The organism is Cryobacterium sp. MLB-32, from assembly GCF_000738085.1.
In the GTDB taxonomy this organism is placed as follows: Bacteria; Actinomycetota; Actinomycetes; order Actinomycetales; family Microbacteriaceae; genus Cryobacterium.
In genome coordinates this window covers 57,672-115,342 of record NZ_JPRS01000006.1, presented here as the reverse complement: position 1 = coordinate 115,342, position 57,671 = coordinate 57,672, and the positions used below count along the sequence as shown (strand labels likewise).

Here is a 57,671-nt window from a genome sequence, read left to right as displayed (position 1 = left end):
GCGTTCAATCATGTCGTCGCCGCCGACCTCACCGCAGACAACCGAGACGCCGGTTCACCCGAGCGCCGAGCGCTGATCGTCGCCGGTCATGACCCCTCGGCCCGGGAAGTCGTGGCCTCACTCATTGACGTTTTCGGCTTCGACGCACTCGACATCGGTCCGCTCGAGGAGGGGTGGCGCATTCAGCGCGACACACCCGGCTACGGCGCCAGTCTGGATCTCTTCGGCCTGCGAAACGCCCTCGCCGAGGCGATCCGCTACCGGGACATGTAACTGAGCATTCGCGGTTTCGCGTCAGACCGCTCGTCGGGCCATACTGAAGATATGGCTCCCACTTTCGTTGTAGTTCCACAATGGCAGGGTTCAGTTTCTCCACGCGCCATGCGCCTCGTAGACGGGGCGACGGCCATTCAAGGCGACCTGCCCGCGTCGGCGACGCGCGAGGTCGAGGTTCCCGTCGAGGCCGGTGACGCGCTCGACACCGGCATTCACCGCTTCTCCTCGCTGCAGACCGTGCGCCAACGTCAGGCCGCCGTACTGGGCCTGGTCACGGATTGGGCATTCACCATCGGCGGCGATTGCGGCGTCTCGCTCGCATCGGTCGAACACGCGAGTCGGCACCATCCCGGAGACGTCGCGCTTGTGTGGTTCAGTGCTCATCCGGAACTGCACACCCCGGACACGTCACCGTCCGGTGGATTCTGCGGAATGGTGCTGCGCGCGATCGCCGGTGAAGGCCATCCGGACGTCGCTCTCGACGAGGCGAGCCGGATTCCCTTTGACAAGATCGTGCTCGCCGGTTCACGAGACCTCGACCCCGCTGAGGCGGAGGTCATCACCAACCGCTCAATTCGAAGCGTGTCCGTGGACGACATGGGCACGCCCGAGTCTCTCGTTGCCATGGTGCGCGCCACCGGCGCCACCAACATCTACGTGCACATCGCACTCGACGTACTCGATCCCTCCGCGGTGAGAGGGCTCGCCGAGCTGGTTCCGTTCGGCCTCAGCGTGCCCGCCCTCACGAGCGCCGTGGCCGCCTTGCGCGCAGAGTTCACCGTGGTCGGGGCCAGCATCGTCGGCTTCTCACCGATCTCCCCCGCCGACGCGACGGACGATTTGCCCAGCATCCTGCGTATCATCGGCTCGCTGACCCGCTGACCCGTTGAGTGGCCGAGCGGCCGAGCGGCCGAGCGGCCGAGGGAGTCAGTCTCAGATACGCTGCGTCACCCAGACCCCAGCATGCACACGCCAATGGAGGCCCCATGACCGAGAACACCGTGCAGAGAATCATCACCGAGCGGCGCGGTCACGTGCTCCTCATCGGCTTCAACCGCCCGGAGAAGCGCAACGCCGCCGATTTTGCAATGCTGCAGCAGCTGGCGCTCGCCTACGGTGAGCTGGAGCGTGACCCCCAGCTGCGCGTCGGACTCGTGCATGCCGTCGGCGACCATTTCACCGCGGGGCTCGACCTCGCCGACGTCGGGCCCCGCTTCGGCCCGGAAGGCCTCGACATGGTGCCGGAGGGGGGCATCAACCCGTGGCAGGTGGACGGCACGGCCCTCTCCAAACCCGTGGTCATGGCCGTGCAGGGCACCTGTCTGACGCTCGGGATCGAACTCATCCTCGCCAGCGACATCGCCGTGGCCGCCGAGTCCACGAGGTTCGGCCAGATCGAGGTGTCCCGCGGCATCCTGCCATTCGGCGGCGCGACGATCCGGCTCCCGCGCGCAATCGGCTGGGGCAATGCCATGCGCTGGCTCCTGACCGGCGATACCTTCGATGCCGCAGAGGCGCTCCGCGTCGGTCTCATTCAGGAGATCGTTCCGGATGGTACCCAGTTCGATCGCGCACTGGCTCTCGCGCAGCGGATTGGCGACCAGGCTCCCCTCGCGGTGCAGGCGACGCTCGCGAACGCGCGCACGGCGGTGCGTCACGGAGATGCTGCGGCCGAGGCCGAACTGCAGCCAGCACTCGCCCGGCTCGCCGTGACCAAAGATGCCCGCACCGGCATGGAATCTTTTCGCACTCGCACCCCTGCCGTCTTCGAGGGCCGATAACCGTCGGATCGCCGGATTGCTGATCGACGTTCCCCTCACGTGTGCGGGTAGGCTTTTGCCATGATGACGCATACAACGCCCGCGACCACCTACGACGTCATCGTGATCGGCGGCGGCGCCGTCGGTGAGAACGTGGCCGACCGCACCAGTCAAGGCGGTCTTCGCACCGTGATTGTCGAGAATGCGCTGGTCGGCGGCGAATGCTCCTACTGGGCCTGCATGCCGTCCAAGGTTCTGCTGCGCAGCGGAGCGGCACTGGCCGCAGCGCTCCGGGTTCCCGGTGCCGCCGAGCGGGTGACCGTTCGCGCCCCTGACAGCGGCACGGCGTCCGTCGACGTCGCCGCCGTCCTGTCGAGGCGGGATGCCATCGCAAGCAACTGGTCGGATGCCGGGCAGGCGCGCTGGCTTGACGGTGCCGGCATCGGTCTCGTGCGCGGCCACGGTCGCCTGAGCGGAATTCGTGAGGTGACGGTGACTGCGGAAGACGGTTCCGTGACGGTGCTCACGGCCACCCACGCCGTCGTTCTCAGCACCGGATCCGCTGCGCTCCTTCCCGATATCCCCGGGCTCAGCGGTGTGACGCCGTGGACGAGCCGCGAGGCGACATCCGCGCAGAGCATTCCGGCCCGCCTCGCCATCATCGGCGGCGGTACCGTGGCCACCGAGATGGCGACGGCATACGTGTCGCTCGGCTCGAAGGTCACCATGATCGCCCGTGGCTCGGTGCTCAGCGGGCAGGAGCCCTTTGCCGGAACGATGGTGACAGCGGCACTCGAAGGGAACGGCGCGACGGTTCTGCTCGACACCGCCACCACCCGGGCGACTCGCACGGCGTCCGGTGACGTGGAGTTGACCCTCGACGACGGGGGCACGGTCGAAGCGAACGAGGTGCTCGTCGCGGCCGGGCGCGTGGCCGTCACCCATGATCTCGGAATCGATACCGTCGGTCTCGAACCCGGCGACTGGTTGACCGTCGATGACACCCTGCTCGTGCAGGGGGAATCCCCCGCCCTGTCGGGCAGCTGGCTCTACGCCACGGGCGATGTGAACAAGCGGGCGCTGCTCACGCACCAGGGCAAATATCAGGCACGTGCCGCTGGCGACGTGATCGTGGCACGTGCCGCGGGAGGCCCCATCCATGATCAGCCCTGGGGAGCTCACGTGGCCACGGCCGACCACGCCGCTGTTCCCCAGGTCACGTTCACCGATCCGGAGGTGGCCTCGGTGGGCCTCACGGCCGCCGGCGCTGTGAAGGCCGGTTACCGCGTGCGCATCCTCGATTACGATCTGGCCGCGCTGGGCGGGGCAAGCACCCTCGCGGACCACTACACGGGACGCGCTCGAATGATCGTCGATCTCGACCGAGAGGTCGTCATCGGAGCGACCTTTGTCGGCCAGGACGTGGCCGAGCTTGTGCACTCCGCCACCATCGCCGTCGTCGGCGAGGTGCCGATCAGTCGCCTGTGGCATGCCGTGCCGAGCTATCCGACCCTCAGCGAGGTCTGGCTGCGCCTGCTCGAACAGTACGGACGCCCCGGCAGCGAGCAAGCGTAGTCCGCATGCGCCGCCTTCTCTTCGACTCGCCGATCAGCCGGGCCGGCTACGCGTATGCCACGCTGGTCGGCACGATCTGGGGTTCTCTGTGGAGCACCGGCCGCGTCGAACGCCGGAGCGGCCTGCTGGTCTTTCGCGGCATGCCCGCGTGGACGTTCGGTCGCGGCGGCTCGTGTGTGGGCGGCTGCTACCTGACAAAACAAAACGTGTCAGCGGATGTGCTGGAACACGAGGCCGTGCACAAACGGCAGTGGCAGCGTTACGGCATGCTCTTTCCCGTGCTCTACGGCCTGGCCGGACGTAACCCCCTGACGAACCGTTACGAGATCGAGGCCGGCCTCGAAAAAGGCGGCTACCTGCGCCGATGAACCACAGAACGCCCGGTCTCCTGAGACCGGGCGTTCTGTGGTTCATCGTGCCGGGGCGCTAGTTCGCGCTGACCGGCTCCGCCTCGGCCAGGGCCGCAAGATTGCGGCGCAGGCTGGCTCCGAGTTCGGCGTCAACGCTCGTCCAGTACCAGATGGCCCGTTCGGTGACCTCGGGGCGGGTCACGCCGCTGACGGCACCGGTGATGGTGTCCAGAAAACGAGCCTTGGCCGCGTCGTCGAAGACCTCGCGATACAGTGATCCGGCCTGACCGAAGTCGCTGTCCTCGCTGCGCAGCGTGGCTGCGGACTGCAGGAGCGAACCGTCATTCTCCCAACTGCCCTCGCCGGCCGCGGCAGGATCGGCGACCGGGCCACCGAGGGAGTTCGGAGCGTAGTTCGGCGCGCTCGCCGGGTTGAACCCGTGGCGTGCCGCACCGTCCTGGGAATAGTTGTTGACCGGAGCCTTCGGGGCGTTGACCGGAATCTGGTTGAAGTTGGTTCCGATGCGGTAGCGCTGAGCGTCCGGGTAGGAGAAAATGCGCGCCATGAGCATCTTGTCCGGGCTCGCTGCGATTCCGGGAACCATGTTCGCGGGGGACAGTGCCGCCTGCTCGATCTCCGCGAAGAAGTTCTCCGGGTTGCGGTTGAGCGTGTGGGTTCCGACGGGGATCAGCGGGAAGTCGGAGTGCGGCCAGACCTTGGTCACATCGAAGGGGTTGAACCGGTACGTCTTGCCCTGCTCGTACGGCATGACCTGCACCGAGACGTCCCAGGACGGGAAGTTTCCCGCTTCGATCGCGTCGTGCAGGTCGCGACGGTAGTAATCGGCGTCGGCGCCGGCGATCAGCTCGGCCTCGGCACCGTCCATCTCGATATTGCCCTGGTTCGACGTGAAGTGGTACTTCACCCAGAAACGCTCGCCGGCGGCATTGATCCACTGGTAGGTGTGTGAACCGTAGCCGGGCATCGTGCGCCAGGACAGCGGCAGGCCGCGGTCACCCATGAGATAGGTCACCTGGTGAGCGGACTCCGGGGACAGCGTCCAGAAATCCCACTGCATGGTCGCGTCGCGCAGGCCGGAACCGGGAAGGCGCTTCTGGGAGTGAATGAAGTCGGGGAACTTGATGCCGTCCCGGATGAAGAACACCGGGGTATTGTTCCCGACGATGTCGTAGTTACCCTCTGTCGTGTAGAACTTCACCGAGAAGCCACGAACGTCGCGCCAGGTGTCGGGGCTGCCCTGTTCGCCGGCAACGCTCGAGAAACGCTGCAGGGTGTCGGTTGTCGTGCCCGGCTGGAACACAGCGGCCCGCGTATACATCGAGACGTCTCCGGTGACGACGAACTGCCCGTGGCTCCGCCGCCCTTGGCGTGCACGATGCGCTCCGGGATGCGCTCGCGGTTGAACTGCGCGAGCTTCTCGACCAGGTAGCGGTCATGCAGGGCGGTGACGCCGTTGGGACCGACCGTGAGGGAATGTTCGTCGCTCGCGACGGGGGTTCCCGACTGGGTGGTGGTGGGCTCGGTGGTCATGAGTCTCCTGAGTGTTGTGTCGAGGGGTGAGTTGTAGCGGAAAGGGAACGGGGGAACGAGGGCTCAGTGAGCGGCGAGCTCCGTTTGGCAGGCAGGGCAAAGACCCCAGTACGTGACCTCGGCCGAGTGGATGACGAAGCCCGACGTGTTCTCCGGCACGAGACACGGCGCGGAGCCGACCGCGCAGTCGACATCGTGCACGGCACTGCAGCGGGTGCAGACGATGTGGTGATGGTTATCGCCCACCCGTCGTTCGAACAGGGCCGCGGATCCTGCCGGCTCGATCTTGCGTATCAGCCCGGCGTTACCGAAAGCGGCGAGTATTCCATACACGGCCTGCAGCGACGTACCCGGCAGCTGCACCTTGACGAGGGAGAACAACGTCTCCGCGCTGACGTGGGGCGTGTGTGTCAGGGCGCCGAGCACGGCCAGTCTCGGCTCGGTGACCTTGAGCGCGGCGCCGCGAATGCTGTCCGCGAGATCGCCCCCCGGCGAGAACGCGCGGACCGCGTCGCTCACACGAGGAGAGCGGGTTTCGGACATATTCCGAGCCTAGCACTTGTTTTGAATTACTCAATTTAAGGTTTCCTCCTCGCCGGGTGAGCAATAAGCTGGATCACGGCCATCAGAGACTGAGTGGGAGATGCCGTGAGAGCGATTGCACGATTTGTATCCGGACGTCGAACCGCGTGGCTGGTGCTCGCCGCCACCGCTGTCGCCGTCGGGCTGCTGTTCAGTCTTCTGCCGAGCGCCTCCGGCGATGATTTCCCCACCACCGGGCTGCCCGATTCGAGCCAGGCCGCCCAGGTCGATGCCCTGCTCGCGGATTTCCCGTCGGCGAAGGCCACATCCGCCATCGTGGTGTGGAGCCGAGGCGGGGACGCCCTGACCGCGGCGGATTCCGCCGCCATCACGGCAAACGCCGAGGCCCTCGGCCTGCAATCCACAGCCCCGCCCGCGACGGTCCCCCGGTTCAGCGATGACGGCCAGGCCGCACTCAGCGTGGTGCCACTCGAGTCGAGCGGTGTGACGGCCGACATCACCCAAACGGCCACCGACATCCGCTCGGTCGCGTCGACCGCCCTGCCTACGGGGCTGACCGCCTATGTCACCGGCCCCGTAGGATTCCAGGCTGACATCAGCAACGCCTTCGCCGGGGCCGACTTTCGGCTCTTGTTGGTCACCGTGATCGTGGTCGCGGTACTGCTGATCGTGACCTACCGCAGCCCCGTGCTGTGGATCGTGCCACTCGTCGTGGTGGGTGCGGCCGACGCCCTCGCCGGTGTCGTGGCCGGTGCCCTCGCCGAGCCGCTCGGCTTCCGGCTGGACGCTTCGATTTCAGGAATCCTGTCCGTGCTCGTCTTCGGTGCGGGAACCAACTATGCCCTGCTCCTGGTGGCCCGCTATCGGGAGGAGTTGCTCCACACTCCGAGCCGCAACGACGCCATGTTCACGGCCGTGCGGAGCGCCGGCCCCGCCATCGCTGCGAGCGGCGGCACCGTGGCCCTCAGCCTGCTCACCCTGGTCTTCGCTGAGCTTTCGGGCAACAGCGCCCTCGGAATCGCCTGCGCGATCGGCGTTGTGATCGCGATTCTCTTCGCCCTCCTGGTGCTTCCGGCCGCCCTCGTCGTCTGCGGCCGTGGGCTCTTCTGGCCCTTCATCCCCCGGGTGCGCCCGGACGCCAACCCGAACGCCGAACCCACCGGGGCGTGGGCCAGGCTCGGCCGCGGAGTGCAACGCCGTCCGGTCCCCATCGCCATCATCGCCTCCCTCGGCATCGCTGCGCTGAGTCTCGGGCTCGTGGGGGCGAGCGTAGGCCTCTCGCAGGCCGACCAACTGCTGGGCAAGCCGGAGTCCGTGCTCGCGCAGGCGATCGTGGACGAGTCGTTCTCCGCCGGGCTGACCAGCCAGACCGTTGTGCTCACGCCCGATGCGGCATCCGACCAGGCAGCGCGCATTATCGCCTCGGTGGACGGCGTCGGTGCCGTGCAGCCGAGCGAGAGCGCGAACGGCCTCACCCGGTTGAATGTGTCACTCGACAGCGAGCCCGGCAGCGATACGACATTCGCCGCGATCGCCGCGCTGCGGACGGCGCTCGCGGATGCTGAAGGCCCGACGTCGGAGAGCCTCGTGGGCGGAAGCGATGCGACCGCGTTCGACACGAAGACGCTTGCCCAGCGCGACCAGGATCTGATCATCCCCATGATTCTGGCCATCGTCTTCACGATCCTTGCCCTGCTGCTGCGGTCACTCGTGGCGCCGGTGCTGCTGATCCTCACGGTGCTCGGCACCTTCTTCGCCAGCCTCGGCGCCTCGAACTGGATCTTTCAGAACCTGCTCGGCTTTCCCGCCTTCAACACCAATGTGGTCCTGTTCGCTTTCCTGTTCCTCGTCGCCCTCGGCGTGGACTACAACATCTTTCTCACCACGCGTGCCCGACAGGAAAGCATCCGACACGGCACGGCGGACGGCATGGTACGAGGCCTGAGTTCGACCGGAGCGGTGATCACGAGTGCAGGCATTCTGATCGCGGCCGTCTTCGCTGTGCTCGGAGTGCTGCCAGTGGTGGCCCTCACCCAGATCGGAGTGATCGTCTGCATCGGCGTGCTGCTCGACACCCTCGTGGTGCGCACCGTGCTCGTGCCGGCCCTGGTCTTCATCACCGGTGACCGTTTCTGGTGGCCGTCCCGCCCGGCACACCACTGAGCGGACGTAGAACAACAACAACGGCACCCGGGTCGGCCGTGAGGCCGGCGCAGGTGCCGTTATTGTTGTGCCGCGTGAGCGTTCGGGGTTAGACCGAAGCCTTCTGCGGAGCCTTGTAATTGGCATGAGACTGTTCCACAGCGGCGTCGAACTCGGCGTCGATTTCAGCGGAGGGCTTGTACGTCGCGAGCGAAACCACGACGGCAACAAGCAGGCTTGCCGCGAATCCAGGCACAATCTCGTACAGGGTCGCGCTCAGCGGGGAGTTACCCCAGATGAAGACGACGACGGCACCCGTGATCATGGATGCCAGCGTGCCCCACGTGGACAGCTTCTTCCAGTACAGCGAGAGAAGAACCACAGGGCCAAAGGCAGCACCGAATCCGGCCCAGGCGAACCCGACCAGTTCCAGGATTGTCGAGTCGCGGTTCAGGGCGATCAGTCCGGCGACAAGGGCCACGAGAAGCACACCGAGACGGCCGAGCATGACCATCTGCTTGGGCGAGGCGTCCTTCTTGCCGACGATCTTATAGAGGTCCTCCACGAGGGCCGAGGAACAGACGATGAGCTGCGAGGAGATCGTGCTCATGATGGCGGCAAGAACCGCGGCCAAAACCAGTCCGGCGATAAAGGGGTGGAACAGCGTCTGCGAGAGCAGCAGGAAGACCGTTTCCGGGTTGCCCAGAGTCAACTCGGGGTTCTGTTGGAAGTAGGCGATGCCGATGAGCGCGGTCGCGACTGCACCGAGCGCAGTGATGATCATCCACCCGATGCCGATCCGGCGCCCGGCTTTGGCATCCTGCGGTGTGCGCAGGGCCATGAACCGCACAATGATGTGCGGCTGGCCGACGTAACCCAGTCCCCACGCCGCAGCCGAGATGATCCCCAGAACGGTTCCACCAGCGGTCAGCGACAGCAAGTTCGGATCCACCTCGCGGATGGAGTCCAGGGTGGCGGTGACCCCGCCTGTGGCATTGAGGGCCACCAACGGAACAGCGATCAGCGCGACCAGCATGAGGATGCCCTGGGCGACGTCAGTGAGGGTAGCGCCGAGGAAGCCACCGAACAGCGTGTACAGCAGGGTGACACCGGCGACGATCAGCATGCCGACCAGGAAGGTGGAGCCGAAGGATTCCTCAAAGAATACGCCGCCGGCGACCATGCCGGACGACACATAGAACGTGAAGAACACCAGGATGATCAGGCCGGAGACCACGCGCAGCAGACGCGACGAGTCCTTGAGCCTGTTCTCGAAGAAGCTCGGGATCGTGATGGAGTTGTTGGATATCTGGGTGTACGAGCGCAGCCGCGGGGCCACGAACTTCCAGTTCAGCCAGGCGCCGATGGTGAGGCCGATGGCGATCCAGGCCTCCACCAGCCCCGACACGTAGATCGCGCCGGGGAGGCCGAGAAGCAGCCATCCGGACATGTCGGAGGCGCCGGCGCTGAGCGCCGCAGTGCCCGGCTTGAGGCCACGGCCTGCGAGCATAAAGTCGTCGAGATCCTTGGTCTGCCGGAAGGCAAACCATCCGATCGCAACCATGCCGGCGAGGTACAAAATAATCGCCATTAACTGGAAAGACTGATCCGTCATTGGTTTCCTTAAGTTCGAAGCCCTGTGTACAGGCGATTTCAGTCCTCAAGTATCGCAGAAATCTGAGTTTTCTGTGAATTGGCACATTTATCGGCCTCTTGATATGGCTCGATCTGGGCCGAGTGCTATAAGCCCAACCACGGTTCAGGGGGCACTCTGTCCTGCCATCGGAAGTGCCGTTCGAGCTGGGCGCCGAGGGCGAGAATCGTTGCCTCACCACCCGGTCTTCCGATGAGCTGGACCCCCATCGGCAGACCCTCCATCGTGTGTGAAACCGGCAAGACGATGGCCGGCAGGCCACTGACGTTGACCATCGAGGTGAACGGCGTGTACTGAACCTGCTGGGCGAAATTGCGCTCCGGATCCACCGCGTCGTACCAGCCGACCGGACGCGGCGTGAGTGCGAGCGCCGGGGTCAGCACCGCGTCGAAACGCGACAGCTGGCGAATGAACGAACGCTCGAAGGCGCTCAGCGCCGCGAGCGCCTCGGCCAGGTCTCTGGCCGACAGGGCACGCCCACGATTCATCAGCCACCGGGTGAGTGGGTCGAGCAGTTCCTCCTGCTGGTCGCCCTCGGCCGGGATACTCGCCGCCCCCGCCTGCCAGATGGTGCGAAAAGCCGGAACATAGCTCGGGTCGGGTTCGAGCGCCAGGTCCTCAAGGCCGTGACCGAGCACATCGAGTTGACGTTTGGCCATCTCGAGGGCGCTCAGGGCCTCCGGCGCGAGGCGGATGTCGTAGTCATCGTCCCACGCTGACGACGTCATGGCTCCGAGCTGAAAACGGCCCTCCCCCCGCACAGCCTGGGCCAGCAGCGGGCCGCCGTTGTCGGGGGCCCGCAGGGCGAAGTGATGATCGGGGCGATTCCCGCTCGGCGTGACCATCGCGTCAAGCAGCAGGGCGGCATCCGCCACCGTACGGGCGAGTGGACCGGCCACCGGCAGGCCGCCGAGTTTGTCGATGCCCGATGCGGCCGGAATGCGTCCTCGTGACGGTTTGACGCCCACCAGGCCGCACGCCGCGGCGGGGATCCGCACCGATCCGCCGCCGTCAGACCCCGGCGCAAAAGGGAGCAGGCGCGCCGCGACGGCCACCGCTGCTCCGCCACTGGATCCGCCCGCACCCAGCTCGGGATTCCACGGATTGCGCGCGGGAGGCCCCGCCAGACCCTCCGTGTACGAGGGAAGCCCGAATTCGGGCGTGCTCGTTTTACCGAGGCTCACTCCCCCGGCCTCATCGAGGGCGAGCACGAGGTCGTCGGATTGCTCCGGTACGAAGTCCCGCATCAGGCGGGAGCCGAAGCGAGCGGGCACGCCCTCCCGCAGCTGCAGGTCCTTATCGGCAAAGGGCAGCCCCCAGAGGGGCGCGGTGCGGGGCACGTTCTGTTCCACATACCGCGCCCGAGCCCTCGCGCGCTCGGCGGTGACCGTGACGAAAGCTCCGAGTGCCGGGTCCAGCGCATCGATGCGATCCAGGTAGTGTTCCGCGAGTTCGGACGGAGTCAGCTCGCCGCTCTGCAGCGCCTGCCATTGCTCGAGCGCGGTGAGTTCGTGTGGTTCGGCCATGCTGCGAGCCTAGCTTTGCCGGTAGCGTTATCCCATGAGACGCTCACTGTACAACCCGATGGGAACCACCGCGCTCGTCACCGGGGCCTCGAGCGGCCTCGGAGTCGGCTACGCGCATCAACTCGCCCAACGCGGCGCAGATCTGGTGCTCGTCGCCCGACGGCAGGACCGGCTCGAAGCGCTCGCCGTGGACCTGGCCGAGAAATACGGCACCGTATCGACCGTCATTCCTCTCGACCTCACCGCGCCGGATGCCGTGCCGGAGTTGGTGGCCGACCTGACGTCCCGCAACGTGACCGTGGGCACTCTCGTCAACAGTGCGGGGTTCGGTACGATCGGAAACTTCGTCGACGCCGACGCCGACCGGCAGGCCGAACAGATCACCCTGAATATTCTCGCCCTGACGCGGCTGACTCACGCCCTCTTGCCTGATCTCATCTCCACGGCCACCCTGCATCCGAACGCCGCCGCACTCGTGAACCTGGCCAGCACCGCGGCATTTCAGCCGGTGCCGCACATGTCGGTCTACGCCGCGAGCAAGGCCTATGTGCTGAGCTTCACGGAAGCACTCTGGTACGAGACCGGCACGAGCGGGCTCAAGGTCATTGCCGTGTGCCCGGGTTACGTCGACACCGAATTCTCTGCGGTCGCCGGCAACCATCAGTCGACAGACCGTCATCTGACAGTGGATCAGGTGATGGCGAGCACATTCGCCGCACTCGATCGATCGTCAACACCACCCCAGGTCATTGTGGGCGCCCTGAACGCCGTTCTCGCCCGGGCGGCGATCCTGTCGCCCCGCCGTACCGTGCTCACCGTGGCCGGGCGACTGCGCTGAAGCGGTGCTACTTGAGGCTTTTCTGCATCAGGACGGTGCCGAGCCAGCGCTCGAACTTGAATCCGACCTTGCCCATTCGGCCGATTTCTTCGAAGCCGAAGTCACGGTGCAGCTTGATGGACGCATCCGCACCCTGATCCGCAATGACCGCAATGATTTCTTTCAATCCGGCCGCCTTGGACCGGGCGATCAATTCTGCGAGTAGCTGCCGACCAAGCCCCTTGCCGGTCGATGCCGCGCCGAGGTAAATGGAGTTCTCAACGGTGAACCGGAAGGCGCGTTTCTGCTTCCAGGGAGCGACGAGCGCATAACCCAGGATCTGCCCGGCCGGGGATTCGGCCACGATGAAGGGCATACCGTGCTTGCTCAGGTAATAAAATTTGTCCCGCCATTCCGGCAGGGTCATCGCGTCTTCATCAAAGGTGACCGTGCTGTTCGCGACGTAGTAGTTGTAGATCTCCCGAATGTCGGCAGATCGGTGACCCTCGCCTCACGCATGGAATACGTGAACGGATTCTCCGGCGCTGCTTCCGGCCGCAGGTGCCTCGGCAACCGCCGTCGACGTTCGTATTCCTCTTCCAGCACCACGCACGACCTTTCCCCGACTCTCCACCAGATTACCCGAGCGACCAGTCCACCGGCGCAGCACCCTGTCGCGCGAGGAGCTCATTGGCCCGGCTGAACGGGCGGGATCCGAAGAATCCGCGGCGCGCCGACAACGGGCTCGGGTGCGGCGACTCGATGATCGGAGTGTCCCCGAGCAGTGGGGTGAGGCTGCCGGCGTCCTTGCCCCACAGAATCGCGACGAGCGGACCGGGGCGGGCGACGAGCGCGCGAATGGCCTGATCTGTCACCGCTTCCCAGCCGTGGCGGCGGTGCGAACCCGCGGCCCCTGCCTGCACGGTGAGAACCCGGTTCAGCAGGAGGACTCCGGCGCGAGACCAGTTCGTGAGGTCGCCATGCTCCGGCGCAGCCACCCCAAGATCGGAGCGTAGCTCCGTATATATATTGACCAGGCTCCGTGGCACCGGGCGTACCTGAGGGGCGACCGCGAAGGACAACCCGATCGGATACCCCGGAGTGGGGTAGGGGTCCTGACCGACGATCAGCACGCGCACGTTCTCGAACGGGTCCCGAAAGGCGCGCAAAACATTCTGCGGCGCCGGCTGCCACGTGCGCCCCTCCAGGGTCTCCCGGTCAAGAAAACTTTCGATCCGGCTCAGCTCGTCGAAGACCGGTGAGAGCGCCACCGTCCATCCGGGGTCAAGCTGCTCGCGGAGGCTAGGCACCAAAGGTGCTCACGAGCACGCCGCCCTCGGCCTGGCTCACACGCCAGACGCTGCCAGCACCGACCACCCCCAGCGCTCCTTCACCGACGATGAGCGCCGTGTTCTCATCGATCGCGAGACCGCCTTCGATCAGGCCGGCTTCGGTGGCCGAGATCAGTCGTGAGAGAGTTCCCCACTGGGCCGCGTGCACGTCCACCGTCACGTCGAGCAGGCCGATGCCCTGCTCGATCGTGATCTCATCGAGGTCTTCGGAAGCATCCTGCGGGCTGACTTCGACGCCCCCGATACGCCAGCCGCCGACTATGGCGCGCTCGGCGGCGATCATCGCCCCGGCCGAAAACCCGAGGTAGGGGATGCCCGCAGAAACCTGACGACGGATTTCACCGGCGATCGGCACAACGGCCGCGAGGTAGGCGGGGGTCACACCGCCGCCGATGAGAATGCCGTCGACATCCGCGACGGCGAGGTTCGTCGCACGCTCGCCCGGGGTGAGCACGGTGACGACCGATTCGATCGCCCCGGTCACCTCGAGAGCGGTTCGCAAGACGGCTGCGTGTTCGGCGCCATCTCCGGCCCGCACCGCGATGATCGCGATGCGGGGGTCGGTTCGACCGGATGCTGTTGCCCGCGCCGCCGTCTCGGCGAAGAACGCTCCGTAGACACTCGCGTGGTGTTCGGGTGCGAGGCCACCGCCGACGAGATGGACGCTCATGCGCACACCGTCGAAGCAGAGGTGGCGGGGTCGGGGGTCGCTGCGTGGTAAGTCATGAACTAAATTTTAGCCGCCTGACTTTTGCGTGCAGCGACTCCCTCCGCCCGCCGAGCGTCTCAGACCAACTGTTCTCGGTCGGGAACGTGGCGCTCATCCTGACCGTTGTAGACCGACAACGGTCGAATCAGTGCGTTTGCCGCGCGTTGCTCGATGATGTGGGCGGTCCACCCGGTCACGCGCGCCGCCACGAACAGCGGAGTGAAGCTCAGCGTGTCGAAGCCCATGAGGTGATACGCCGGCCCGGACGGATAGTCCAGGTTCGGCAGGATCGCCTTCTTCTCGGTCATGGCCGCCTCGAGGGACACGTACATGTCGAGCATCTCGGGAGCGTCATAGTGCTCGATGAGCGTCAGCAAGGCCGCCCGCATGGTGGGAACGCGGGAGTCACCACGCTTGTACACGCGGTGACCGAAGCCCATGATCTTGCGCTTGTCAACGAGTGCCTGATCGAGCCACGCCTTCGCACGGACCCCGGCACCAGCACCGAGACCAATCTCGGTGAAGGTGTGCATCACGGCTTCGTTCGCCCCGCCGTGCAGGGCGCCCTTGAGCGCGCCGATCGCTCCGGTGACGGCCGAGTAGAGGTCCGCGAGGGTCGACGTGATGACGCGGGCGGTGAATGTCGAGGCGTTGAAGGAGTGCTCGGCATAGAGAATCATCGACACGTCGAACGCGTTGACGACCACGAGTTCCGGCACCTCGCCGAAGGTCATCCGCAGGAAATTGGCCGAATAGCCCAGGTCGTCGCGCGGCTCGACCAGATCGAGACCGTGACGACGGCGCTGGTCGTAGGCGACGATCGCGGGCAGCTGGGCGAACAGTCGGATCGCCTTGGAAAGGTCGGCCTCCGGCGACTCATCGGCCGTGGAGGGATCGCTCGCTCCAATCACGCTGACGGCGGTGCGCACGACGTCCATCGGGTGTGAGGTGAGCGGCAGCTCGTCGATGACCCGCCGCACTGCCGGGTCCAGGTGACGCAGGCTGCGTTCGAGTATTTCGAAGGCGGCCAGTTCCGCCTCGGTGGGAAGTTCGCCGTGCCAGAGCAGGTATGCGACCTCCTCGAAGTTGCACCTCGCGGCGAGCTCCTGCACGGGGTAGCCGCGGTAGAGCAGCGAGTTGGTGTCCGGGTTGACCTTGGACACGGCGGTCCTGTCGACCACCACCCCGGCAAGTCCCTTGAAGATCGTGGGTTCCGGCGCGGCGGCGGGCGGGGATTGCGGCTCAGTCATAGTCATGTCGCTCCTTCAGACCTTGGATGTGATGTGCGGATTGAGGGTGAAGTCGAAGATGCCGGAGTCGAATTGGCTGTACTCCGAATAATCCAACAGCTCGTAGAGGTCGGATCGGTGCTGCATCTCACCGAGCATCGGCTCGAGAGTACCGTGCTCACGAATCGAGTCGAGCCCCCGATCGGCCGATCCCATCGCGAGGCGGAGGAGCGATACCGGGAAGATGACCATGTTCATGCCCACGTTCGCGAGCTGGTCGACCGTGTAGAGCTCACCCTTGCCGAACTCCGTCATATTCGCCAGCAAAGGCACATCGACGGCAGTGCGCATGGCCTCAAACTCGGCCAGGCTTCCCATCGCCTCGGGGAAGATGGCGTCGGCTCCGGCGTCGGCCAGTCTTTTCGCGCGGTCAAGAGCCGCATCCAGTCCGTCGACCGCGCGCATGTCCGTGCGCGCCATGATGAGGAAGTTCGGGTCACGCCGGGCATCCACGGCCGCGCGAATGCGTTTGATCGCCGTGTCGTCGTCGACGACCTGCTTGCCGTCCAGGTGCCCGCACCGCTTGGGGTTGACCTGATCCTCGATGTGCATGCCGGCCAGTCCCGCATCCTCGAGGGTCTGGATCGTGCGCGCCACATTCATCGGCTCGCCGAATCCCGTGTCGGCGTCGACGATCGACGGCAGTTCTGTCATCCGCGCGATCTGCTGGCTGCGGCCCGCCACCTCGGTGAGCGTGGTGAGCCCGATATCGGGCAGCCCGAGGTCGGCCGACAGCACCGCTCCAGAGATGTAGACCCCCTCGAAGCCCTTGTTCTGGATGAGCTTTGCTGACAGCGGGTTGAAGGCGCCGGGAAAGCGCTGGATCACGCCGGAGGCGAGCCCGGCCCGCAGGGCGAGGCGCTTGTCGGCTGCCGAGGTGCGCGAGTACAGCATTAGAAGATTCCCATCGGCGCGCCGGTCGTGGGCAGCAGGCCCGGGCGGGCCGTGATCGTCAGCTGACCGAGGTCGACGGCGCTGAGCTCCGGCAGTCGCTCGGCGAGCGCCAGGAACCGCTCGATTTCGGGGCCCTCCAGCACGTCCGCGGCGAGCATCCGGAACTTGTTCACGTACTCGGCGCGACCGAAGGGCTTGGCCCCGAGCGGATGAGCGTCGGCGACCGCGATTTCGTCCGTGATCGTGCGTCCGTCGGTGAGCGTGATGACCACGCGGCCGCCGAAGGCCTTCTCGGTGACATCCAGGGAGTGGTAGCGGCGCGTCCACTCCTTATCTTCCGTCGTCGTCACCCTGTTCCACAGTGCCACCGTGTCGGCGCGGCCGGCGCGTTCCGGCGAGTAGGAATCAACGTGATGCCAGCTGCCGTCCTGGAGCGCAACGGTGAAGATATACGGAATCGAGTGGTCAAGCGTCTCGCGGGAGGCCGTGGGGTCGTACTTCTGCGGGTCGTTCGCGCCGGAGCCGATCACGTAGTGCGTGTGGTGGCTGGTGTGGATGACGACGGAGGCGATGTTCGTGCCATCGACGAGCTCCGGGTAGGTGCGGTGCAGTCGACGAGCCAGGTCGATCCACGCCTGGGCCTGGTACTCGGCCGAGTGTTCCTTCGTGTAGCTGTCCAGGATGGCGCGCTTGGCGCTGCCGGGCTTGGGGAGCGACACGTCATAGGTGTGTCCCGGTCCATCGAGCAACCAGGCAATCACACCGTCCTCGCCCTCATAGATGGGAGTCGGGCTGGTTTCGCCGCGCAACGCACGGTCCACGGCCTCGACCGCCATCTTGCCGGCGAAGGCCGGAGCGTGCGATTTCCAGCTGGAGATTTCGCCCTTGCGTGACTGCCGGGTGGCGGTCGTCGTGTGGAGCGCCTGGCCGACGGCCTGGAAGATGATCTCTTCGTCGAGACCGAGGAGTGCGCCGATGCCGGCAGCCGCCGACGGGCCGAGGTGGGCCACGTGGTCGATCTTGTGCGCGTGCAGGCTGATCGACTTCACCAGGTCGATCTGAATCTCGTAACCGGCGGCGATCCCGCGCACCAGGTCTCGCCCGGTGAGTCCCTTGGCGGTCGCGAGGTGCTGGGCGACGGCGAGGATCGGCGGAATGTTGTCACCCGGGTGCGAGTACTCCGCGGCCAGGAATGTGTCGTGGTAGTCCAGCTCGCGAACGGCCACACCGTTCGCCCAGGCCGCCCATTCCGGCGACACGCGGCGACCGGGGACAAGCCCGAAGACGGTCGAGCCTTCCCCACCATTGGAACGAGGGTGCGCAAGTGCCTGCGATCGGGCGGCGGTGACAGGCTTGCGAGTCAGGGACGCCGCGGCAACCGAAGCGTTGTCGATGACGCGGTTGATGACCATCTCGGTGACGTCGTCTGTGACCTCAACCGGGTCAGCCGCACAGGCGGCGATCTTCCAGGCCAGCTGGTCCTCACGGGCCAGGTTTTCCTCACTGCGATGAACGCGAACGTGGTGGAGCTGCACGATGGATCCCTTCGTTAATCGACCGGGGTGGTCGCATCCTCAGCAAGCGTCGCGAGGACGTTCGTGAGGCTCTGGTGGAGATGAACATGAGTTGCGTGGGCGGCGAGCGAGGTGTCGCCGGCGATGATCGCATCGATGATGAGCAGGTGCTCCGCGGCCGCGGCGCGAAGCCGCTCCTGATTGCCCCTGGCCAAACGACGGATGCGAGCGAGGTGTGTGCGCACACTCTCGAGCGCACTATAGAGGAATGGGTTCGCAACAGCGGCGTCGACGGCAGCCTCAAAGTCGTCAATCAGCTCGTAGTAGCGGTGAATGCCTTCGTCGCCCTGAAGGAGGAGCTCGGGAGCGGTGAGGAATTTCTGCCGAAGCCTCTCGAAGGGTGCGGGGTCCCGGCGCTCGGCCGCCAGGCTGACGGCGTGAACTTCCAGTCCCTCCCTCAATTCATACAGACCGGTGATGCTGTCGACCGAGAGCTCCGTGACCTCGAATCCACGACCGTTCCGCCCCATAACGAGGCCGTCGGCGATCAACCGGGCCACGGCTGCCCGCAGCGGTGTGCGGGAGACCCCGATACGTTCCGCCTGCTCAACCTCGAGCAGGCCGGTGCCGGGTGCCAGCACGCCGTCCAGGATCTCCCCGCGCAGCTGACGGTACGCACGCTCGCTCGCGCGGACGGGTGAGGCACTGCCGGGAGAGGCAGTGACGGGTGCTGTCGACCCCAACATTGCGGCTTCTGTATACACAACCATGATCCTATTCCACCGCAACGGGTTTTATGCAATACTTCAACCACTCTCGGTATACAGAGACGCTTCGATGGAGAGGTTCACATGACCGGCGCACTACAGGGCACCTACGCCGACACCTGGCGACGCAGCATCGAATCCCCCGAGGACTTCTGGATGGAAGCGGCTCAGGGCATCGAGTGGAACACCCCTCCGCGTGCCGCACTCGAACAACGCTCCGCAACCGACTGGACCTGGTTTCCCGGCGGTCGGCTCAATACGAGCTACAACGCCCTCGACCGACACGTGCTCGCCGGCCGCGGCTCCCAGACCGCCCTGATCTACGACTCAGCCATGACCGGCACCCGCATTTCCCTCACCTACCTCGAGTTGCTCGGCCGGGTGGCCAAATTCGCCGGCGCCCTGCGAGCCAACGGAGTCGGCAGTGGAGACCGGGTCATCATCTACCTGCCGATGATCCCCGAAGCCATTATCGCGATGCTCGCCTGCGCCCGCATCGGCGCCGTCCATTCCGTCGTGTTCGGCGGCTTCGCCGCCAACGAACTTGCGGTGCGCATCGACGACGCCCGACCCTCCATCATCGTGACGGCCTCCGGAGGCCTGGAGCCTGGCCGCGCGGTGGAATATCTTCCCCTCGTGCAGAAGGCGCTCGCCCTGAGCGCCGGATCGGTGCACACGGTCATCGTGCGCAACCGGGATGCGATTCCCGGATCGGCCGCGGACTACGTCGATGAAGCCGTGTCCTGGCTGGACTGGGCCGACGAAGAAGACAACGCAGCCCCCGCGGACCCCGTGAGCATGGCGTCGGAAGACCCGCTCTACATTCTCTACACCTCCGGCACCACCGGCAATCCCAAGGGAATCGTGCGGGACAACGGCGGCCACGCCGTCGCTCTGGCCTGGTCCATGCGCAACATCTACAACATCGAACCGGGCGACGTGTACTGGGCCGCCTCAGACGTCGGCTGGGTCGTCGGCCACTCGTACATCGTCTACGCCCCGCTGCTGGCCGGTGCCACGTCGATCATCTACGAGGGCAAGCCCATCGGAACCCCGGATGCCGGCGCGTTCTGGCGGGTCGTGCAGGACTACAAGGTCAAGGTGCTCTTCACCGCGCCGACGGCCGTGCGTGCGATCCGCCGGGTGGATCCCGAACTCACGGAACTGGTCAAATACGACGTGTCGAGCCTCACGAGCCTGTTTCTGGCCGGCGAACGCCTCGACCCCGAAACCTTCCACTGGGCCAACGACGGCCTGCACTGCCCGGTTATCGATCACTGGTGGCAGACCGAAACCGGCTGGGCGATCTGCGCCAACCCGCTGGGGATCGAAGAGCTCGAAACACGTCCTGGCTCGGCCACCGTACCCGTTCCGGGGTACAAAATCGACATTTTGGACTCACAGGGGCATAAGGTCAAGCGCGTGGGCAAAGACGGCAACATCGCGATCCGACTTCCCCTGCCCCCCGGGACTCTGCTCGGAATCTGGGGCAGCCCGGAACGATTCCAGAGCGCGTACCTCTCGGCATTCCCCGGCTACTACGCCACCGGCGACTCCGGTCACTTCGACGAGGACGGCTACCTGTACATCATGGGTCGAACCGACGACGTGATCAACGTGGCCGGCCACCGGTTGTCGACTGGCTCGCTGGAAGAGGTGCTCACCCTGCACCCGGCCGTCGCCGAATGCGCCGTGCTCGGAGTGCACGATGCTCTGAAAGGCCAACGCGCAGCAGGTTTCGTGACCCTCAAGGCCGGCGCCGTCATCGACCATGACACGCTCGCCGGCGAGCTGGTCGCCCTGGTTCGAGAGAAAGTGGGTCCCGTCGCGGCCTTCCGCGATGTCACCATCCTCGACCGCCTCCCGAAGACCCGATCCGGCAAGATCCTGCGCAAGACCATTCGCCAGATCGTGGACGGCGAGCCGTACACCGTTCCACCGACCATCGAGGACCCCACCGTTCTCGATGACCTCATACTTGCGGTCTCCGGGTCCGCTCACAAGGCGACGGAAACCGCACGCACCAACACGCCCGTCACCACATCACCACAGCAGTAATCCCCTTCCCCATCCCCGTCCCCCGCACGGACCATCACCACTGAAGCAAGGAGGCTCCAATGAGTGAACAGTTGAAAGACACCACCCCACAGTCACAAATCGACTACATCGCCTACGAGAAAACACCCAAGTTCAAGGAACTACAGAAAACCCGGCGCAACTTCGTCGTGCCCCTGACAGTGTTCTTTCTGCTCTGGTACTTCGCGTATGTGCTCGCCGCCGGGTACTTCCCGGAGTTCATGGCAACGCCGGTCTACGGCCGTATCAACCTGGGGCTGATCCTCGGACTCGGCCAGTTCGTCACCACCTTCGGCATCACAATGTGGTACGTCTCCTTCGCCAACCGCAAGATCGACCCCCTCACCGAAGACCTTCGCTCTGACCTGGAACGGATGGAAAAGGCATGATCGCCAGCACCCTGCACGCGTTTGTGACGGCGGTCAAGCCCGTCGAGAACAACCCCGTCCTCAACATCTCGATCTTCCTCGCCTTCGTCGGCGTGACCCTGATCGTGGTGATTCGCGCCGGACGCAACAACAAAAGCGCGGCCGATTACTACACAGGCGGCCGGTCCTTCACGGGACCGCAGAACGGTTTCGCCATCGCCGGCGACTACCTCTCCGCCGCGTCCTTCCTCGGAATCGTGGGCGCCATTGCCGTCACCGGATACGACGGCTTCATGTACTCCATCGGCTTCCTCGTGGCCTGGCTCGTCGCCCTGCTACTGGTGGCCGAGCTCATGCGCAACACCGGCAAGTTCACCATGGCCGACGTGCTGTCCTTCCGCCTCAAGCAGGGCCCGGTTCGGGTCGCAGCAGCCACGACAACCCTCGCCGTGTGCTTCTTCTACCTGCTGGCCCAGATGGCCGGAGCAGGCGGCCTCGTGTCGCTGCTCCTCGGCATCAACGACAAGCTCGGACAGTCGATCGTCGTCGTCGTCGTCGGCGCCCTCATGATCGTCTATGTACTCGTCGGCGGAATGAAGGGCACCACCTGGGTGCAGATCATCAAGGCCTTCCTGCTCATCATCGGCGCACTTGCGATGAGCATCTGGGTGATGGCGATCAACGGATTCAACCTGTCCGCGCTGCTGGAGAGCGCCGTGGCCGTGTCGACCTCCGTTCCCGCCGACGCGATCCTCGCTCCGGGGCTGAAGTACGGTGCCAACCCGCTGGACTTCATCTCCCTCGCTATCGCCCTCGTGCTCGGAACGGCCGGTCTGCCGCACGTTCTGATGCGCTTCTACACGGTGCCGACAGCCAAGGAAGCCCGCCGCTCGGTGGTCTGGGCCATCTGGCTCATCGGAGGTTTCTACATCTTCACGCTGATCCTCGGCTTCGGTGCCGCGGCCCTCGTGGGTGGCGAAACGATTCTGGCCGCTCCCGGTGGCGTGAACTCGGCTGCTCCCCTGCTGTCGCTTGCGCTCGGCGGTCCGCTGCTGCTCGGCTTCATCTCCGCCATCGCCTTCGCGACGATTCTGGCCGTGGTGGCCGGGATCACGATCACGGCGGCCACGTCCTTCGCTCATGACATTTACGGAAGTGTCATCAAGAAGGGCAAGGGAAACCCCGATGACGAGGTCAAGGTCGCCCGTCGCACGGTGGTTGTGATCGGCATCCTCGCCATCGCCGGTGGTATCGGCGTTCAGGGGCAGAACATCGCCTTCCTGGTGGCCCTGGCCTTCGCCGTCGCGGCGAGCGCCAACCTGCCGACCATTCTCTACTCCCTGTTCTGGCGTGGTTTCACCACCCGCGGCGCGGTCTGGAGCATGTACGGCGGACTCACCTCGGCGATCGTGCTGATCGTGCTCTCGCCGGTCTTCTCCGGCACGCCCACGTCGATGTTCGGTGAGAGCGTCGACTTTGCCGTCTTCCCGCTCAGCAACCCGGGAATCATTTCGATCCCGCTCGGGTTCATTCTCGGCTGGCTCGGTTCCGTCACGAGCACCGTCAAGGAAAGCCCGACTCTCGCCGCCGAAATGTCCGTTCGCTCCCTCACCGGCTTCGGTGCGGAAAAGGCGGTCGAGCACTAGAAACGAGAGCACCTGCACGACAAGCGGCGCCCGAGATGTGAATTCTCTCGGGCGCCGCCCGTGTTGTCACCCGCAATTCACGCGAGGTGGCGGGTCAACGAACCGTCAGCGCTCCCCGCGCGACGCGCGTCGGAGCGGCCTGCGCGACGGGCTTGATCACGATGAGGTCGAGGTTCACATGGGCCGGCCGCAACACACTGGACACGATCGTCTCGGCCACGTCCTCGGCCGACAGGGGATTCGGAACGTTCTCGTAGGCCGCGGCGGCCTTGACCGGGTCACCGTCGAAGCGCACGAGCCCGAACTCGTCGGTCTTCACCATGCCGGGGGCGATTTCGATCACCCGGATCGGCTCGCCGTTGAGCTCAAGCCGCAGTACCTCAGTCATGGCGTGCGCGGCGAACTTTGCGGCGTTGTAGCCGCCTCCGCCGAGGTAGGCGACGTGACCGGCGATCGACGTGACCGTGACGATATCGGCGGATGCCGCGGTATCCGTGATCGAGGCCCGGAGCAACGGCAGCAGGGCGCTGGTGACCCGCTTGACGGCGAGCACATTGATCTCGAACATCCAGGCCCAGTCGTCGATGCTCGAGTTCTCGACCGAGTCGAGCCCCTTGGCCCCGCCGGCGTTGTTCACCAGGGCGTTGACGGGCCCGGATACCGCGAGGTAGTCCCGGAGGGAGTCCACGTCGGCCTGCCTCGTCAGATCGGCGGTGAACACGTCCGAACCCGTCTCCTTCCTGAGAGTTTCCAGACGGTCTGCGCGACGTGCGACACCGACCACATCCCAGCCCTTCTCTCGGAATGCGCGCACCGTGGCGGCCCCGATTCCCGAACTTGCACCGGTCACAACAACTCTTCGAGTACTCATTTACCTATTGTGGCCGCAGAATGGTGTGAATGACCGCACCGCACCCGGCACCACCTCGCCCCCAGAAGCGACGGGTCCCTCTCTGGGACAACGCCCGCTGGATCGCCATCACCCTCATGGTGGTTGGCCACGCCATCCTCAAGCTGATCGGCGAGTCCGATCAGGCCTACGCGATGTATCTGTTCATCTACGCCTTTCACGTGCCCATCTTCGTGGCCGTCAGCGGATACTTCGCCAAGTCCGGCCCGCCCGGCACCCGCCAGCTCCAGCGGCTGCTCACCGACATTGCGTTTCCGTACATCATCTTCGAAACGATCTGGACCTGTGTTCACTGGTTGCTCGGCGGAAAATTCACCCTCGACTACTCGACGGCGAGCTGGACGCTCTGGTTCCTGCTGGCCCTACTCGTGTGGCGCATCATCCTGCCCTACCTGGTGATCTTGCGCTACCCACTGCTGATCAGCATTGCGCTGTCGATCAGCAGCGGATACGTCGACCAGATCGACAGCACGTTCACGCTCTCGCGCACGGTCGGGCTGCTGCCGTTTTTCGTGTTCGGCTGGAAATTGCGGCAGTGGAAGGTCACCGACCGATGGCTGGCGCTCTCGACCGGCACCGTGTGGAAATGGCGCGCCGGCGCGTTCGCGTTCTTCACATCCGTCTATGCGCTCATCTCGGTCAACATCGAGCTTCTCCGAGAGCTCAAGATGCGCACGTTTCTGCTCTACGACGAGAGCTACGCGCTCTTCGGATATTCGCAGTTCTGGGCCGGGGGTGTCCGGCTCGGCCTGATGGTGCTCGCCTTCGCCCTGATTATCGCGTTCCTGATGCTCATCCCTCGACGCGCGACCTGGTTCACGCCCTTCGGGGCGGCCACAATGTACATTTACCTGCTGCACAGCTTCGTGCTCTTCCCGATGCGAGAAACGGGAATACTCGACGGGCCACAACCGGCGTGGGTGTTACCCGGGGTGATCGTGCTGAGCGTGGTGATCTCGGTCGTGCTCTCGCTTCCGTTCGTGAGGCGGGTCTTCCGACCGTTTGTCGAGCCGAGAGCACGCTGGCTGTTTCGGCCGGCGGCGGCCACTCCCACCGGCACCATCGTGCTGCCGCACAGCGATCGGAAGTGACCGAGGGGCACCGGGGCGTCTGGCCAGATGACGCCGTATTTCGCTGTCCTTGCATGTGTTCCGCGGGGCTGTCTATGCTCGCTGCAGAGCACTGGAACGTCCGGGCTCGTCGAGAACACCAGGGAGACAGAGTTCATGAGCGACAACGCGGCACGCTGGAAATTTGAGACCAAGCAGGTTCACTCGGGTGCACGTCCGGACCCGGTGACCAATGCCAGGGCGACTCCGATCTACCAGACGACCTCGTATGTCTTCAACAGCGCAGAACACGCGCAGAACCTGTTCGCCCTCGCCGAATTCGGCAATATCTACACCCGCATCCAGAACCCCACCCAGGCCGTCGTGGAAGAACGCGTCGCCGCCCTCGAAGGTGGCACCGGCGCCCTCCTCGTGGCCTCCGGCCAGTCGGCCTCAACGTTCTCCGTGTTGAACATCGCGCAGGCCGGCGATCACATCGTGTCGTCCAGTTCCATCTACGGCGGCACGTACAACCTGTTCAAATACACCCTCGCCAAGTTAGGCATCGAAACCACCTTCGTGGAAGACCAGGACGATGCCGAGGAATGGCGTCGTGCCGTGCGCCCGAACACCAAGCTGTTTTTTGCCGAAACGATCGGCAATCCCAAGATCAACGTGCTCGACATCACCCTGGTTTCGGACGTGGCGCACGCGGCGGGCGTTCCCCTCATCGTCGACAACACGATTGCCACCCCGTATCTGATCCGTCCTTTCGAGCACGGTGCCGACATCATCGTGCACTCCGCCACCAAGTTTCTCGGCGGCCACGGAACGATCATCGGCGGCGTCATCGTGGACGGTGGGAAATTCGAGTGGTCGAAGAACGTTGAGACGTTCCCGGGGCTGACCGAACCCGATCCGTCCTACCACGGTGCGAGCTACACTGCCGCGGTCGGCGACGGCCTCGCCTACATCATCAAGGCCCGCGTGCAGCTGCTCCGCGACCTCGGTTCGTCCATCGCACCGGCGAGCGCCTGGCAGCTCATCCAGGGCATCGAGACCCTCAGCCTGCGCATCGAACGCCACGTGCAGAACGCCCAGGAGATCGCCGAGTGGCTCGACAACCACCCCGACATCGCCACGGTCAACTACGCCGGACTGCCGTCCAGCCCGTGGTACGAGGCTGCCAACAGGTATGCCCCTCAGGCGTCGGTGCCGTGCTGTCATTCGAGCTCAAGGGCGGCGTGGATGCCGGTCGAGCCCTCGTGGACAACCTCGAACTGTTCAGCCACCTTGCCAACATCGGTGACGTGCGTTCCCTGGTGATCCACCCGGCCTCCACCACCCATGCGCAGCTCACCCCCGAGCAGCAGCTCACCGCCGGCGTGACTCCCGGACTCGTGCGCCTGTCAGTGGGAATCGAAAACGTCGCCGACCTCAAGGCCGACCTTGAGCTCGGGCTCGCGGCCGCACGCGGTGTTGTCGAGGCGTCACGCGCCAACGCCTGACCCCCTCTGTCAGTCACCTGACCTCCCCGTCGGCCGCCGCGCCACCCCGTCGTGAGCGCATTCGGCGGGGTGGCAGGTCGGGTCGGCGTAATATTGCGCCGACCCGGCGTCAGGACCGGCAGAATAGAAGCGTATGGAATGGCAATCTCCCTCAGACACGGTCCCCTCCAGCTTCATCACTGAAGCCCAGGCGCGGTCGCTGCGTGGCAAACCCCCGGCGAGCGGTGCGTGGCGCGACGGCGATCCGGTGGGTGACCGTCTCTTCGAGAACATCGGTCCCCTGCACGTTGAGTCGGGGGCAACACTGCCCGGTGTCCGCATCGCCTATGAGACCTGGGGCGCGTTGTCCCCCGCGGGCGACAACGCGATTCTGGTGCTCCACGCCCTCACCGGAGACAGCCACCTGCGCGGTGCGGAGGGCCTCGGGCACAAGACGGCCGGATGGTGGAGCGGGATTGTGGGGCCAGGACTGGCCCTGGACACCAACCGATATTTTGTCGTCGCCCCCAATATGCTCGGCGGCTGCCAGGGCAGCACGGGCCCCGCGTCACTCGCAGCGGACGGCGCGGAGTGGGGAATCCGCTTTCCGTACCTGACCATCCGGGACCAGGTTGACGCGCAGATCGCGTGGGCGGACCGCCTCGGCATTGGCCGCTGGGCCGCTGTCGTCGGCGGTTCCATGGGGGGAATGCACGCACTGGAGTGGGCTGTCCAGGCCCCCGAACGCGTCGAACGCCTGGCCATCCTCGCTGCGCCCCCGGTGACAACGGCCGATCAGATCGCGCTCAACTCCGTTCAGATCGAAGCGGTGCGCACGGACCCGGCCTTTCATGCCGGTGAATATTACGACGCGGCCGACGGTGACGGTCCCACCCGGGGTCTCGCCCTGGCCCGACGCATGGCGCTGCTGAACTACCGGAGCCCCGCGGAGCTCAACGCCCGGTTCGACCGGGATTGGCAGAGCCCGATCAGCCCGCTGGGTGCTGGCGGACGATTCGCCGTCGAGTCTTACCTCGACTTTCACGGCAACAAGTTCACCCGCCGATTCGACGCGAATAGCTACATCACGCTCGTCGAAGCGATGAACTCCCACGATATCGGGCGGGACCGCGGAGGCGTGGCGCAGGCTTTGTCGCGCGTTACCGCACGTTCTCTTGTTGTGGGGATTGACAGCGACCGCCTCTTTCCTGTACAAGGCCAAAACGTCATTGCCGAGCACCTACAACACAACATTGACGGCCCAAAACCGGTCGTTTTGCACTCGGAATACGGTCATGACGGCTTTCTGATCGAGAATACTGCCGTCAGCGCTCACCTCCGCCGCTTACTTCGCTAGGGGGTAGCGGATGTCCTGCACCATATGGTGCAGTGAGAAATACATTGAGCTTCACTTCGGCACCCGACCATGACAGGCACCCATGCAACGCATTCTGAAGGAGCGCGACCGCCTGCTCCGAAGGAGTGCGCAGGCCTACGGGCTGGCTGGTTCGGTCGCCGTGTTTCTGTGCCTGATTGTGCCGGGAGGCGTGGGGTCCATTGCCCGTCAGGGCGGTCTGGCGCTGGTCTGTCTCATGGCAGGCAGCCAGTACCTCCTCGGACGAACGGGCGCGATCCGGTGGGCGATTCTCACCGTGCTGTGCGGCCTCGGCATCATCTTCTTCGTCGGCTTCGACAGCCTTCCGGGGATTCCGTTCACTCTGGTCGAAGAAGCCACCGTCGGCCTCGTCGCGGCTGTGCCCATGAGCTGTGTGGCGATCGTGCTCGTCGTCAGCGGGAAACGCTTGGTGCTCCTCGTCGCAGCCTTCGTCGCGACCCTGGGTTCGGTGGCTCTCGTGTCTTCGATGGGGACGGCAACCCCGCTGCCGCTGGCGCTGGCACTCTGCGGCTGGCTCTCGTGCATCATGGCAGGGTGGTGGATTGCCCAGAGCATCCCGCGGGTGATGAACAGAATCGCGGCTATCGGCCGCGCTCATCGAGCGGAACGGCATGCGAGCGAGCTCGAAGCCCAGCGTCGGACCGACGCGCGTCTCCTGCATGACACGGTACTCGCCACGCTCACACTGTTGGCACACTCCGGCGTCGGTGTGAGCCCGGTCGCGCTCCGCCAGCAGTCCGGTGATGACGCGCGGTTGCTGCGCCAGCTGCGATTGGGAGGGCTGCCGAGTCCCCGCCGCTCGGGGGTCTACACGCTGGAGCCGGTCAGGGACTCGACGCTCGGTACGACGTTGGAGTCCGTGCGGCAGCGTTTCGGCCGAATGGGCCTCGAGGTCGAATGGCACGGCAGCGGACAGGTGCGCCTCCCGACCGATGTTCTCGACTCGTTTCTGCTTGCCCTCGGCGAATGCCTCGAGAACGTTCGTCGTCATTCCGGGGTCTTGCACGCAGATGTGACGATCACGGACGACGCTGCAACCGTGCGCGCGATGGTGACCGACGCAGGCGTCGGCTTCGACCTCTCTGCCGTCGATGCCGGGCGCCTCGGTGTCGCCGAGTCGGTTATTGCGCGGCTGCGAGCCGTCGGTGGCAACGCACGGCTGTTTTCCTCCCCCGGCGCCGGCACCACCGTTGTGCTGGAGGTGCCCAAGTGACGTTTCCGGGGCTCGTCGATGATGAGTCGTCAACCCGAACCGCCACGCGCCGTGCCGAGCAAACCGCCTCACCAGAACGAGGGAACCGTCGATCGTCTGCCCCCGAGGAGGGGGCAATCACCGACGCCAACGGACTGGGTGGGCAGCACCTGGGCATTGGGCTGACGCTGAGCGGTGCCTTCATCGCGGCGTTCTTGCTGGGCCACTTCGTGGTGGAGTGGAACAACCAGCCGTTCCCCACCTTGAGCGCCGTGGCCTGGATCCTGCTGGTGTCCACCGCCCTGGCAATAAACCTGACCGTGCACAAACTGGCCACCCGAATGCCCCTGTGGCTGTTTGTCACCGCCCTCGTCGCGGGGTCAGCGGTTGCACTCCTCGACATCGCCGGGTGCTGGGGACGCGCGGAAGACGGCATCTATCCCACGGCTGCTGCTGCCGTCGGCGCGCTGCTCATGTCGATGATCACCCTGCGGAGCACTCGGAATATTCTGGCGGCCGTAGCCGGTTTGGGGATGCTGTTGCTCATCGGGGCCTTGGCCGAAGACCGCTCCGATATGCTCACGTTCGGGCCGGAGATCCTCACGATCGCCGTGGCGACGATCCCTCCGCTGGTCGCGACGGGGGTTGCCCGCGGTTTTCGCCGAATGGTGCAGCGCGAACTCGACCTGGTTCTCGTGCAGAGCACCATCTCCCAGCCACGCTTCGCGGTGGGCATGCTGGCGTCGGAGCAGCTCGCCCGTCTCGACCTCGACGCGGAGACCCTCCTGAACGATGTCGCCCAGGGCAGGACCGCCCTGCCGTTGGCCCCGACGACGGCGATGACAGCCGCCGCGCTCGCCACCGCCCTTCGACTGCACCTGATCGAGGGTCGATCCGAGACGTGGCTTCACCATGCCATTTCGGAATCGGAGTTCCTCGGCCCGTCGGTGACCCTGAGCGATCCCTCGGGGCTCGCCGGTTTGCTCTCACCTGCCCAGCGCGAGGGTCTTCTGCTAACGATCTGGCTGCTCGTGGGTGAGGCCAGAGGGCCGGCCGCGTCAGTGTCCCTCCGCTTCGGGCCGATCATCCCCACGACCGGCGACGGACCCGTGCGTCGCCAATTACGGTTTCCGCTTGAGCTCGACACATCGGGTGTGCCGCGGCGCAGAGTGGATTCTGAAACGTGGCAGGCCATCCGCTCTGTGGGACCCCACATCGACTCGAACAGAGACGGTACTCTGCAAGTAGCCATCGAGTGCAGCGTAGACAACCCGGCCGATGCTTAGATTTTTAGTTTTTGACGATACAGTGCAAGTCAGTAGGAGGCAATAGTGACGACAACACACAGTCCCATTCGTTTGGCCCTTGTCGATGACCACCGCATGCTTTTGGGCGCTCTCACCGAGTGGATCAGAAGCGCTGCGGATGACATCGAGATGGTAGCGGCGGTGACGACCTGGCCGGAGCTGCTCACGCATCCCGAGTTCCCCGTGGACGTCGTCCTGCTCGATCTCGATCTCAAGGACAACATTCCGGTGTCCCTGAAGATCGCCACGCTCAAGACGACCGGCGTGAAGACCGTGCTCATGAGCACGTACTCCGAGCCGGCACTGGTGCGCGAGGCCCTGGCTGCAGGGGCCCTCGGCTACCTCGTCAAGAGCGAGGAGGCGAGCATGATCGTCGAGGCCATTCGGGCCGCGGCCGTCGGCAAGTCATACATCTCCGCGGAACTCGACTACGCCCTGAACTCCAGCCAGACCGCGGAGGGGCCTCGCCTGAGCGCGCAGGAGCGCCGCGTGATGGCGTTGTACGGCGCCGGAGAGCCCGTCAAGGCCGTGGCGTACCAGCTGGGTATCTCCGAGGAGACCGCCAAGTCATACCTCAAGCGCATTCGCGAGAAGTACCGTCTGGCCGGATACGACGTGGGAACCAAGGTCGCCCTGCGCAAGCGCGCGATTCGCGACGGAATCCTGCTCCAGACAGACTGACAGCAGACACCGATACACCCTGACGGCCGGCCCACTATCGTGAGCCGGCCGTCGGTGTCTCAGGACCCCGCTGGGCCTCGGACAGTGCCGATCAACTGGGTGCCGTAGGGCACGTCGATGCCTCTGCGGCGTCGCCGTCTGTCGATCGTGAACGTCACGAGGGTGAGCAGCACGCCGATGACGCTCAGCGCGACGCCGATCCAGACCGGCGCCAGATAACCCAGCCCGCCCGCGATGGCCAGGCCGCCCAGAGCCGCGCCGAGGGCGTTGCCCACGTTGAGGGACGAGTGATTGAGCGCGGCGGCCAGCGATTGGCTCTCATGTGCCACGTCCATCAGCCGCGCCTGGATAGTGGGCGACAGGGCGGATGCCGCAGCGCCGACGAGGAACACCCCGACGAGCAGTCCGGCCAGGGACTGCGCCGACAGACCCAGGGTCACGAGGCTCCGATCAGAACGCCGAAGGCGATGTACATGGTGCGCCGCACGCTCCAGTCCGCCAGCGCTCCCCCGGCGAAATTGCCGACGGTCATGCCGAGTCCCACCACGACAAGAACGAGGGGTACCGCGGCGGCCGAAAGCCCGGTGATCTCGATCACGAGCGGAGCCACATAGGTGTATACGGCGAAGAGCCCGCCGAATCCGATCGCACCGATCCCCAGGGTGATCCAGACCTGCAGGCGGCGGAATGCCCGCAGCTCGGCGCGCATCGTCGCATCGGGGTTACCGGCCTGGAAGGGCACGAAGATGGCAACGGCGGCCGCGGTCAGTGCGAAGATTCCGGCGACGACCAGGTAGGCGACCCGCCATCCGCTCGTCTGGCCGATCCAGGTGATGATGGGCACTCCCACGACGTTGGCGATCGTGAGTCCCGAGAGCACGAGAGCAATCCCTCGCGCCCGCTTTCCGGGACCCATCAGGTCTGCTGCGACGAGCGACGCGATGCCGAAGTAGGCTCCGTGCGGAAGCGCGGCCAGGAACCGGGCGACGAGCACCGTTTCGAAGCTCGGCAGCAGGGCCGAGGCGATCGTTCCGAGCGTGAAGGCCCCCAACAGCGCCAGCAGCAGCTGTTTGCGCGGCCACCGGGCGGCTGCGGCCGCGATGGTGGGCGCACCGACGACCACACCGAGGGCGTAGGCGGAGATCAACCAGCCCGCCTGCGCGTTCGCCATATCCGGCGATGCGGCGTACACGCCGGGCAACAGATCCTGGGCGAGATTAGGCAACAAACCCATGGCCACGAATTCGGTGGAACCGATACCGAACCCGCCCAGAGCAAGGGCGAGCAGGGCAAGACGAACACGGGTCGACGACAGCGTCATCGACCCGTCACTGGTGAGGGGCATCCCACAATGCTAGCCGCCCGGGTAGCGGCCCCCCACACTGGGGGCTGTCCGTCCGACGAAGCCAGAAGTGCCCGTGCGTATGGTTGGAGTGTGCGCACCTCGTTCTTGCCGGCCGCGGCCCTGTTCGCCCTGCTCAGTGTGGTGAGCCTCAGTGTCGTGAGCCTCAGCGGATGCTCCGCCGGGTCGGCCGCGCCGGCACCGGTCGTGACGGTTCCCGCCCCCGGTGCCGGCTCCACGACGACCGCCAGTGCGAGCCCCGCGGCATCCGTCGAACCGACGGTCGCGCCCACCGTTGACGCCGGCTCGGCCGGCTGTCCCCCCAACGACACGGCCCGCCCCAATGACACGTACGCTGGCGAAATCCCCGACGTCGACGGAGATGATCGGGTGGACAGCCAGTGGTACGCGGAGACGTCGCCGTTCCGATACGGCATCACGACGGCATCCGGTGCCACTTTTTCGGTGGCCGATGGCCTCGCCGGGCCTGGACAGCACAGCGGCTGGTCCGCTCGGCTGGCAAACGGTGTCATCGTGACGGTGCTGGACGACGGCCGCGGTGCAGGCCTGTTCGCGATGGTGGGTTGTGAATTCGTCGCCCCCCTCGACGTGACGGGTTCGCCGTACTCGTTCGACATGCAGAACCTGCGCGGACACGGCACCGGTGTCGGTTGTGTTGCAGGACCTTCCGGATTCGAGCTGAACGGGTTCAAGGCCGCGGAGCGAAGCGACGGCACATTCACCGTGACCTCGACGCAGATCAACGTGGCGCCGGACGGACGCACGGCCGTCAACGGCATCCGCTCCACCGCATCGGGGCTAGCGGCCGGCGATCCCGCCGTGCTCGAGGCACAGACCTCGTCGTGCGACTCCATCCCCGTCGTCGCGACGAGCGGCCGTTAGCGATCATCGCTCGTCACTCCCCGGCCGGCCCGAACGGACGGTCGACTCGAGAACGGCTGGCAAGCCAGTCTTCAAGGTGAGCGGCCGTGACCGGCACTGACACGAACGGCCCCTGCACGACATCGCAGCTGTGGCGCACGAGAGCAGCGTACGTCGTGCTGGTCTCCACCCCGTCGGCAATCAGCCGAAGACCCAGACTGTGGGCTATCCCAATGGCGGATGCCACGAGAGCGACGGCCCGAGGGTTCTCGTCCATGGGAGCGATGAAGGCGCTGCCGAGTTTCAGCTCATCGATCGGCAGATCACGCAGATACGACAACGAACTGTACCCTGAGCCGAAGTCATCGAGCACCAGACGAATTCCCAGCCGTCGCAATCGAAGCAATGCCGCCTGGGCCCGCACAATATCGCCCCTCAAGAAATCCTCCGGCACCTCGATGATGAGACCGTTCACCGCGAGCCCCCGCTCGGTGAGCAACGTCTGCACGAGCTCGGGGAAGTCCGTGTCACGGAGCGAACTGGCCGGAACGCCCACGGACACGTCCCACTCCCTCCCCTGCGTTCGCCACACCGCGGCCTGATCGAGGGCCTTCCCCAGCACGATCCGGGTCATCACTTCCGTGAGTTTCGCCTCCTCGACCAGAGGGACGAGTTCCTCGGGGTCGACGAGCCCTCGCAGAGGATGGCTCCACCGGAGGACAGCCTCCACTCGCCCCACTTCGCCGGTACGCACGGCGATCCCGGGCAGGTAGTGCATCACCAGTTGGTCATCCGTCACGGCCAGACGCACCTCCTCCAGTGCGAGCAGCCGCTCGTCTCCGGCCAGATCGTCCGAGTCCCGGTAGACGTGGCATCCGCTCCGAGATGCCTTGGCCCGGTACATCGCCGTGTCGGCCTTGCGCATCAGCACGTTCAGCGTGCCGCCCTGCTCCGGATACACGGCGATGCCGATGCTGGCCCCGATCTGCACGGTCACACCCTGTAGCACGAACGGATCGGCCAGCACCCGGCCAAGCTTGACCGCGACCGATGTCGCCTGTTCGACGCCGCTGTCGGCAACATGAATGGCGAATTCGTCGCCGCCCAGGCGTGCCAGGAGGTCCGAGGGACGCAGATGCCCGGTGAGCCGGGCGGCCACCATGACGAGAAGTTCGTCTCCACAATCATGTCCCAGGGTGTCGTTCACGTCCTTGAATCTGTCGAGATCAAGCACGAGCAGGGCGCTGCGCCGCCGCCCGTTCCGGGCAAGCCGAACGGGTACGTCGGCGTAGAGGGCCCGTCGATTTCGCAGCCCGGTCAGGTCATCCGTTCGGGACTGAAGGTTCATGGCGGCCAGGCGTATCCGCTGTCGAAAGACGAGCGGGACGGCCGCCAGCATGAGCGTCACGGCCGCCAGAGCCACCGCAACCGGGGATACCCACGTCTGGCTGGCCAGTACCAGCACGGCCAGGGCGGCCACCGTCGCGATCGCCGGAACGGTTTGGGACGGTATCGCCCACACCGAGAACGACCGCTCGGAACCGGGGCGCGCCGCCTCCTCGATCCACAGCGCGATCAGGGCAAGCCCCACGGCCCAGCCGGCATCAAGGGACCCGCCGACGATGTACTGTCCTTGCAGCTCGAGCAGGGCATAGGAGATATCGGTCGCGGCGAAGACGACCAGTCCGAGCACGAGAAGGCTCCAGCGTCGACCGACGGCACTGCCCTGGGAGGCGCCGATCCCCACGAAAGCAGCCACGAGCAAAAGATCAAACATCGGATAGGCGACGGCGACAGCCGTTGAGAGCGACACCGCACTCTCAAGGGCCCCACCCAGAATAGGGTTGAGCACCACCGCGAGGATCGCAGCGGACCCGAGCGAGCCGACAGCACCGTCGAGAATGACCGGCCACGACGTTTGTTTCCATTGACGAATGATCGGCAAGACCAGAGCTGCGAGCATCAGCGGGTAAAAGGCCAGATAGCCGAGGTCAGCCGGCGAGGGGATCGGCACTGTTCTGCCCATCGCCGCGAACGTCAAAAAGATCGTTTCCCCTACGGCGAATGAGGTCACGGCCGCGGCCGCCAGCACGACATGCGCCCGGCGGATCTCGGCGCGGACAACCGCCAGCCAGCAGACCACGACGGGTACCGCGACGACCAAGAATCCCAGGAGCCCGTCAACAAACGGATTGAACCCCTCGCCACTGACCCCGAGTCCCACGACATAGGCCAGAACGACGATCCCCATAATGATGTTCATCCCGGCGCGCAGCCGAGGCAGTCGCTGTGGACCGTCTCCCGTCGGAGCGGCGCCCTCCGTCATACTCATCTCACACTCGTCAGATCGGTTCCGGCACGCCATCGAGAATCCCTGACGGGCGAGCCGCCAGCCACAGCTCCAGCTCCGCCGCGGGAACGGGGCGGGAAACGTAGAGGCCCTGTGCCACGTCGCATCCATGGCTGGCCAGATACTCGTAGTCTGCTTCGCTTTCCACGCCTTCGGCCACCATGCGCAGGTCGAGGCTGTGCGCCAGCTGGATCGTAGACGCTACAAGTGCGGTTACCCGGGGGTCTCCGGCCATGGACATGATGAACGATTTGTCCAGCTTGAGCTCGTCGATCGGGAGATCCCGCAGGTACGACAGCGAGCTATAGCCCGATCCGAAATCGTCGACGGCGATCCGAATTCCCATCATGCGCAATCGCACCAGAATGGCCCGCGCACGATCCCGGTCGGCCATGAGAAAATCCTCGGTGATTTCCAGCATGAGGGAGGAGGGCGAGAGCCCGCGCTCCGTGAGCAGGCTCAGAATCCGATCGGGCAACTCGAGATCGATCAGGCAGCTCGCCGAGATGTTGACCGCCACGGTCAGGGTCCGCTTCTGGGCGTGCCAGATGCTCGCCTGGTCGAGGGCCTTCGTCAGCACGATGGTCGTCATGGTCTGCATCAGGCCGGCCTGCTCAACCAAAGAGATGAAATCGTCCGGGTACACCAGTCCGCGAGCGGGATGGTTCCACCGCACGAGAGCTTCCACCCCTCGCACCTCGCCCGTATCGAGGTCAACCTTGGGCTGATAATGCACGACGAACTCGTCATTCGTCAGACCCGCGCGGAGCCGACCGAGGTTACGCATCCGTTCGTCGCCATCGGTATTGTCCGAGTCCCGGTAGGCGTGGTGGCCGCTGCGGGTCGACTTCGCTGTGTACATCGCCATGTCCGCCTTCCGGAGGAGGATTCCCAATGTTTCGCCCTGATCGGGATAGAGGGAAATACCGATGCTGGCCCCGATCTGCACGGTGACCCCGTCGAGGACGAATGGTTCGGACAGTGCCGAGCGGAGCCCTTCGGCCACGGTGACGGCCTGCTCGGGGGAACTGCCCGACAGGAGAATGGCAAATTCATCTCCGCCCAGGCGGGCCAACAGATCGGCCTGACGCAGACGTCCGGCGAGACGCGAGGCCACCTGCACGAGAAGGAGGTCCCCGATGTCGTGTCCCAGTGTGTCGTTGACCTCTTTGAACTTGTCAAGGTCCAGGAGGAGCAGGGCGCTCCGGCGCCGAGAATCGAGGGCAAGGCGGCGCGGGACCTCGGAATGGAGCGCTCGTCGGTTGGGCAGCCCGGTCAATTCGTCGGTCCCCGCCTGCAGGAGCATGTCGGCGAGGCGTATCCGGTGCCGGAAAACGAGCGGAGCGGCGGCGAGGGTCAGCGTGAGCGCCGCAAGCACAACGGCAAGGTTCGAGACCGGGATCCGGCTGCCGACGACCAGGACGCCGAGGGCGGCGACCGTCGCAATCGTCGGCACGGTCTGCGTGGGGATCGCCCACACGGCGGGCGTGATCCGGCCGGCCGAACGCGATGTTCCGTCAACCCAGAAGGCAACCAGGGCCAGGCCGACGGCCCACCCCGCGTCCACCGGTGACCCCACGACGAAGGTTCCGCTCAGCTGGAGCAGGGCGTAGAACACATCCGTGGCCGCAAACGTCACCAGGCCCAGAACAAGAACCGTCCAGCGTCGCCCGACGTTGCGCCCCTGGGCCGCCCCGATTCCGACGAAGCCCGCCACAAGAAGCAGGTCGAACATGGGGTATGCCGTGGCCACAGTGGTTGCGAGCGACATCTCCGCGCTCACCGCCGCGACCAAAACCGGATTGAGGAGCACGGCCAGGACCGCTCCCGCGCCCAGGGAACCCACGGCGCCGTCCAGCACGACCGGCCATCCCACGTGGCGAAGCTGGCCGATGGCGGGTATCGCCAGTGCCGCGAGCATCAGCGGATAAAAACTGAGAAAACCGATGTCGGCGGGCGAGGGAACCGGCAGCACCTGTCCATCGCGGGCAGCGAGCACGAAGTAGGTGTTCCCGGCCGCGAAGCAGGTGACCGCCGCCGCCACCAGCGTGACGTCAAGTCGATTCGTGGCACGGCGGGCTGCTGCCCAGCACACCGCCACAGGAGCCCACATGGCTGCGAGCCCGAGCCCGCCGTCCACCAGGGGGTTGAAGTCTCCGGGCCCCCGGAATATCAGACCGACGAGAAATGCGGCGAGAACGCCGCCCAGAATCCAGTTCAGCCACAACGACTCCCGCCTAAGGGGCACGGCAACACCTCTGTCGGGAGGCGTGTGCACCCTCATCGGCTGTTTCTCCCTTGATTCACATACTGTGGCTAATGCTAATCGAGGGTGCGCCGAGAATGGTGAATAGTGCTCAGAAAACCTACCGCCGCAGGGCCTTTCGGGCGAGCCAGTTGCCGAGGAACTGAACAAGCTGTACCAGCACAATGATGAGCAGCACGGCCGCCCAGGTGACGACGGGGTTGAACTGGCGGTAACCGTAGAGCAGCGCGAAGTTACCCAGGCCGCCGCCGCCGACATACCCGGCAACCGCCGACATGTCTACGAGCGCCACGAAGATGAACGTGAAGCCCAGAATCAGTGGTCCGAGGGCTTCGGGCAGCAGGACCGTGAAGATGATGCGAATCGGTCCGGCCCCCACGCTGCGTGCGGCATCGATCACTCCGGGTGTCACCGTGAGGAGGTTCTGCTCGACGATGCGGGCCATCGCGAAGGATGCTGCGAGGGCGATCGTGAAGATAATCGCGTTGTTTCCGATGCCACTTCCCGTGACAGCACGCGCCACCGGCTGGGCGGCCGCCAGGAAGATGATGAAGGGAATGGGACGAATGAAGTTGACCAGGAGATTGAGAACGAAGAAGACCGCGCGATTCTCGAGGATGCTCCCGGAACGCGTGAGGTACAGCCCGAGGCCGATGAGGAGACCGCCCAGGCCGCCGAAGAACAGCGTGAGTCCCACGATATACAGAGTCTCGTAGGTTGCCTGCCAGAGTTCCGGCAGGAGGTTCAGCAGGGAGTCCATGTCAGCGCACCTCCGTGACGGTCGTCAGGGTTCGAATGTGATCCAGCACCGCGTCGATGGCGACGTCCGCGGCGTCGAGCGCCAGTGTGAGATGGCCGAATGGCCTCCCTTGAATCTCATTGATCCCGCCGTAGACGACCTCGAAAGCGACTCCGGCGCGGGCGAGTTCGCCGAAGACGGCGCTCTGGTCCACTGCGTCGTCCCTAAAGGCCAGTGTCACTATTCGGCCCGTGTGGCGTTCCCGCAGCACGGCCATTTCGCGCGGGGACGGAACGCCCTTCACGACAGTGGAAACGAATCGAGCGGATGCCGGATGCTGCGGGTTCGAGAACACGTCAAAAACCGGGCCTCGTTCGATGACCCGGCCCTTGTCCATCACGGCCACCTTCGTGGCAATGGTCTGGATGACGTCCATCTCGTGAGTGATCACAATGATCGTCACGCCGAATTCGACATTCACGCGTTTGAGGAGGGCCAGCACCTCGTGGGTGGTCTCCGGGTCCAGGGCGCTCGTGGACTCGTCGGCCAGCAGAATGTTCGGCTGGGTCGCGAGGGCCCTCGCGATCCCGACGCGTTGCTTCTGGCCACCGGAAAGCTGATCGGGATACGCTCCGGCCTTATCCGAGAGCCCCACGAATTCCAAAAGTTCCGCAACCCGAGCCGTTCGCTCGGCCTTGGGGCTACCGGCGACTTCGAGGGGGTACGCCACGTTTCTGGCCACGGTTCGGGACCCGAGCAGGTTGAACTGCTGAAAGATCATGCCGATCCCCAACCGCACCCGGCGAAGTTCGCGCTCCTTCATCAGGGCGATGTCGTGGCCGTTCACGAAGATCTCCCCGGTCGTGGACCGCTCGAGGGCATTCACCAGGCGCACCAGTGTGCTTTTGCCCGCACCGGAATAACCGATGATGCCGTAGATGTCCCCGGCCTCTACCTCGAGGCTCACCTCGTCGATTGCCGTAACCGGCGCGGAACCCTTTGTCGGCGCCGGATAAACCTTGCTGACGCCCCGCAGACTCACGATGGCCATGTTGAAATCCTCACTTGCTACGCGCTCCGTGCTCGGTGCTTGGTGCTTGGTGCTTGGTGCTTGGTGCTTGGGGCATCGAGGAACTGATCCGGCAGGACATCCCTGCCGGATCCGCCGACTCGCCTCGTGTGTTTACTGCTGAGCTTTCGTCTGCTTCTCGACCGCAGCGCGGGACGCCTCGAGGTCCGAGACCGGAGTCGTCAGGAGGACCGCGGTATTGCCGGAGGCTTCACGCACGCCGTCCTGCACGCCCTGGGTGGTCTGGTAGATCTCCACAAGCTTCGTGTACGTGGCATTGTCTTTGTCCTCGGCGCGAACAGCGAAGACATTGGCGTACGGCACGGACTGGGCGGCCGCAGGGTCATCCTGGGCGAGGGCGTCGGAGAAGCTGAGACCGGCCTTTCCGACGAACTCGTTGTTGACGATCGCCGCGGCGACGTCAGGCAGTGACGTCGTGGTCAGTGACGCCTCGAGCGCCGTCACGGTTACCCGGGATGCCGCGGTGTCGATGTCATCCAGCGACGAGGAAATCGTGCCACCGTCGGTCAGCTCGATGAGACCGGCCGACTGCAGAACCACGAGCGCGCGGGCCATGTTGCTCTTGTCATTCGGGACGGCGACGGTGTCGCCCTTCTTTATTTGGTCAACGTTGTCATACTCGGTGGAGTACAGGCCGAGGGGGTAGATCGCTGTGGCGCCAATCGTTGTCAGGTCTTCCTTGCTCGCCACGTTGTAGTTGGCGAGGTAAACAATGGTCTGAAATTGGTTGATGTCGACTTCACCGGCGGTCAGCGCGGGGTTCGGCTGCTCGTAGGTCGCGAAGTTCACGAGTTCAACGGTGATTCCGGCCTCGGCTGCGGCGTCCTTGTAGACGTCCCAGTACGGTTCGCTGGCGTCGACGACGCCGATCTTCACGACGTCCTCTCCGCCGGCGGCACCGGCGCATCCGGCCATCAGCGCCACGAGCGGAACAACCGCGAGCGCGGCCAGGATGGTCTTCTTGAGGGAACGGTGGTTCGTCACGAGGGCAGTCACTTTCGATGTGTGAAATCCCCGAGAACGCCGTTCGCGCCGGTAGGCGCAAGGACTCATGGCACAGCGGTTGCGGGCACAGAGCAACCCCGGACGTATGGGGGATGGGGGGTCTGTGCGGCAGCTCTGCGAGGCACTCAATAAGCCTAACCGGAGAAGCTGCGACCCGTGGCCGCGTGCGTCACACGCGGTCACAGGTCCTGCGAATTTAGCTCTCCAACAACTCGGAAAGTTCGACCCAGCGGGTTTCCAGCGTGGCGATGGATCCCTCAAGCTCGCTCAGCTTCACTCCCAGAGCGCCCAGACCGGTGAAATCCGTCTGATCGTGGGCGGCGATCTTCTCGTGCTTGAGCACGATCCGATCCTGCAGCTTCGCGATCTTGCGGTCGATCGAGGCCAGTTCCTTCTGAGCGTTGCGCAGTTCGGCGCCGCCCAGCGATGACTTCTTCTTGGCCGAGGCGCTGCCATCGGCCGGTGAGCCCGAAGCGGGACCGGCAACGGCCTTGCGCCGCACCTCGAGATACTGATCGACACCTCCCGGCAGGTGGCGGAATCCGCCGTCCATGACGGCGTACTGGTTGTCGGTGACGCGCTCGATCAGGTACCGGTCGTGCGACACCACCAGCAGGGTTCCGGGAAACGAGTCGAGCAGGTCTTCCATGGCGGCGAGCATGTCGGTGTCGAGGTCGTTGGTGGGCTCATCGAGGATGAGCACGTTCGGCTCGCTGAGCACGATCAGCAGCAGCTGAAGGCGGCGCTTCTGCCCACCGGAGAGGTCTTTCACCTGCGTCGTCAGCTGGGCGCTGAGGAACCCCATCCGCTCGAGCATCTGACCGGGGGTGATCTCCTTGCCGCCGGCCATGTACGAGGTCTTCTGACGACCGATGACATCGCTGACCCGGTCGTTGCGGATCTCGTCGAGCTCGAAAAGCTGCTGGGTCAGCACGGCGACCTTGATGGTCTGGCCGCGCTTGACGTGCCCGGAGGTGGGCTGCAGGGTGCCGGCGACCAGGTTGAGCAGAGTGGACTTGCCGGCTCCGTTGACGCCCATGATGCCGGTGCGCTCACCCGGCGCGATGCGCCAGGTGATGTCGTTGAGTACGGTCTTGTCGCCGAATTTCACGGTGATATCGATCAGGTCGACGACGTCCTTGCCGAGGCGCTGCATCGCCATCGACTGCATCGAGACGGTGTCGCGGGGCGGCGGCTCGTTTTCGATCAGTACGTTGGCCGCATCGATGCGGAACTTGGGCTTCGCGGTGCGGGCCGGGGCGCCGCGGCGCAGCCACGCCAGTTCTTTCTTCATCAGGTTCTGACGCTTGGATTCGACCACGGAGCTCATCCGGTCGCGCTCGACGCGTTGCAGGATGTACGCGGCATAGCCACCCTCGAAGGGCTCGATGACGCGGTCGTGCACCTCCCAGGTGATATTGCACACCTCGTCGAGGAACCACCGGTCGTGGGTGACGACCACGAGTCCACCGCTCTGGGCGGCCCAGCGCGTCTTGAGGTGGCCGGCGAGCCAGGAGATACCTTCCACGTCGAGGTGGTTGGTGGGCTCGTCGAGGAAGATCACGTCATAGTCGCCGATGAGCACGGCGGCGAGGGCCACCCGGCGGCGCTGTCCACCGGAGAGATCGTCGACGAGGGCATCCCAGGGGATGTCGCGAACGAGGCCGCCGATGACGTCGCGCACCTTGGAGTCGCCCGCCCAGACGTGCTCCTCGATACCGCCGACGATGGTGTGGCCCACGGTCTGGCCCGAGGCCAGGTCGTCGGACTGGTCGAGCATGCCGATGGTGACGCCGCGCCGACGCGTGACGCGGCCCTCGTCGGGTTCCATGCGGCCGGCGAGCAGGCGCATGAGGGTGGACTTGCCGTCGCCGTTCTTGCCGACGACGCCGATGCGATCGCCTTCGTTGAGGCCGGCGGTGACGCTGTCAAAGATGACGCGTGTGGGAAATTCGAGGTGCAGGGACTCAGCCCCGAGAAGATGTGCCATAGCCTCCAAGTTTACGGCACGCCGCACCACGGCCCGTCGGTCGGCATAACTCCTGCAGATCGCGGCCGATGCCGCGGTCCACCGCGTGATGACGGGACTGGTGAACGTCGTGCCGGCACATTGCAGGAGTTATGCCTCGGGGCGGGTGGGCTAGTCGTGGATGAGGCGGGCGCCATGCACGGGGCCCGTCACGCGCACGACACGGAGGCGGGAGGCCGAGAGGGCGACCTGCAGCTCCAGCGCGCTGTCGGCATCCGCTACCAGGAAGGCGACCGTGGGTCCGGAGCCCGAGATGATGCCGGCGAGGGCACCGTTCTGCTCACCGAGCTGGATGACCGAACCGAGGCCAGGAGCGAGGTGCAGCGCGGGGGCCTGCAGGTCGTTGTGGAGTACGTCGGCGAGCATGTGCGGGTCACCGGCACGCAGGGCAAGCAGCACCTTCGAGTCAACCGTCGGCTGCACCTCCGCTGGAAAGATGTCCTGGGCATGACGATCACGGTGGCGGTCGAGCTCCTCGTACACGGCGGGGGTCGACATGCCGAATTCCGCGAGGGCCAGCACCCATTGGAACTTGCCCTTGGCCAGGGCCGGGCTGAGCTGGTCACCGCGCCCGGTGCCGATAGCGGTGCCGCCGGTGAACGCGAACGGCACGTCTGCGCCGAGTGTCGCGCCGATGACGAGCAGTTCTTCCTTCGTGGCATTCGTGCCCCAGAGGGCGTCGCACGCCAGAAGCGTCGCGGCGGCGTCGGCAGAGCCGCCGCCCATGCCGCCCGCTATGGGTACGTTCTTCTCGATCTCGAGGTGCACTCCCCCGCGATAGCCGGACTTTCGGGCGAGGGCTCGGGCCGCTTTGATGGCCAGATTGCTGCCGCCGGTGGTGAGACCCGAGGTATCGACGGACCCGCTGAACTCCACCGAGAAATCGCTGGCCGGGTACGCGCGCACCTCTTCGCTGAGCGAAACCGCCTGGAAGGCCGTGGCGAGGTCGTGATAACCATCGTCCATTACGGCGCCCACCTTGAGGAAGACATTGATCTTGCCCGGCGCTCGTGCGTGCACAACCTGGGAGCCGGCCGTCGTCGTCATGCTCTTAACCTAGCCCAGCCCGCGCACATCATTGGACGCGGCCCATGCGGGCGCCACGTTCCCGTCGTGCGCCATGGCCGGACCACCACCTATTGTGCGACCCAGGCTCGGGCGACAGCGAGGAAGTCGTGCACGGTGAGCTGCTCTCCGCGGGTTGTCGGGTCGATGCCGGCGCTCTGCATGAGAGCGGATGCCGTGGCCGAATCCCCGAGCACCACGGAGAGTGATTGCCGCAGCATTTTTCGACGCTGCTGGAACGCCGCGTCGACGAGCGCGAAGGTCGCGAGGCGCAGCTCCTCGCTCTCGAGCGGTTCCGCACGTCGCTCGAAGGCAACCAGGATCGAGTCGACGTTCGGAACCGGCCAGAATACCTGGCGGCTCACCTTGCCGGCGGTGCGGAAGGCGCCGTACCATGCAGCCTTGACGCTGGGGCTGCCGTAGACCTTGCTGCCGGGAGGCGCCGCGAGGCGCTCGCCCACCTCCGCCTGCACCATGACCACGCCGGCGTGGATCGACGCGAAGTTCTCCAGCAGATACAGCAGCACCGGCACGGACACGTTGTAGGGCAGGTTGGCCACGAGTCGGGTGGGGTCGCCGGGAAGCGCGTCGATCTTGAGCGCGTCGGCGCGGATGACCGTGAGCGGGGCGCCGGGCTGCATGAGTTCTACGGTGAGAGGAAGTTGCTCCGCCAGACGGTCGTCGATCTCCACGGCCACGACGCTTGCCCCGGTCTCGAGAATGCCCAGCGTGAGGGAGCCCAGTCCCGGACCGACCTCGACAACGACGTCGCCGGCGGCGACGCTCGCCACGCGCACGATCCGGCGTACGGTGTTGCCGTCGATGACGAAGTTCTGGCCCAGTTTCTTCGTGGGGTTCACCCCGAGCATCTCGGCGAGGTCGCGGATCTCGGCGGGGCCGAGGAGCTTCTGCGGAGTCTTGTCAGGAACGGCGTCCTGAGGTGCATCCTGGCCCGAATCGGCGCTCATGCGAGACCACCGACCGGCTGGGTGTCGGAGCGGTCGGCGTCATGCGCGGCCGTGACCGGCTCGGCGTCCCAGCGACCGTAAACGAGCTCGGTGTTGGACGTGATTTGGGCAGACAGGAGGGAGACATCCGTTTCAAGGTGTGCGGCCATCGCGCGCAGCGTGTTCGGCAACAGGTAGGGGGCGTTGGGGCGACCGCGGTAGGGCATCGGCGTGAGGAAGGGGGCATCCGTCTCCACGAGCAGCAGGCTGCGCGGCGCGACCGCGAGGGCGGCGCGCAGATCATGGGCGTTGCCGAAGGTGACGTTGCCGGCGAACGACATGTACCAGCCGTGTTCTGCGCAGACGCGGGCCATCTCCGCGTCGCCGGAGAAGCAGTGGAACACCGTGCGCTCCGGGGCTCCGACCCGCAGCAGCGTGGCGATGACCTCGGCGTGGGCATTGCGATCGTGGATCTGCAAGGCGAGGTTGTTCTGCTTGGCGATCTCGATGTGCGCCTCGAACGAGCGGTACTGCGTGGCGTGACCGGGCTCCTCCGTGCGGAAGAAGTCGAGACCGGTCTCCCCGACGGCCACCACACGGGGTCGCGCGGCGAGCTCGCTGATCTCGGCAATCGCGTCGTCGAGGGTGCCCCCTGCGGCGTAGACCGGGGCCTCGTTGGGGTGGATCGCCACTGCCGCGAGCATTCTCGGTTCGATCTGGGCCATGTCGGCCGACCAACGCGACGTTTCCCGGTCACCACCGACCTGGATGACCCCGCGCACGCCGACGCTCGAGGCGCGGTCGAGCTGCTCGGTGTAGCTGAGGGGGTTTTCGCCATCGGCGATTTCGAGGTGCGTGTGATTGTCGTAGATCGGAACCGACAGCGCTTCGGGCAGCGGCGGATAGCTCAGGTCACGCCCGGCCCCCTTGTCCCGCTGGCGAATCGGGGCTCCGTCGCTACCCAACGGTCGACTCGATTCGCGGGAACAGCGGTTCGAGCGGAGTCACGTGCGTGCCGCCGGCCCAGCCCCAGGCCCTGTCGATGCGCTGATCGGTGAGAGCGCCGGTGCCGCCGAGGGCGGTCCAGAGGGTGCCAGTGGCCACCGGAATCACCGGAGAGAGCAGCACGGTGAGCGTGCCGAGGCCGCGCACGGCCGTGTGCAGCACGGTCTCCAGACGCTCCCGCGTCGCCGGGTCCTTGGCCAGTGCCCACGGCTCCTGCAGGGTGATGTAACCGTTGAGCTCGTCGACGAGTTCCCAGACGGATGCGACGGCCTCGTGAATCGCCAGGCGATCAATGAACGCCGCCGAGGCATCCGTCACGCGCTTCTCGGTTGCCTGGATGCCGAGGTCCGCCTCGGTGGGCTCGCCGCCGAGAGGCACCTCGCCGTCGCAGTAGCGCACGACCATGGCGATCACCCGGGACGCGAGGTTACCGAAACCGTTGGCGAGTTCGGACTGGTACCGCGCGGACAGGTCTTCCCAGGAGAACGATCCGTCCTGGCCGAAGCTGATCGCGCGCATGAAGTAGTAGCGGAACGCGTCCGAGCCGAACGTGTCGGTGATCTCGCTCGGTGCGATGCCGGTGAGTTTGGACTTGCTCATCTTCTCGCCGCCCACCAGCAGCCAGCCGTGACCGAAGACCTGCTTGGGAACGGCAATTCCCGCGGCCATCAGCATGGCGGGCCAGATAACAGCGTGGAAGCGGAGGATGTCCTTGCCGACGATGTGCGTGGCCGGCCAGCGGCTCGCGAATTCCTCGTCATTCTGCCCGTAACCGGCAGCGGTGATGTAGTTCAGGAGCGCATCGAACCACACATAGACGACGTGAGATTCATCCCACGGCACCTTGATGCCCCAGTCGAAGCTCGAGCGGGAGATGGAGAGGTCGCTCAGGCCGCGCTTGACGAACGAGATGACCTCGTTGCGCGCGGACTCCGGCTGCACGAAGTCGGGGTTGGCCTCGTAGAGGGCCAGCAGCTGGTCGGCGAAGGCGCTCATCTTGAAGAAGTAGTTCTTCTCGTGCAGCAGCTCGACGGGCTTGGAGTGGATCGCGCAGACCAGAACGCCGGCGTCGTCACCGGTGCCATCCACGAGGTCGGAGGTGGGCTTGTATTCCTCGCAGCCGACGCAGTAGTACCCCTCGTACTCGCCCGTGTAGATGTGTCCCTCGGTCTGCAGGTGCTGCAGGAACTTCTGGGCGTTCACCTCGTGGCGCTCGTCGGTCGTGCGAATGAAATCGTCGTTCGCGATGTTCACCGTCTCCAGCAGCGGCTTCCACGCCGTCTCGACGAGTCGGTCGGCCCACTCCTTCGGCGTCACGCCGTTGGCCGTGGCCGTGCGCAGGATCTTCTGGCCGTGCTCGTCGGTTCCGGTGAGCAGCCAGGCGTTGTCACCCGACTGGCGGTGCCAGCGGGCAAGCACGTCGGCCGCCACCTCGGTGTATGCGTGCCCGATGTGCGGGACATCATTCACATAGAAAATGGGCGTGGTGATGTAGAAAGAAGAGCCGTCGGACATGGCTTCATCTTAGGCGGAGACGACCGGAGCCCACGCCGTGTGACGCTACGCGGGGCTCAACGAGCCCACGTCATCATCCCAGCGGGAATGCCGAGCGGTCGGGTTTCGCCTCTTTCTTCCCGGTCTTCGCCAGCAGGGCGCTCTCGTACAGCTCACGTTTGCCGAGGCCGCTCGCTGCCGACACATCGGCGGCGGCCTCTTTCAAACGGATGCCTCCGGCCACGAGCGCGAGCACCGCGCGCACACCGTCCTCGAGGTTCAGCACCTGACGTTCGGCGCCCGCCACGACAATGCAGATTTCACCGCGCACGCCCGCGGCGGCCCACTCGGCAAGTTCGGCGGCGGAGCCTCGTTTGACTTCCTCATAGAACTTGGTGAGCTCCCGACACACGACCACCCTCCGGTCGGCGCCGAGTGCGCCCGCCATGTCGGTGAGGCTCGCGGCCAGCCGGTTGGGGGATTCGAAGAACACCATCGTGCGACGCTCCGTCGCCAGCTCGCGCAGGGTTCCGACGCGTTCACCGTGTTTGCGGGGCAGGAAGCCCTCAAAGGTGAAGCGATCGGTCGGCAGCCCCGACACGGCGAGGGCCGTCAGAACGGCCGACGGCCCCGGAAGCGCGGAGACAACCACGCCGGCGGCGACCGCCGCATCGACGAGGTGGAAGCCGGGGTCTGAGACCGTCGGCATTCCGGCGTCACTGAGCACGAGCAGGTCGGTTTCCCGGGCCAACTCCACGAGTTCCGCCGCCTTGCCGCGCTCGTTGTGGTCATGCAGGCTGATCAACCGCGGGCGATTCTCGATGCCGAGGGCCTTCAGCAGGTGAATCGTGACCCGGGTGTCTTCCGAGGCGACGACGGTCGCGGTGCTGAGCGCCTCGACCAGGCGCTTGGAGGCATCCCCGAGGTTTCCGATCGGTGTGGCTGCGAGGATGATCATGATTCCATTGTCTCAGTCCCGACATCGGAGCCGACGCCGATCCTGTTCACTACGATGGACAGGTGCTCGCTACTAGTCGATGGGTCCGGTGGGCCGCCCCCATCCTGGTGGTTGTGCTTGCCGCCGCCCTGCGCCTGTGGAACCTCGGCACCCCGCACTCGCTCGTCTTCGACGAGACGTTCTATGTGAAGGACGCCTGGACGCTCTTCATCAACGGCTACGAATCCACGTGGCCGAACGACGCCGACGCCCTCTTCGCCGGTGGCCAGACCGGCGTGTTCACGACGGATCCCTCATTCGTCGTGCATCCGCCGCTCGGCAAATGGCTCATCGCGCTCGGAATGGCCGCCACGGGCCCCGCCAGCAGCTGGGGCTGGCGCATCTCGACCGCCCTGATCGGCATCCTCGCGGTCGTGCTGCTGATGCTGATCGCCCGCCGACTGTTCGGGTCGCTGACCCTCGCCACGATCGCGGGGTTCCTGTTCGCGATCGACGGACACGCCATCGTGATGTCGCGCGTGGCCCTGCTGGACAACTCGCTGATGTTCTTCGCCCTGCTCGGTTTCGGCGCGATCCTCCTCGACCGCCCCTGGCATGCACGACGACTCGGTGCCTGGCTCGACCAACGCCGGGCCGCGGGACTCAATCCACACTGGGCCCCACCCTCTGGTGGCGTCCGTGGCTGATCGCGGCGGGGTTGGCCTTCGGACTCGCCTGCTCCGTCAAATGGTCCGGCCTGTATTTTCTCGCCGCCTTCGGCGTGTACTCCGTTGTGGTCGACGCGCTCGCCCGGCGCCGCGCCGGGGTGTCGTTCTGGGCCAGTGCCGCGATCCTCAAGCAGGCGCCCGCCAATCTGCTTCTGATGGTGCCGATCGCGCTAGTCACCTATCTCATTTCCTGGACCGGTTGGTTTGTCACCCGCGGCGGCTTTTATCGCAACTGGGCGGATTCACTCGGCGCCGCGTGGAGCGGGCCCCTCGCCTGGGTTCCGCACACAATCCAGAGTTTCTGGCACTACCAGGTGGCGGCCTACACGTATCACGTAGGACTGTCCACGCCACACCCGTATCAGGCCAACCCGCTCACGTGGCTGTTTATGATCCGGCCGACAAGCATGTACTACGTCGGCACCAGCCGTGGCGAGGACGGCTGCGCCAGCGACAGCTGCTCGGCGGCGATCACCTCGGTCGGCAATCCGCTCATCTGGTGGGCGGCCACGGCCGCGCTGTTCTACCTGGTGTATCGCCTGGCCCGCTACCGTGAATGGCGGGTCGGCCTCATCATGATGGGCATGGTGGCCGGCTACCTTCCCTGGCTCATGTACCTCAACCGCACCGTATTCCAGTTCTACACAATCGCCTTCGAGCCGTACCTTCTTCTCTGCCTGACCTGCGTGATCGGTCTCGTGCTGGGGCTGATTCCGCACCCGCGGGGTGCAATACCCGACCCCGGCAGGGTTGTCATCGGCCGCCGAATCGTGGCTGTATTTTTGGTTATTTCTCTTCTGATCAGCGTCTTTTTTTACCCACTGTGGACGGGAACCCAGACATCGTTCACCTTCTGGCAGCTTCATACATGGATGCCCAGTTGGAGATAGGTCAGGCTTGATATATTCTCAGAATGGCATATAATGACTGGGAATAGTGTGTGAAAACTTGGTGTTAGGTGGGGTCGCGACCGTACACTGAGAGGTATCTGCTCCACGAGTAATTGCTCACACCCTGGCTGAGAAGTCTTACGTCTACCAAAGGCCTCATGTCGGAAGCTACTGCCGCACCCGCGGTCCGAATCATTCGGACGCGCCCGGGTGGAGACAAGAAGAACCCCACAACCGAATACTCCTCGCTGCTGCACACGGTGCGCAATCTGGGACTGCTCGGTCGACGCACCGGCTTCTACTGGATGATGTTTTCGATCCTGGTCGTCGCGACCGGCGGAGCCGTTACCGGCTTCATCCTGCTCGGTGACACGTGGTACCAGCTGCTCATCGCAGCCGCGCTCGGAATCATCTTCACGCAGTTCGCCTTCCTCGCCCACGAGGCCTCTCACCGCGCCGTCTTCAAGTCCGGCAAAGCCAACGACCGCGCGGGCCGCATCCTGGCCAACCTGTTCGTGGGCATCAGCTACGCCTGGTGGATGACGAAGCATAGCCGCCACCACGCCAACCCGAACGTGATCGGCAAAGACCCCGACATCGACCCCGACTTCATCGTTTTCCGCGAAGAAGACGCCGCGAAGGTGAGCTGGCTCGGCTCGTTCGTGACGCGCAAACAGGGCTACCTCTTCTTCCCCCTGTTGATGTTCGAAGGCTTCAACCTTCACGTGCAGGGCCTCAAGACGGTCTTCGGTAAGCACAAAGTCGACAGTCGCGCCGTCGAAATCACCATGCTCGTCAGCCGTATCGTGCTCTACGTCGCGGTCATCTTCTTCTTCCTGCCCCTCGGCCTCGCGTTCGCCTTCATCGGTGTGCAGCTCGCCGTGTTCGGTGTGTACATGGGAGCGTCTTTCGCCCCGAACCACAAGGGCATGCCGCAACTGCCCGCCGAAAGCAAGGTCGACTTCCTGCGTCGTCAGGTGCTCACCTCGCGGAACATCCGTGGCGGCACGTTCATCGACACCTACATGGGCGGCCTGAACTACCAGGTCGAGCACCACCTGTTCCCGAACATGGCCCGCCCGCACCTGCGCAAGGCGGCTGAAATCACTAAGGAGTATTGCGCGTCCAACGACATCAAATACACCGAGACCGGTGTGTTCGAATCGTACGGAATCGTCATCGAGTACCTGAACAAGGTCGGCCTCGCGGCCCGCGACCCGTTCGATTGCCCGATGGTGGCCCGCTTCCGCTACCGGTAGCCGGTCGCTGGTCACCAGCGCCCAACCGCTGGTCGAGCCCCCACCGCTGGTCGAGCCTGTCGAGACCCAGAACACAGCCATCAGCCGCTCCTCCTCAGGGGGGAGCGGCTTTTCTGTGCCCGGCGGCGGGCGCCTGGTCGGGCAGTAGGCTTGAACTCATGTGGCTGCCGGGCGTGCTCCTCGCGGCCGCCGCCGCCATGACCTCGTGGGGCCTGCACACCCTCATCCCGGCGGCTCCCCTGCTCACGCTCGCCGTCGGACTCGGAATCATCGTCGGCCAGGTGCCCGCACTGCGCACCCCCCTCGCCGGAACACTCGCCCCGGGCCTCACCGTTGCCGGCCAGCGTTTCATGCGCCTCGGAATCGTGCTGCTGGGGCTGAAGCTCAGCCTCGGCGACATCGCTGGGCTCGGCTGGGTCACCATCGCGACCACCGTAGCCATCGTGCTCGTCACCTTCGCCGGCACGCTGGGACTCGGCAGACTGTTCCGCTTGCCCGGGCACCAGCCCCTGCTCATTGCCAGCGGCTTTTCGATCTGCGGCGCCTCGGCGATCGGGGCCATGAGCGGCGCCGTCAAGGCCAAGGACGAGGACACGGCCACCTCGATCGCCCTCGTCACCCTGTGCGGCACCGTCGCGATCGCCGTGTTGCCGCTGCTGTGGCATCCGCTCGAGCTGTCTCCGGCCCAATTCGGTCACTGGGTCGGGGCTGGGGTCCACGACGTCGGGCAGGTCGTGGCGACCGCCCAGGTGGCCGGGCCCGCCGCCCTGGCCATCGCCATCGTGGTCAAGCTCACCCGCGTGCTGATGCTGGCACCGATCGTCGCGGTCGCGTCGGCGGTCGAGCGCCGCCGCCCCGTTCTGGCCGAAGACCCTCCCACCCGCACTCCGCTCGTACCCCTGTTTGTCTTCGGGTTCATCGTGGCAGTCGTGCTGGGCAGCCTGCTGCCGCTGCCCGCCCCCCTGCTGGTTGCCGCCGACACGGTGCAGACCGCCCTGCTCGCGATGGCCCTGTTCGCCCTCGGCGCGGCGGTGCGGCTCGTCACTCTCGTGCGCACCGGCTGGCGCGCCCTGGTTGTCGCCCTGCTGTCGTGGACCCTCGTGGCCGCCCTCGCGTTTGGCGCCGTGCACCTCGGCTAGGCGGGCGTGACGCTTCAGTGACTGTCGTCGACGAGCTTGAGGCCGATAACGCACCCGACCAGACCGAGGATGAGCACCACCTTGAGCAGCGACGTGGGTTCGCCACCGAAGGCCATCGCCCACGTCACGGTAAGGGCGGCACCGATGCCCACCCACACCGCATAGGCCGTGCCGATCGGAATGTCCCGCATGGCGAGCGCAAGGCCGCCCATGCTCAGCAGCAGGGCCCCGCCGAAGATGATGGACGGCCAGATTTTGGTGAATCCCTCGGACTTGCCCAGGGCGGTGGCCCAGACGGCTTCGAGAGTGCCGGAGGCGATCAGAATAATCCAGGACATGACAGTACTCCCGTGGCCAGTCTTGTCGCGTGCCGGGTACTGATCCCTCGTCCGGAGGCCCACTGAGAGCCTTCAGACAAGACTCTCACATCTAGGCCTCGTTGGCAGGGGCTGTCTGGCGAGGGCGAATTGCGCCCGGTGACGCACTCCTGCGCGCCCCGGAGCCAGGCCCGATAGCGTGGCGCTACACGGCGTTTCTGACGTGCTGGGAGCCTGACACGCCGAAAGTTCACGGGCCGCGCGCGGGACCCTTCCGGTGGGCAATCTCCTGGTCACGCAGGGAAGCATCACGACGGGCAGCGGTCAGCCCTCCGGCATCACCGCCGATCAGCGCACCCTGTCTCCACGGTGACACAGGCTTTCATCTCCGCTCCCGCGTCCAGCAGCGGAACGTTCGTTGTGACACCGACGTTCCGCCTCGCCGTTCCGCCCAACGCCTAGCGTTCCCACTACAGCGGCGCGGTCGCGGCCTCCCCCCTAAACGCGTGCATCGCCGTACTTACGATCACCATCGCAAAGCGCGTCTCGGGTTCGACATTAAAACCCCCATTCAAGGGGTATTTGATACTTTCTCAGTTAAGGTTTCTCTATGACCGTCAGCTCCACACGCACACGAGTGCGCGCGCCGCGGCGTCTGGCCATGCTTGTGGCGGCGCTGGCGCTTTCCCCATTCCTCATTGGCCTCGGTGCCGCTCCGGCGACGGCCGTGGACGACGGGACCCTCGGCATCCGTCCGGAACTCGAATCCGACTTCTTTCACATCAACCTGGCCCCCGGGGCCGCGATCGACGCGAACGCGATTGTCAGCAATCACAGCGCCGAGGCGGTGACTCTGCTGAACTACGCCGTCGACGGGCAGAGCACACCGCAGGGCGCCTTCGCGCTCGCCGCCCAGTCCGATGCCCGAACCGGTGTCGGCGCCTGGGTCAGCCTCGGTGCGGAATCAATCACCGTTCCGGCGAACTCCCAGCTCACGGTTCCGTTCCGGCTCAGCGTGCCGGCCACGGCGACCCCCGGCGACTACGCCGGAGGCGTGATCATCGAAAGTGCCCCGGTGCAGGGAGAAACTACGAACTCGGGCGGCGACGCCTCCGTGCGGTTAGACGTCATCCAACGTCAGGGCGTACGGATCTATCTGGCGGTGGCCGGCACGGCCGTCCCCACCCTCACGCACGGTGATCTCGGCTGGACCGTCTCGAACGACACGGTCACATTCACCCTGCCGATCACGAATACGGGCAACACGATTCTTCATCCGACGGCGGTGCTCGACATCAGCAGCTGGATCGGTGCCACCGCGAATATCGACTTCGCTACTCCCGAAAGCATCCTTCCGGGCGCCACCCTCGACCTGCAGGCAAACCTCACGGGGGCGCCTTTCCTGCAGGCCGGCACTGCAGAGGCCGCCCTCGCCTCGGATGCCGGCGACACCCGCGTGAGCACGAGCTTCGTCTACGCCCCCTGGTGGTTCGTCCTCGCCAGTGCGCTCATCCTCGCGGCCATTGCGTTCGGCATCTGGCGCATCCTCCTGTTCGTCCGCCGAGCCCGGCGCGCCTTTGCCCAGGTGGCGGTGTCCACACCGACATCGACCGGCGGGGTCGCCCCGCCGACCTGATGCGCACCGTCGGCCCGTGCGCCGGGCGGTGGCCCGGAATGGCGATACTCGCGCTCATCGTCGTCCTGGTGGTACAGGTCACAATCAGTGCGCCCGCTGCCCAGGCGTTGGGAACCGTCGTTGATCTCGGCACGGCTTCGACGTACTCCCTTCTCGGGGGAACGTCGGTGGCCAACACGGGAGCCTCTGCGGTCAGCGGGAATGTCGGGTCATATCCAGGGCTCGCCGTGTCCGGTTTCCCGCCGGGTATCCTGACCGGCCAACTGCACCCGGGCGACTCCGCCGCCCGCCAAGCCCAAGCCGATGCGCTCGCGGCGTATTCGGCAACCGCGGCCCAAGTCCCCACGCAGGCGATTGCCGGGGATCTCGGCGGTACGACTCTCACGGCAGGGGTGTACCGCTCTGCTGCCGCACTGTCGATCAGCTCGGCGCTCACGCTCGATGCCCAAGGCGATCCTGCGGCCGTCTTCATCTTCCAGGTCAACGCGGCCTTCGGCATGGCCGCCGCCGCCAGAATCGTTCTGGTGAACGGGGCACAGTCCTCGCGGGTCTTCTGGCAGGTGGTCGGCGCGACAACTCTGGGCGCGTCGGCGAGCTTCGCCGGCACACTCCTCGGCCTCGCCGCGATCTCCATCGGGGCGGGAAGCACCGTCGTGGGACGTGCCCTGTCACTCACGGCAGCGCTCGCCCTGGACACGAGCGTCATACTGCCCGAGGCCCCCGTCAATCTCGGAACGGCAGGGGCATACTCGGCGCTCGCCGGCACATCCGTGACGAACACGGGGATGACGACGCTCAGCGGCAACGTGGGCGTGAGCCCCGGGACCGTTCTGACCGGTTTCCCGCCGGGACTCAACAGCGGCAGCACCCACGTCAACGACAGCCAGGCGGCGCAGGCGCAGGTGGACCTGTCAGCGGCGTCCACCGACGCCGCTGCCCGCACGCCCACGGGGACACTCTCGGGAGACCTCGGCGGTCGTACGCTCACGTCTGGCGTCTATGCCGCAGCCGGTCCACTCTCCCTCAACGGCACGGTGCTGCTCGACGGGCAAGGAAACGTACACTCGGTCTTTATCCTGCAGCTCGACTCCACTCTCACGACCTCGGCGGGGAGCACTGTGAAAGTCGTCAACGGCGCCCAGGTATCGAGGGTGTTCTGGCGGGTGAAAGGTGCGGTGTCCCTCGGCGCCGCCTCCGCTTTCACGGGTTCTCTCCTGGCGCAGGGGGCCGTGAGCATCGGCAACAGTTCCGGTTTCCTCGGTCGGGCGCTGTCGCGCGCCGGGGCAATTTCGCTCAACGGCACGACGCTCAACAGCGAGGCAACGATCTGGCTGGGAACGGCCCGGAGTTATGCCCTCCTGGCGTCCGCGTCGGTGGCGAACACGAGCACATCGACGATGAACGGTGACGTCGGCACGAGCCCTGGCGTCGCGATCACCGGCTTTCCTCCCGGAATCATCACCGGCGCGACACACTACGGCGACGCCGCTGCCGCACAGGCCCAGGCGGACCTTCGACTGGCCTACAACGATGCGGTGGCACGGACGCCCTCCGCGAGCCTCGCCGGCGATCTCGGGGGGCGTACCCTCACAGCGGGGGTCTACCGCTCCGCCGCGGCCCTGTCGGTGAGCACCGCACTCATCCTCGACGGCCAGGGCAACCCCAACGCCGTCTTCATCTTTCAGGTCGACGCCGCATTCAATACGGCCGCCGGGAGCACCATCACCCTCGTCAACGGCGCGCAGGCCTCCCGGGTGTTTTGGCAGGTCACGGGCGCAGTCACCCTCGGGGCTGCCTGCGGGTTCCAGGGCACCATTCTGGGACTCGCCGCGATTTCGATCGGCGCTCAGTGCGCTTTCACCGGACGAGCTCTCACCGTCGACGGCGCGATCACCCTCAATGCAGCAACCTCGACCGACCCGGAGCCCGTTCCTGGACCGCTCGAGATTGTGACGGCCGGCGCCGCTCTCTCCGCCGTCACGCTCGACGGCACGACAACCCAGTACGCGACGGGCCTGTCCACCGAGTGGACCATAACCGACGCCCGTGGATCCGGGGCGTCATGGACCGTGTCGGTAGAGGCGACCACCCCGACCAGCGCGGCCGGATCGGTCGAGTCGACCCCGCGCACCCTCAGCGTTGAGAACCTGTCGATCACACCGGGTTCAATCACGGCCCGACCCGGTTCCGACCCCATAAGTGGCATCTCCGCACCGCCGCTGGCGCTGGCGACTTCGGCCCAGGCGCTCATCACGGCCGTCGGCTCGCATCGTGGTACCTACGTGCTCACGCCAGCAGTCAGCCTGATGATCCCGCCGAACGCCTACCGATCAAACTTTTCGGGAGTGATCGACCACTCCGAACTGAATCCCTTCATTTCTACGTTGACCTTCACGATCTCCTGAACCTCACGAAGTCTTGCGTAAAGCCTGATCGAACCCTGCGCCGCTCCGCTGCTCCCCTTGAGCTTCAACGCGAAGTATGGGGATATCGCCACACGGCAGCCCAACCGGGCCAAACAGCCCGCTTCGGCACCCAAGCAAGAGGACAACACCATGCACGCATCCATCAAGACCGCCGGCATCATTGCAGCGACCGGTATCCTGCTCGGCGTCGCTCTCTCGCCTGCGAACGCCACCCCGAACACCGATGACATCAGCTCCACCGTGTCGGCGGGGTTCCTCACCGCGTTCGCCACCGCCCCCGACACCATGACCGGCGTCACACTCAACGGCTCCACGAGCCAGTATTCCACCGGCACGGCAACGGGCTGGACGATCACCAACGCCCGCGGCACGAACGCCGCCTGGAGCCTCTCGGCCAGCGCCACCGACTTCACCAGCGCCGCCGGCAGCGTGGATACCACCGCCCGCACGCTCCCCATCGGCAACCTCATCGTCACCCCGGGAACTGTCACCGCCGGCAGCGGCTCGGACGCCGCCCCGAGCACCTCCGCGGTTACCATGAGCACAAGCGCCCAAGCGCTCGTCACCTCCCCGAGCGCTGGCAGGGGCACCTACACCCTCACCCCCGGATACAGCCTTGAAGTACCGGCCAACGCCTTCCGCTCCAACTTCGTCGGAACCGTCGGATCCAGCGATGTCAACCCCTACGTCTCCACCATCACCTTCACTATCGCGTAACACCACCGCAGTCCCTCGCACTCTCGAGCCCTCCGCTGATTCGTCGCGGGGGGTTCGAGCCATGTCCGGGCGTGTCAAGCTGCGCTGTCATTCCACGTAACATGGAGGGGTGACAGCGTACGTCTCGGCTCTCGACCTCTTCTCCATTGGGATCGGTCCATCCAGTTCCCATACGGTCGGACCCATGCGGGCCGCCCTCGTCTTCGCCGAGCGTCTGAGAGATTCCGGCTTGCTCCCGGACGTGACCCGGATCAGCTGCTCCCTGTTCGGCTCGCTCGGCTCCACCGGCCTCGGCCACGGCACCCCCGACGCCGTACTCGCGGGACTCGCCGGCTTCAGGCCGGAGGCATGCGACCCCGACGACGTGCGCAATGCCTGGGCCGGTCTTGATCAGGGCGCGACCCTCACTCTGCTCGGCGGGCACACCATCCCCGTCGCACGCGGCGACGTGACCTTCGAGCCCCGTACCCGACTCCCCGGTCACCCCAACGCGCTGACCATCTCCGCGTGGGGCGACACGGATGCCGCGCCGCTGTTCGTGCAGACCTTCTACTCGGTGGGAGGCGGTTTCATCCGC

47 protein-coding genes, 4 pseudogenes and 1 riboswitch (2 of these 52 cut by a window edge) are annotated in these 57,671 nt (G+C 65.6%); of the genes and pseudogenes, 25 read left to right on the top strand and 26 right to left on the bottom strand.

The features are described 5' to 3' along the window. The 5 genes from JF66_RS01865 to JF66_RS01845 all read left to right on the top strand — a co-directional run. On the top strand, positions 1 to 273 hold the end of the coding sequence (locus JF66_RS01865; protein WP_035874225.1) for an NADPH-dependent F420 reductase. It extends 375 nt beyond the left edge of the window; 273 of the gene's 648 nt are visible here — the last part of the coding sequence; its start codon lies off the left edge, out of view; the stop codon is at positions 271 to 273. Positions 274 to 381: 108 nt separating this feature from the next. Then, positions 382 to 1,158: an arginase family protein gene (locus JF66_RS01860; RefSeq protein WP_231556257.1), complete on the top strand. Its 777-nt coding sequence runs from the start codon at positions 382 to 384 to the stop codon at positions 1,156 to 1,158. Positions 1,159 to 1,262: 104 nt separating this feature from the next. Then, positions 1,263 to 2,057, top strand: coding sequence for a crotonase/enoyl-CoA hydratase family protein (locus tag JF66_RS01855; RefSeq protein WP_035874219.1), 795 nt, complete (start codon positions 1,263 to 1,265; stop codon positions 2,055 to 2,057). Positions 2,058 to 2,117: 60 nt separating this feature from the next. Beyond that, positions 2,118 to 3,611 (top strand): NAD(P)/FAD-dependent oxidoreductase, encoded by a 1,494-nt coding sequence (locus JF66_RS01850; protein ID WP_051973004.1) that lies wholly within the window; start codon positions 2,118 to 2,120, stop codon positions 3,609 to 3,611. Positions 3,612 to 3,616: 5 nt separating this feature from the next. Beyond that, a complete protein-coding gene (locus JF66_RS01845) occupies positions 3,617 to 3,979 on the top strand; it encodes a hypothetical protein (RefSeq protein WP_035874216.1) in 363 nt (120 codons plus the stop codon). Between the two features lie 58 nt (positions 3,980 to 4,037). On the opposite strand, the gene JF66_RS25195 is transcribed toward JF66_RS01845, so the two are convergent. From JF66_RS25195 to JF66_RS01835, 3 genes and pseudogenes are all read right to left on the bottom strand, one after another. Continuing rightward, positions 4,038 to 4,235 (bottom strand): catalase-related domain-containing protein, encoded by a 198-nt coding sequence (locus JF66_RS25195; RefSeq protein WP_369797935.1) that lies wholly within the window; start codon positions 4,233 to 4,235, stop codon positions 4,038 to 4,040. A gap of 177 nt (positions 4,236 to 4,412) precedes the next feature. Beyond that, positions 4,413 to 5,512: pseudogene (locus tag JF66_RS01840) on the bottom strand (catalase); the annotation flags it as partial. A 63-nt stretch (positions 5,513 to 5,575) separates the two neighbouring features. Continuing rightward, positions 5,576 to 6,055: a Fur family transcriptional regulator gene (locus JF66_RS01835; protein WP_081882073.1), complete on the bottom strand. Its 480-nt coding sequence runs from the start codon at positions 6,053 to 6,055 to the stop codon at positions 5,576 to 5,578. Positions 6,056 to 6,160: 105 nt separating this feature from the next. Between JF66_RS01835 and JF66_RS01830 the strand changes: the two genes are divergently transcribed. Then, positions 6,161 to 8,218, top strand: coding sequence for an MMPL family transporter (locus JF66_RS01830; RefSeq protein WP_035874362.1), 2,058 nt, complete (start codon positions 6,161 to 6,163; stop codon positions 8,216 to 8,218). 88 nt (positions 8,219 to 8,306) lie between these two features. Here JF66_RS01830 and putP read toward each other — a convergent pair whose 3' ends face one another. Both putP and JF66_RS01820 read right to left on the bottom strand, forming a co-directional pair. Next, positions 8,307 to 9,812: a sodium/proline symporter PutP gene (gene putP, locus JF66_RS01825; protein ID WP_051973003.1), complete on the bottom strand. Its 1,506-nt coding sequence runs from the start codon at positions 9,810 to 9,812 to the stop codon at positions 8,307 to 8,309. Positions 9,813 to 9,937: 125 nt separating this feature from the next. Then, a complete protein-coding gene (locus JF66_RS01820) occupies positions 9,938 to 11,377 on the bottom strand; it encodes an amidase (RefSeq protein WP_035874214.1) in 1,440 nt (479 codons plus the stop codon). A gap of 34 nt (positions 11,378 to 11,411) precedes the next feature. Between JF66_RS01820 and JF66_RS01815 the strand changes: the two genes are divergently transcribed. Further along, positions 11,412 to 12,215 carry an SDR family oxidoreductase gene (locus tag JF66_RS01815; protein ID WP_035874211.1) on the top strand — a complete coding sequence of 268 codons (804 nt, stop codon included), beginning with the start codon at positions 11,412 to 11,414 and terminating at the stop codon, positions 12,213 to 12,215. Between the two features lie 7 nt (positions 12,216 to 12,222). Here the strand turns inward: JF66_RS01815 and JF66_RS01810 are convergent. The 7 genes and pseudogenes from JF66_RS01810 to JF66_RS01780 form a co-directional block, all read right to left on the bottom strand. Beyond that, a pseudogene (locus tag JF66_RS01810) lies at positions 12,223 to 12,800 on the bottom strand (N-acetyltransferase family protein). Between the two features lie 32 nt (positions 12,801 to 12,832). Beyond that, positions 12,833 to 13,504, bottom strand: coding sequence for a uracil-DNA glycosylase (locus tag JF66_RS01805; protein ID WP_156109612.1), 672 nt, complete (start codon positions 13,502 to 13,504; stop codon positions 12,833 to 12,835). Continuing rightward, entirely contained in the window at positions 13,497 to 14,216 is a 720-nt protein-coding gene (locus JF66_RS01800; protein WP_035874205.1) for a Type 1 glutamine amidotransferase-like domain-containing protein, read from the bottom strand. Before JF66_RS01800 ends, JF66_RS01805 begins: the two co-directional genes overlap by 8 nt. A 116-nt stretch (positions 14,217 to 14,332) precedes the next feature. Beyond that, complete coding sequence (locus JF66_RS01795) at positions 14,333 to 15,511, bottom strand: bifunctional 2-methylcitrate synthase/citrate synthase (protein WP_231556256.1); 1,179 nt, start codon at positions 15,509 to 15,511, stop codon at positions 14,333 to 14,335. 9 nt (positions 15,512 to 15,520) lie between these two features. Continuing rightward, positions 15,521 to 16,438 (bottom strand): methylisocitrate lyase, encoded by a 918-nt coding sequence (gene prpB / locus JF66_RS01790; protein ID WP_035874202.1) that lies wholly within the window; start codon positions 16,436 to 16,438, stop codon positions 15,521 to 15,523. Then, positions 16,438 to 17,976 carry an MmgE/PrpD family protein gene (locus JF66_RS01785; RefSeq protein WP_156109611.1) on the bottom strand — a complete coding sequence of 513 codons (1,539 nt, stop codon included), beginning with the start codon at positions 17,974 to 17,976 and terminating at the stop codon, positions 16,438 to 16,440. Before JF66_RS01785 ends, prpB begins: the two co-directional genes overlap by 1 nt. An 11-nt stretch (positions 17,977 to 17,987) precedes the next feature. Next, the gene (locus JF66_RS01780) at positions 17,988 to 18,722 is read right to left on the bottom strand and encodes a GntR family transcriptional regulator (RefSeq protein ID WP_369797933.1); all 735 of its coding nucleotides are present in this window, start codon (positions 18,720 to 18,722) and stop codon (positions 17,988 to 17,990) included. Between the two features lie 81 nt (positions 18,723 to 18,803). Here JF66_RS01780 and JF66_RS01775 point away from each other — a divergent pair, with 81 nt between their 5' ends. From JF66_RS01775 to JF66_RS01765, 3 genes are read left to right on the top strand one after another with little or no spacing between them, the layout of a single operon-like run. Then, positions 18,804 to 20,777 carry an AMP-binding protein gene (locus tag JF66_RS01775; protein ID WP_081882072.1) on the top strand — a complete coding sequence of 658 codons (1,974 nt, stop codon included), beginning with the start codon at positions 18,804 to 18,806 and terminating at the stop codon, positions 20,775 to 20,777. 59 nt (positions 20,778 to 20,836) lie between these two features. Next, positions 20,837 to 21,184, top strand: coding sequence for a DUF485 domain-containing protein (locus tag JF66_RS01770; RefSeq protein ID WP_035874197.1), 348 nt, complete (start codon positions 20,837 to 20,839; stop codon positions 21,182 to 21,184). Beyond that, positions 21,181 to 22,809, top strand: coding sequence for a cation acetate symporter (locus tag JF66_RS01765; RefSeq protein WP_051972999.1), 1,629 nt, complete (start codon positions 21,181 to 21,183; stop codon positions 22,807 to 22,809). The genes JF66_RS01770 and JF66_RS01765 overlap by 4 nt, the downstream gene beginning before the upstream one ends. Before the next feature lie 94 nt (positions 22,810 to 22,903). On the opposite strand, the gene JF66_RS01760 is transcribed toward JF66_RS01765, so the two are convergent. Continuing rightward, positions 22,904 to 23,680: an SDR family NAD(P)-dependent oxidoreductase gene (locus JF66_RS01760; RefSeq protein ID WP_035874194.1), complete on the bottom strand. Its 777-nt coding sequence runs from the start codon at positions 23,678 to 23,680 to the stop codon at positions 22,904 to 22,906. Between the two features lie 29 nt (positions 23,681 to 23,709). Here JF66_RS01760 and JF66_RS01755 point away from each other — a divergent pair, with 29 nt between their 5' ends. From JF66_RS01755 to JF66_RS01730, 6 genes and pseudogenes are all read left to right on the top strand, one after another. Next, positions 23,710 to 24,810 carry an acyltransferase family protein gene (locus JF66_RS01755; protein WP_051972998.1) on the top strand — a complete coding sequence of 367 codons (1,101 nt, stop codon included), beginning with the start codon at positions 23,710 to 23,712 and terminating at the stop codon, positions 24,808 to 24,810. A 135-nt stretch (positions 24,811 to 24,945) separates the two neighbouring features. Then, positions 24,946 to 26,276, top strand: a pseudogene (locus JF66_RS01750) (bifunctional o-acetylhomoserine/o-acetylserine sulfhydrylase). A 133-nt stretch (positions 26,277 to 26,409) separates the two neighbouring features. Then, a complete protein-coding gene (locus JF66_RS01745) occupies positions 26,410 to 27,612 on the top strand; it encodes a homoserine O-acetyltransferase (protein ID WP_035874190.1) in 1,203 nt (400 codons plus the stop codon). An 82-nt stretch (positions 27,613 to 27,694) separates the two neighbouring features. Further along, positions 27,695 to 28,864, top strand: coding sequence for a sensor histidine kinase (locus tag JF66_RS01740; protein ID WP_035874188.1), 1,170 nt, complete (start codon positions 27,695 to 27,697; stop codon positions 28,862 to 28,864). Beyond that, entirely contained in the window at positions 28,861 to 30,129 is a 1,269-nt protein-coding gene (locus tag JF66_RS01735) for a hypothetical protein (RefSeq protein WP_051972997.1), read from the top strand. The genes JF66_RS01740 and JF66_RS01735 overlap by 4 nt, the downstream gene beginning before the upstream one ends. 45 nt (positions 30,130 to 30,174) lie before the next feature. Beyond that, a complete protein-coding gene (locus JF66_RS01730; RefSeq protein WP_035874185.1) occupies positions 30,175 to 30,831 on the top strand; it encodes a response regulator transcription factor in 657 nt (218 codons plus the stop codon). A 59-nt stretch (positions 30,832 to 30,890) separates the two neighbouring features. Here JF66_RS01730 and JF66_RS01725 read toward each other — a convergent pair. Beyond that, positions 30,891 to 32,152, bottom strand: a pseudogene (locus JF66_RS01725) (MFS transporter). Positions 32,153 to 32,266: 114 nt separating this feature from the next. On the opposite strand from JF66_RS01725, the gene JF66_RS21525 reads away from it, so the two are divergent. Further along, positions 32,267 to 33,076, top strand: a complete 810-nt coding sequence (locus tag JF66_RS21525; protein WP_051972995.1) for a hypothetical protein — start codon at positions 32,267 to 32,269, stop codon at positions 33,074 to 33,076. Between the two features lie 13 nt (positions 33,077 to 33,089). Here the strand turns inward: JF66_RS21525 and JF66_RS01715 are convergent, their stop codons facing one another. The 11 genes from JF66_RS01715 to rsmI all read right to left on the bottom strand — a co-directional run bounded on the left by JF66_RS01715 (position 33,090) and on the right by rsmI (position 48,003). Next, positions 33,090 to 35,387: a bifunctional diguanylate cyclase/phosphodiesterase gene (locus tag JF66_RS01715; protein WP_051972994.1), complete on the bottom strand. Its 2,298-nt coding sequence runs from the start codon at positions 35,385 to 35,387 to the stop codon at positions 33,090 to 33,092. 10 nt (positions 35,388 to 35,397) lie between these two features. Continuing rightward, positions 35,398 to 37,653: a bifunctional diguanylate cyclase/phosphodiesterase gene (locus tag JF66_RS01710; protein WP_197059287.1), complete on the bottom strand. Its 2,256-nt coding sequence runs from the start codon at positions 37,651 to 37,653 to the stop codon at positions 35,398 to 35,400. Positions 37,654 to 37,771: 118 nt separating this feature from the next. Further along, complete coding sequence (locus JF66_RS01705) at positions 37,772 to 38,431, bottom strand: methionine ABC transporter permease (RefSeq protein ID WP_035874182.1); 660 nt, start codon at positions 38,429 to 38,431, stop codon at positions 37,772 to 37,774. A 1-nt stretch (position 38,432) separates the two neighbouring features. Continuing rightward, entirely contained in the window at positions 38,433 to 39,461 is a 1,029-nt protein-coding gene (locus JF66_RS01700; protein ID WP_035874179.1) for a methionine ABC transporter ATP-binding protein, read from the bottom strand. Between the two features lie 132 nt (positions 39,462 to 39,593). After that, on the bottom strand, positions 39,594 to 40,496 hold the full coding sequence (locus JF66_RS01695; protein WP_369797932.1) for a MetQ/NlpA family ABC transporter substrate-binding protein: 903 nt from the start codon (positions 40,494 to 40,496) through the stop codon (positions 39,594 to 39,596). Between the two features lie 205 nt (positions 40,497 to 40,701). Further along, positions 40,702 to 42,495, bottom strand: coding sequence for an ABC-F family ATP-binding cassette domain-containing protein (locus JF66_RS01690; protein ID WP_035874176.1), 1,794 nt, complete (start codon positions 42,493 to 42,495; stop codon positions 40,702 to 40,704). A gap of 150 nt (positions 42,496 to 42,645) precedes the next feature. After that, positions 42,646 to 43,581 (bottom strand): 4-(cytidine 5'-diphospho)-2-C-methyl-D-erythritol kinase, encoded by a 936-nt coding sequence (locus JF66_RS01685; protein ID WP_035874173.1) that lies wholly within the window; start codon positions 43,579 to 43,581, stop codon positions 42,646 to 42,648. Between the two features lie 89 nt (positions 43,582 to 43,670). Continuing rightward, the gene (gene rsmA / locus JF66_RS01680) at positions 43,671 to 44,567 is read right to left on the bottom strand and encodes a 16S rRNA (adenine(1518)-N(6)/adenine(1519)-N(6))-dimethyltransferase RsmA (RefSeq protein ID WP_081882068.1); all 897 of its coding nucleotides are present in this window, start codon (positions 44,565 to 44,567) and stop codon (positions 43,671 to 43,673) included. Further along, positions 44,564 to 45,511, bottom strand: a complete 948-nt coding sequence (locus tag JF66_RS01675) for a TatD family hydrolase (protein ID WP_051972992.1) — start codon at positions 45,509 to 45,511, stop codon at positions 44,564 to 44,566. The genes rsmA and JF66_RS01675 overlap by 4 nt, the downstream gene beginning before the upstream one ends. Beyond that, positions 45,504 to 47,066, bottom strand: a complete 1,563-nt coding sequence (metG, locus tag JF66_RS01670; RefSeq protein WP_035874171.1) for a methionine--tRNA ligase — start codon at positions 47,064 to 47,066, stop codon at positions 45,504 to 45,506. Before metG ends, JF66_RS01675 begins: the two co-directional genes overlap by 8 nt. 73 nt (positions 47,067 to 47,139) lie before the next feature. After that, positions 47,140 to 48,003, bottom strand: a complete 864-nt coding sequence (gene rsmI / locus JF66_RS01665) for a 16S rRNA (cytidine(1402)-2'-O)-methyltransferase (RefSeq protein ID WP_051972991.1) — start codon at positions 48,001 to 48,003, stop codon at positions 47,140 to 47,142. Positions 48,004 to 48,065: 62 nt separating this feature from the next. On the opposite strand from rsmI, the gene JF66_RS24135 reads away from it, so the two are divergent. From JF66_RS24135 to JF66_RS01650, 4 genes are all read left to right on the top strand, one after another. Further along, a complete protein-coding gene (locus JF66_RS24135) occupies positions 48,066 to 48,689 on the top strand; it encodes a phospholipid carrier-dependent glycosyltransferase (RefSeq protein ID WP_231556255.1) in 624 nt (207 codons plus the stop codon). Between the two features lie 11 nt (positions 48,690 to 48,700). Then, entirely contained in the window at positions 48,701 to 49,600 is a 900-nt protein-coding gene (locus tag JF66_RS24130) for a hypothetical protein (protein WP_051972989.1), read from the top strand. 158 nt (positions 49,601 to 49,758) lie between these two features. Continuing rightward, positions 49,759 to 50,859 (top strand): acyl-CoA desaturase, encoded by a 1,101-nt coding sequence (locus tag JF66_RS01655; protein ID WP_051972988.1) that lies wholly within the window; start codon positions 49,759 to 49,761, stop codon positions 50,857 to 50,859. A 158-nt stretch (positions 50,860 to 51,017) separates the two neighbouring features. Further along, entirely contained in the window at positions 51,018 to 51,998 is a 981-nt protein-coding gene (locus JF66_RS01650) for a YeiH family protein (RefSeq protein WP_035874166.1), read from the top strand. 14 nt (positions 51,999 to 52,012) lie between these two features. On the opposite strand, the gene JF66_RS01645 is transcribed toward JF66_RS01650, so the two are convergent. After that, positions 52,013 to 52,336 (bottom strand): multidrug efflux SMR transporter, encoded by a 324-nt coding sequence (locus tag JF66_RS01645; RefSeq protein WP_035874164.1) that lies wholly within the window; start codon positions 52,334 to 52,336, stop codon positions 52,013 to 52,015. Positions 52,337 to 52,347: 11 nt separating this feature from the next. After that, positions 52,348 to 52,412: riboswitch (guanidine-III (ykkC-III) riboswitch) on the bottom strand. A gap of 513 nt (positions 52,413 to 52,925) precedes the next feature. On the opposite strand from JF66_RS01645, the gene JF66_RS01640 reads away from it, so the two are divergent. The 4 genes from JF66_RS01640 to JF66_RS01620 all read left to right on the top strand — a co-directional run. Beyond that, positions 52,926 to 53,951, top strand: coding sequence for a WxL protein peptidoglycan domain-containing protein (locus tag JF66_RS01640; protein WP_231556254.1), 1,026 nt, complete (start codon positions 52,926 to 52,928; stop codon positions 53,949 to 53,951). A gap of 38 nt (positions 53,952 to 53,989) precedes the next feature. Beyond that, positions 53,990 to 56,356: an ice-binding family protein gene (locus tag JF66_RS21510; protein ID WP_197059286.1), complete on the top strand. Its 2,367-nt coding sequence runs from the start codon at positions 53,990 to 53,992 to the stop codon at positions 56,354 to 56,356. A gap of 150 nt (positions 56,357 to 56,506) precedes the next feature. Beyond that, positions 56,507 to 57,094, top strand: a complete 588-nt coding sequence (locus JF66_RS01625) for a WxL domain-containing protein (RefSeq protein ID WP_051973011.1) — start codon at positions 56,507 to 56,509, stop codon at positions 57,092 to 57,094. Between the two features lie 109 nt (positions 57,095 to 57,203). Next, a protein-coding gene (locus tag JF66_RS01620) for an L-serine ammonia-lyase (protein ID WP_035874161.1) crosses the window boundary here: on the top strand, positions 57,204 to 57,671 show its 5' portion. 906 nt of this gene lie beyond the right edge of the window; 468 of the gene's 1,374 nt are visible here — the first part of the coding sequence; its start codon is at positions 57,204 to 57,206; the stop codon falls past the right edge of the window.

Coding starts and splice junctions, on each gene's coding strand:
- JF66_RS01860 (WP_231556257.1), top strand. CDS start 382: ATGCGCCTCGTAGACGGGGCGACGGCCATTCAAGGCGACCTGCCCGCG.
- JF66_RS01855 (WP_035874219.1), top strand. CDS start 1,263: ATGACCGAGAACACCGTGCAGAGAATCATCACCGAGCGGCGCGGTCAC.
- JF66_RS01850 (WP_051973004.1), top strand. CDS start 2,118: ATGATGACGCATACAACGCCCGCGACCACCTACGACGTCATCGTGATC.
- JF66_RS01845 (WP_035874216.1), top strand. CDS start 3,617: ATGCGCCGCCTTCTCTTCGACTCGCCGATCAGCCGGGCCGGCTACGCG.
- JF66_RS01835 (WP_081882073.1), bottom strand. CDS start 6,055: ATGTCCGAAACCCGCTCTCCTCGTGTGAGCGACGCGGTCCGCGCGTTC.
- putP (WP_051973003.1), bottom strand. CDS start 9,812: ATGACGGATCAGTCTTTCCAGTTAATGGCGATTATTTTGTACCTCGCC.
- JF66_RS01820 (WP_035874214.1), bottom strand. CDS start 11,377: ATGGCCGAACCACACGAACTCACCGCGCTCGAGCAATGGCAGGCGCTG.
- JF66_RS01815 (WP_035874211.1), top strand. CDS start 11,412: ATGAGACGCTCACTGTACAACCCGATGGGAACCACCGCGCTCGTCACC.
- JF66_RS01800 (WP_035874205.1), bottom strand. CDS start 14,216: ATGAGCGTCCATCTCGTCGGCGGTGGCCTCGCACCCGAACACCACGCG.
- JF66_RS01795 (WP_231556256.1), bottom strand. CDS start 15,511: ATGACTATGACTGAGCCGCAATCCCCGCCCGCCGCCGCGCCGGAACCC.
- prpB (WP_035874202.1), bottom strand. CDS start 16,438: ATGCTGTACTCGCGCACCTCGGCAGCCGACAAGCGCCTCGCCCTGCGG.
- JF66_RS01780 (WP_369797933.1), bottom strand. CDS start 18,722: ATGGTTGTGTATACAGAAGCCGCAATGTTGGGGTCGACAGCACCCGTC.
- JF66_RS01775 (WP_081882072.1), top strand. CDS start 18,804: ATGACCGGCGCACTACAGGGCACCTACGCCGACACCTGGCGACGCAGC.
- JF66_RS01770 (WP_035874197.1), top strand. CDS start 20,837: ATGAGTGAACAGTTGAAAGACACCACCCCACAGTCACAAATCGACTAC.
- JF66_RS01765 (WP_051972999.1), top strand. CDS start 21,181: ATGATCGCCAGCACCCTGCACGCGTTTGTGACGGCGGTCAAGCCCGTC.
- JF66_RS01760 (WP_035874194.1), bottom strand. CDS start 23,680: ATGAGTACTCGAAGAGTTGTTGTGACCGGTGCAAGTTCGGGAATCGGG.
- JF66_RS01755 (WP_051972998.1), top strand. CDS start 23,710: ATGACCGCACCGCACCCGGCACCACCTCGCCCCCAGAAGCGACGGGTC.
- JF66_RS01745 (WP_035874190.1), top strand. CDS start 26,410: ATGGAATGGCAATCTCCCTCAGACACGGTCCCCTCCAGCTTCATCACT.
- JF66_RS01740 (WP_035874188.1), top strand. CDS start 27,695: ATGCAACGCATTCTGAAGGAGCGCGACCGCCTGCTCCGAAGGAGTGCG.
- JF66_RS01715 (WP_051972994.1), bottom strand. CDS start 35,387: ATGAGTATGACGGAGGGCGCCGCTCCGACGGGAGACGGTCCACAGCGA.
- JF66_RS01705 (WP_035874182.1), bottom strand. CDS start 38,431: ATGGACTCCCTGCTGAACCTCCTGCCGGAACTCTGGCAGGCAACCTAC.
- JF66_RS01700 (WP_035874179.1), bottom strand. CDS start 39,461: ATGGCCATCGTGAGTCTGCGGGGCGTCAGCAAGGTTTATCCGGCGCCG.
- JF66_RS01690 (WP_035874176.1), bottom strand. CDS start 42,495: ATGGCACATCTTCTCGGGGCTGAGTCCCTGCACCTCGAATTTCCCACA.
- JF66_RS01685 (WP_035874173.1), bottom strand. CDS start 43,581: ATGACGACGACGGCCGGCTCCCAGGTTGTGCACGCACGAGCGCCGGGC.
- rsmA (WP_081882068.1), bottom strand. CDS start 44,567: ATGAGCGCCGATTCGGGCCAGGATGCACCTCAGGACGCCGTTCCTGAC.
- metG (WP_035874171.1), bottom strand. CDS start 47,066: ATGTCCGACGGCTCTTCTTTCTACATCACCACGCCCATTTTCTATGTG.
- rsmI (WP_051972991.1), bottom strand. CDS start 48,003: ATGATCATCCTCGCAGCCACACCGATCGGAAACCTCGGGGATGCCTCC.
- JF66_RS01655 (WP_051972988.1), top strand. CDS start 49,759: ATGTCGGAAGCTACTGCCGCACCCGCGGTCCGAATCATTCGGACGCGC.
- JF66_RS01650 (WP_035874166.1), top strand. CDS start 51,018: ATGTGGCTGCCGGGCGTGCTCCTCGCGGCCGCCGCCGCCATGACCTCG.
- JF66_RS01645 (WP_035874164.1), bottom strand. CDS start 52,336: ATGTCCTGGATTATTCTGATCGCCTCCGGCACTCTCGAAGCCGTCTGG.
- JF66_RS01640 (WP_231556254.1), top strand. CDS start 52,926: ATGACCGTCAGCTCCACACGCACACGAGTGCGCGCGCCGCGGCGTCTG.
- JF66_RS21510 (WP_197059286.1), top strand. CDS start 53,990: ATGGCGATACTCGCGCTCATCGTCGTCCTGGTGGTACAGGTCACAATC.
- JF66_RS01625 (WP_051973011.1), top strand. CDS start 56,507: ATGCACGCATCCATCAAGACCGCCGGCATCATTGCAGCGACCGGTATC.